This is a genomic window from Hafnia alvei (assembly GCF_034424155.1).
In the GTDB taxonomy this organism is placed as follows: Bacteria; Pseudomonadota; Gammaproteobacteria; order Enterobacterales; family Enterobacteriaceae; genus Hafnia; species Hafnia alvei.
In genome coordinates, this window is the sequence record NZ_CP139992.1 from 1 (window position 1) to 57,112 (window position 57,112).

The window sequence follows — 57,112 nt, forward strand, 5'->3', positions numbered from 1 at the left end:
GTGTCACTTTCGCTTTGGCAGCAGTGTCTTGCCCGATTGCAGGATGAGTTACCTGCCACAGAATTTAGTATGTGGATCCGTCCTTTACAGGCGGAACTGAGTGACAACACCCTGGCGCTGTATGCTCCTAACCGTTTTGTATTGGATTGGGTTCGTGACAAATATCTCAACAACATCAACGGATTGTTGAATGATTTTTGTGGCAGCGATGCGCCGGTTTTACGTTTTGAAGTTGGCACCAAACCTGCGATGGCCATTCCGGCACAAAGCCCGGTTACGGCCAGCGTTTCTGCGCCTGTCATCCAGACCGCGGCTCGCAGTATTGCACCTATGCGTCCGAGCTGGGATAACTCACCGGCGCAGCCTGAACTGTCTTATCGCTCGAATGTAAATCCTAAGCATACGTTCGATAACTTTGTTGAGGGTAAGTCTAACCAACTGGCCCGCGCGGCGGCGCGTCAGGTGGCTGATAACCCTGGCGGCGCTTATAACCCGCTGTTTTTATATGGCGGCACCGGTTTAGGTAAAACTCACCTTTTGCACGCGGTGGGAAATGGCATTATGGCGCGCAAAGCCAATGCCAAAGTGGTGTATATGCACTCTGAGCGTTTCGTTCAGGATATGGTTAAGGCCCTGCAAAATAACGCGATCGAAGAGTTTAAACGCTACTATCGTTCTGTTGATGCTCTGCTTATTGATGATATTCAATTTTTTGCGAATAAAGAGCGCTCGCAGGAAGAGTTCTTCCATACCTTTAACGCACTGCTTGAAGGCAATCAGCAAATCATTCTGACGTCAGACCGCTATCCAAAAGAGATCAATGGCGTGGAAGATCGCCTGAAATCGCGCTTTGGTTGGGGATTGACCGTCGCTATCGAGCCGCCTGAATTAGAAACGCGTGTCGCTATTCTGATGAAAAAAGCCGATGAAAATGATATTCGCCTGCCGGGTGAAGTCGCCTTTTTCATCGCCAAGCGCCTACGCTCTAATGTGCGTGAACTTGAAGGCGCACTGAATCGCGTCATTGCGAATGCCAACTTTACCGGTCGCGCAATTACCATCGATTTCGTGCGTGAAGCATTGCGCGATCTGCTCGCTTTGCAGGAAAAATTAGTCACTATCGATAATATTCAGAAGACAGTCGCTGAGTATTATAAAATTAAGGTGGCCGATTTACTGTCTAAACGCCGTTCCCGCTCGGTTGCTCGCCCACGCCAAATGGCGATGGCGCTGGCAAAAGAGTTGACCAACCATAGCTTGCCGGAAATCGGTGATGCATTTGGTGGTCGTGACCATACTACGGTCTTGCATGCCTGTCGTAAGATTGAACAGCTGCGTGAAGAAAGCCACGACATCAAAGAAGATTTTTCTAATTTAATCAGAACGTTGTCATCCTAATCAAATAACAGTCATCGTAGCGATATGAAATTTATTGTTGAACGTGAACATCTGCTAAAGCCGTTGCAACAGGTAAGCAGCCCGCTGGGTGGCCGACCAACGTTGCCTATTCTTGGTAATCTGCTGCTGCAGGTTGAAGACGGCCATCTATTGCTGACAGGCACCGACCTTGAAATGGAAATGATCGCCCGTGTTCCTCTTGCTCAAGAGCATGAGACGGGTGCGACAACGGTTCCTGCGCGTAAGTTTTTTGATATTTGCCGTGGCCTACCAGACGGTGCGGAAATCACCGTGATATTGGATGGCGACCGCATGTTGGTTCGCTCTGGACGTAGCCGCTTCTCGCTGTCTACGCTGCCTGCCGCTGACTTCCCTAATCTGGATGATTGGCAGAGCGAGGTGGAATTTACTCTGCCTCAGGCAACGCTGAAAAAGCTGATTGAAGCCACGCAGTTCTCAATGGCTCATCAGGACGTGCGTTATTACCTGAACGGCATGTTGTTTGAGACCGAAGGCGAAGAGCTGCGTACCGTTGCGACCGATGGACATCGACTTGCCGTTTGCTCCATGCCTATTGGCCAGAGTTTGCCAAGTCATTCGGTGATCGTGCCGCGTAAAGGCGTGATGGAACTGTCTCGTTTGTTAGACGGTGGTGAAACACCGCTGCGCCTGCAAATTGGCAGCAATAACATTCGTGCTCACGTGGGTGACTTCATCTTTACCTCCAAGCTGGTTGATGGCCGTTTCCCTGACTATCGCCGCGTATTGCCGAAGAATCCGGACAAAACGCTAAAAGCTGGCTGTGACGAACTCAAGCAAGCATTTGCGCGTGCGGCGATTTTATCGAATGAAAAATTCCGCGGTGTTCGCCTCTATGTCAGCCATAACCAGCTGAAAATTACTGCGAATAACCCAGAGCAGGAAGAAGCGGAAGAAATTCTGGATGTGAATTACGAAGGCACCGATTTAGAAATTGGTTTCAACGTTAGTTACGTTCTGGATGTCCTCAACGCACTCAAGTGTGAAGACGTGCATATGTTACTGACTGACTCCGTATCTAGCGTTCAGATTGAAGACGCGGCGAGCCAGTCAGCAGCCTACGTAGTCATGCCAATGCGCTTATAACCATACCCGTCATACTTCGCGCTGCACGTGCGTTGGCTGCCTTCGCTCACCCCAGTCACTTACTTGTGTAAGCTCCTGGGGATTTGCTCAGTTGCCGCCTTCGTGCAACTCGAATTATTTAGGGTATACGAATGCTGGCTTTGCACGGAATAGCTTTTGATGGCTTTAACGCGTCTAACGATCCGCGATTTTCGCAATATTGAATCGGCGGATCTCTCTCCTGCTGAGGGATTCAACTTTCTGGTCGGTGCCAACGGTAGCGGAAAAACCAGCGTGCTCGAGGCTATTTATACGCTTGGGCACGGGCGGGCTTTTCGTAGTTTGCAGGCGGGAAGAGTGATCCGCCACGACCAGAATGAGTTTGTTCTACATGGTCGCATTGATACTGGTGCAGAACGCGAGCTGTCTGTCGGGCTGAGTAAAAGCCGTGCCGGTGATAGCAAAGTGCGTATTGATGGCAGCGATGGTCATAAAGTGGCGGAGCTGGCGCAGATGTTGCCGATGCAGCTTATTACGCCAGAAGGTTTTACCTTATTGAATGGCGGGCCAAAATTTCGGCGCGCTTTTCTCGACTGGGGCTGCTTTCATAGCGACCCCGGTTTCTTTGTTGCCTGGAGCAACCTTAAGCGGCTGCTAAAGCAGCGCAATGCGGCGTTAAGACAGGTAACCCGCTATGGACAACTACGTCCATGGGATCAGGAACTGATCCCGCTGGCAGAACGTATCAGCCAATTGCGAGCGCAATACAGCGCGGCGATTGCTGAAGATATCAGCGCAACATGCGCGCAGTTCTTGCCTGAATTTGCACTAACGTTTTCTTTCCAGCGTGGCTGGGATAAAGAGAGCGATTACGGAGAGTTGCTAGAGCGTCAATTCGAACGCGATAGAGCTCTGACCTATACCGCGGTTGGTCCACACAAGGCAGATTTCCGCATCCGGGCAGAAGGTACACCGGTTGAGGATTTGCTGTCGCGTGGGCAACTGAAGTTACTGATGTGCGCGCTGCGTTTGGCACAGGGTGAATATCTTACCCGCCACAGCGGTCGCCGTTGCCTTTACCTTATCGATGATTTTGCTTCTGAGCTGGATACGGGGCGCAGACGTTTATTAGCCGACCGATTGAAAGCCACTGGCGCACAGGTTTTTGTGAGTGCGGTGAGTGCAGAACAGGTCTCCGATATGGTTGATGAAAAGGGCAAGATGTTCCGCGTGGAACAGGGTAAAATAGCGGTTTAATCACAGTTTTTTAATGAGCGAGAAAGGCTGATGTCAAATACTTATGACTCCTCAAGTATCAAGGTATTAAAAGGGCTGGACGCCGTGCGTAAACGCCCGGGCATGTACATCGGTGATACCGATGACGGCACCGGTCTGCACCATATGGTATTCGAGGTGGTGGACAACGCGATTGACGAGGCGCTCGCTGGCTACTGTAAAGACATTATCGTTACCATTCATAGCGACAACTCAGTGTCGGTTCAGGATGATGGCCGTGGTATTCCTACTGGCCTACACGAAGAAGAAGGTGTGTCTGCTGCCGAAGTTATCATGACCGTGCTGCACGCCGGTGGTAAGTTCGATGATAACTCTTATAAAGTTTCCGGTGGTTTGCACGGCGTTGGTGTTTCCGTAGTTAACGCCCTGTCTGAAAAATTGGAATTGGTTATTCGCCGTGAAGGTAAAGTTCACGAGCAGACCTACGCGCACGGTGTTCCCCAGTTCCCGCTGAAAGTGGTTGGTGATACTGAAATTACCGGTACCACCGTACGTTTCTGGCCAAGCCTGCAGACGTTCTCTAACCATACCGAATTCCAGTACGATATTCTGGCTAAGCGCCTGCGTGAGCTCTCCTTCTTGAACTCCGGCGTGTCTATTCGTCTGCGCGACAAACGTGACAACCGTGAAGATCATTTCCACTATGAAGGCGGTATCAAAGCGTTCGTAGAGTATCTGAATAAAAATAAAACCCCGATCCATCCAAACGTGTTCTATTTCTCAACCGTGAAGGATGATATCGGCGTTGAAGTTGCGCTTCAGTGGAACGATGGTTTCCAGGAAAACATCTACTGCTTTACCAACAACATTCCACAGCGTGATGGGGGTACTCATCTGGCCGGTTTCCGTGCTGCGATGACGCGTACCCTGAACAGCTATATGGAAAAAGAAGGCTACAGCAAGAAAGCCAAAGTTAGCGCCACCGGTGACGATGCGCGTGAAGGTTTGATTGCGGTGGTTTCTGTTAAGGTTCCAGATCCTAAGTTCTCATCTCAGACCAAAGATAAACTGGTTTCTTCTGAGGTTAAAACTGCCGTTGAAACGCAGATGAATGAACTGCTGGCTGAGTACCTGCAAGAAAACCCAGGCGATGCCAAAATCGTTGTGGGCAAAATTATTGATGCTGCGCGCGCGCGTGAAGCGGCTCGTAAAGCACGTGAAATGACGCGTCGTAAAGGTGCGTTGGATTTAGCCGGTCTGCCGGGCAAACTGGCCGACTGTCAGGAACGCGATCCTGCCCACTCTGAACTGTACTTAGTGGAAGGGGACTCTGCGGGCGGCTCTGCAAAACAGGGGCGTAACCGTAAGAATCAGGCGATTCTGCCGCTGAAAGGTAAAATCCTGAACGTCGAGAAAGCGCGTTTCGACAAAATGCTTTCTTCTCAGGAAGTTGCCACGCTGATTACCGCACTGGGGTGTGGTATCGGTCGCGACGAATATAACCCTGACAAGCTGCGTTATCACAGCATCATCATCATGACCGATGCCGACGTCGATGGCTCGCACATTCGTACGCTGCTATTGACCTTCTTCTATCGTCAGATGCCAGAAATTATCGAACGTGGTCATGTATTTATTGCTCAGCCTCCGCTGTATAAAGTGAAAAAAGGCAAGCAAGAACAGTATATTAAAGATGATGACGCGATGGATCAGTATCAGCTTTCTATCGCTTTAGATGGCGCTGAATTGCACATCAATGCCGATGCACCAGCGATGTCTAACGAGCATTTAGAGAAGTTGGTGACCGAGCACTATCAGGTTCAAAAACTGATTGGTCGTATGGAGCGCCGTTATCCTAAGGCGTTGCTGAACCAGCTGATTTATCATCCAACGCTGGTAGAAGCCGATCTTGGCGATCAGGCTAAAGTGCAGCAGTGGATTGAATCACTGGTAAATACGCTGAACGAAAAAGAAGTTCACGGCAGCACCTACTCTGCGATTGTGACTGAAAACCGTGAGCGCCAGATGTTTGAGCCGTCGCTGCGTATTCGTACTCACGGGGTTGATACCGATTATCCTCTGGACTTCGAATTCATTCACGGTGCGGAATATCGCCGCATTTGCAACTTGGGTGGTACGTTGCGTGGTCTGATCGAAGAAGATGCGTTTGTTATGCGTGGCGAACGTCGCCAGCCAATTACCAGCTTCGAACAGGCGTTGGAATGGTTGGTGAAAGAGTCCCGCCGTGGCCTCGCTATCCAGCGTTACAAAGGTTTGGGTGAAATGAACCCTGAACAGCTGTGGGAAACCACCATGGATCCGCAGAGCCGTCGTATGCTGCGTGTTACCGTGAAAGATGCTGTGGCTGCTGACCAGTTATTCACTACGTTGATGGGCGATGCGGTTGAACCTCGCCGTGCATTTATCGAAGAGAATGCGCTGCGCGCTGCAAACCTCGACTTCTAATTTCAGAAGAACGACAAAAGGGACGATTTATCGTCCCTTTTTTTATGCTTTTGTTCCTCGTTTTTGCCTCGCATAAGCAATGACAACCTGACCTAGATTGATTACCGTTACACTATTATTCTGACCCGAAGGGAAAATGTGATGTCGATTAAATTGATTGCCATAGATTTGGATGGAACCCTGCTTAATAACGATCGGATGGTGGCTCCTGCGGTGAAACAGGCTATTTTAGCGGCCAAAGCGCAAGGCGTGCATGTGGTGTTAGCGACCGGACGTCCATTTATCGGCGCACAGCAATATCTACATGAATTGGAGTTGGATACCGCCGGATGCTACTGCCTCTGCAACAATGGTGGTCTGATTGTTCATGCCGAAAACGGGGAACCTTTATTTGAAACCCTGCTTGATAATGCCGACTATTTATACCTCGAATCGCTATCGCGTCAGGTCGGTTCACATTTCCACGCGCTCGATCACCACAAGCTGTATACCGCCAACCGTGACGTCAGTAAATATACCGTTCATGAATCGTTTATTACCGGCATTCCTCTGCATTTCTGCCCAGCGGATGAAATGGATAAAAGCATTCACTTCCCAAAAGTGATGATGATCGACCATCCTGAAGTGCTTGATGCTGCGATTGCCCGCATTCCACCGGAAGCGTATGAACGCTATACCATGATGAAAAGCAGTCCGTATTTCCTCGAAGTATTGAACAAAGATGCAGACAAAGGGAAAGGCATTGCTCGTTTGGCGCAGTATCTGAATATTCCACGCGAAAACGTGATGTGCATTGGCGATCACGGCAATGACCTAGCCATGGTGGAATACGCCGGCGTGGGTGTTGCCATGGGTAACGCCGAGCCAGCAATTAAAGACGCCGCCCAATTTGTTACCACAACGAATCAGGAAGATGGCGTTGCTGTAGCGATCAATAAGTTTGTATTGGGGAAATAAAATACTTATTTAGCCTTCAATGACAATTAAGCCGCAGAATGTTGGTTTTGAGCTTCTCGGCACGTTACCTGACAGCCGAATGAATCATGAAGGTTAGGATTCGCCGACAGGGATGTCGGCGAAAGAACGGAGGAGCCAGGATGGCGATTGCCGTTCGTTCCGTTAAACCGTAATGATGAAATGAGGGAACCCGCGGAGCGGGCTGGAAGGTGGTGCCAAGCCGAGGTGTTGGAGGGCGGCGATTGGCCCTCCAACTCGGACGCCTGCACGGAGGTGATGTAATACTTGGTGCTATAGGCGTTCGAAACCTTTCACGGAAGCTTTATGCTACGGCCTTCAAATAATTATCCAACACGATGTTTTTACCGCGCATAACAACCGCAATTTTTTTGCCCTGATATTCAGCTGCTCATTTCATCAACACCTGTGCCCCCTTCAATCATCCAGCGATCGGTAACGGCAATAAGCTTCATGGCCCGTTTAATCTCTTCTTCACTGATCAACACCCGATTATTTCCGTTTGTGGTGAGGGGGTTTTAGCCACGGCGTAAAACGAAATTGTATTGTCTATTTTGTGATCCAAATTGTAGTACTAAATTATAATTTAACACTACAATCTTGAGGTGGTTATGAGTTAGCGTTTTGGTTTTGTACTGCATTAGTGCAGTTATTTTGCTCACTTAACGGTAAAGTAGGGGGAATGTTACGAGCCTCTAAGTGGAAAATCATGAACAAAACTGAATTGAGTAAAACCGATCGCATTATTGCTGAGATTGGTCAGCAGATTATCAGTGGGAAGTATGTACCTGGCTCATCTCTGCCGTCAGAGGCTGAGATGTGTGAGGAGTTCCAAACCTCGCGCAACATTATTCGCGAAGTGCTGCGAGCGCTTACGGCGAAACGGTTGGTTGAGGTGAAGCGCTATCGCGGTGCTTTTGTGGCTGCGCGTAATCAATGGAACTACCTGGATACTGACGTGCTGCAGTGGGTACTTGCCAATGATTATGACCCTCGTCTGATTAGTGCATTGAGTGAGGTGCGTAATTTGGTTGAACCTGCTATTGCCCGCTGGGCTGCTGAAAGGGCGACCTCCAGCGAACTGGCGACAATAGAGGCCGCGCTGAATGATATGAACCAGCATCATCAAGATTTTAATGCATTTAACGAGGCTGATATTCGCTTCCACGAAGCCGTATTGTCCTCAGTACATAACCCTGTTTTACAGCAGTTAAATGTAGCAATTAGCTCACTACAACGGGCGGTTTTTGAGCGTACGTATATGCCTGATGAGGGCAATATGCCAATAACGCTGCGCGAGCATCAGGCTCTTTACGATGCAATTCGTCATCAGAATGCGGATGCAGCAGAACAGGCAGCGCTTGCAATGATTGCGAGTTCGACGAGGAGATTAAAGGATGAGACATGAATGAAAGTTTTATAGCGATTGATTGGGGATCAACCAATCTCCGTGCATGGCTTTATAAGCAAGGGTTATGCATGGATTCTCTTAATTCAGAATCTGGCGTAACCCGTTTGCAAGGGCAAACTCCGCAGCAGGTTTTTTCTCGCCTTATGCAGCCTTGGTTTCAGGAATATGGCGAGCTACCCACGCTAATGGCTGGAATGGTGGGGAGCAATGCAGGATGGCAAGCGGTCCCTTATCTACCTTGCCCTGTTTCACTGGGTGAAATAGCGCATCATCTTACCCCTGTCCACTCACCGAATATGCCCAGCATCCACATTATTCCGGGGCTATGCATCGATCGCTCTGACAATGCCAACGTGATGCGGGGAGAGGAAACACAGCTTATCGGCGCGCACCAAATGCACGCATCCTCTCGCTATGTTATGCCTGGCACCCACAGTAAATGGGTACATCTATCGGGTGACTGCGTTGATGACTTCCGCACAGTGATTACCGGCGAGCTGCATTATTTGCTGCTACAGCACGGCCTCATCGGCGTGGGTATTGGTGAACAATTGGCTTCTCCAAAGGCGTTCCGTGAGGGAATGGAGACAGGATTCAATGATGCCAATATTTTGCGCTGTTTATTTGAAACACGCGCTGCGCATCTGCTGGGAAGAAGAGACAAAAACACGGTAAGCGATTGGCTATCTGGCGTATTAATTGGCAACGAAGTTGCCCAGATGCAGCAGGATTATGCATTGTGCTCCCACGATGATATTACGCTGATCGGTAGCCAAAAATTGACCGAGCGCTATGCACAGGCGCTGGCGTTCGCCGGTATTAATTACCAAACGCTCGAAGGGGATGTGGCGTTTCAGGCTGGGATAAGGAGTGTTGCAAATGTCTTGGGTTACTAATCTGCCGTTGATTGCCATCTTGCGCGGAATTAAGCCGCAAGAGGTTGAAGCCCATATCACCGCGTTATTAGACGCTGGATTTGATGCCATAGAGATCCCGCTAAATTCACCGGAGTGGGAAAAAAGTATCGCACTGGCGGTGACGCTGTTTGGACACCAAGCGCTAATTGGCGCTGGCACCGTATTAAAACCAGAACACGTTGAGCGGTTACATACGTTGAACAGCAAGTTGGTTGTAACGCCAAACACAGAGCCTGACGTTATTCGCCGTGCGGTTGAGTGCCAGATGTTGGTCTGTTGCGGATGCGCCACGGCGACAGAGGCGTTTCATGCGATCGATGCAGGCGCTCAGGCGTTGAAGATTTTTCCTTCGGCGGCATTTGGGCCTGATTATGTGAAAGCGCTTAAGGCGGTTCTTCCTGCCGAAATCCCTGTATTTGCCGTTGGTGGCGTGACGCCGGAAAACCTCCATGAATATCTTAACGCAGGCTGCATTGGTGCGGGTTTAGGCAGTGATTTGTACCGTGCAGGGCAGAGCGTAGAGCGAACCCATCAGCAAGCGAAGGCTTTCGTGAAAGCATATAAGGATGCAGCGCAATGAAAATTACCAAATTAACTACCTACCGTTTACCGCCAAGATGGATGTTTTTAAAAATAGAAACCGATGAAGGCATCGTTGGTTGGGGTGAGCCCGTTATTGAGGGCAAAGCGAAAAGCGTTGAAGCCGCAGTACACGAGCTAGGTGAATTTATCATTGGGCAAGATCCCGCGCGCATTAATGATATTTGGCAAATGCTTTACCGTGGCAGCTTTTATCGCGGCGGCCCTATTTTAATGAGCGCTATTTCAGGTATTGATCAGGCGCTATGGGACATTAAAGGCAAAGCATTGGGCGCACCGGTTTACCAACTGCTTGGCGGATTAGTTCGTGACAAAATTAAAGCCTATAGCTGGGTTGGTGGCGATCGGCCATCTGATGTCATTGATGGTATTAAAAAACTCACGGCGGCTGGATTTGATACCTTTAAGCTCAACGGCTGTGAAGAAATGGGCATTATTGATAACGCCCGCAAAGTGGATGCCGCGGTTGAAGTTGTGGCAGAAATCCGAGCAGAATTTGGCAATCGCATTGAGTTTGGTTTGGATTTTCATGGCCGCGTTGATGCGCCGATGGCAAAAATCCTTATTAAAGAGTTAGAGCCTTATCGCCCTCTGTTTATCGAAGAGCCCGTATTAGCTGAGCAAGCTGAATATTACTCTCGTCTTGCGGCTCAAACACATATCCCTATTGCCGCGGGTGAGCGCATGTATTCACGCTTTGATTTTAAACGTGTATTGGCTGACGGCGGTTTGGCAATTGTACAGCCCGATCTTTCTCATGCAGGTGGTATTACCGAGTGCTTCAAAATTGCCGCTATGGCTGAATCCTATGATGTTGCGCTTGCGCCACATTGTCCTTTAGGCCCGATTGCGCTGGCTTCCTGCTTACATTTGGATTTTGTGGCTCGTAATGCCGTACTACAAGAACAAAGCATGGGAATTCACTATAACCAAGGTGCTGAACTGCTTGATTACGTGGTGAATAAAGAAGATTTCAATATGGTTGATGGCCATTTTTATCCATTAAATAAGCCCGGTCTTGGCGTTGAAATTAATGAAGAAATGGTGAGAGAACTCAGTAAAAATGCACCTGACTGGCATAATCCGGTTTGGCGGTATCCCGATGGCGCCATCGCCGAATGGTGATCCCCGTCATACTTCGAGCTGCATATGCGTTAGCTGCCTTCGCTCACCCTAGTCACTTACTTATGTAAGCTCCTAGGGATTCGCTCAGTTGCCGCCTTTATGCAACTCGAATTATTTAGGGGATGCTTTATTAAAGAATAATAAATATTAAATGGCGTATCTTTCTCGCTGGGGATCGTGACGCCTAAAGTCGGCGTTAAATAATTACGCCATTCAAATATATATACTCCGATATTATAAGTGAGAAGAATATGAGTGATATAACACTGTCTTCTGTCCCTACAAAAATGCGTTATTTAACGCTATTAATGATTTTTATTACCGTCGTAATTTGTTATGTCGATCGTGCTAATTTGGCCGTTGCCTCTGCGCATATTCAAGCGGAGTTTGGCATTAGTAAATCAGAGATGGGATATATTTTCTCGGCGTTTGCATGGACATACACATTATGCCAAATACCGGGCGGGTGTATTCTCGATCACTTGGGGGCCAAAACAACCTTTTTTATCGCGATTATGGGATGGTCTATTGGAACCTTATTCCAAGGTTTTGCCAACGGGCTGGTATCGCTGTTCACTCTACGTGCGGTAACCGGTATGTTTGAAGCTCCGGCTTTTCCAACCAATAACCGTATTGTTACGAGCTGGTTCCCTGAGCAAGAACGTGCGTCTGCGGTAGGGTTTTATACGTCTGGGCAATTTGTGGGTTTAGCGTTTTTAACTCCTTTGCTGATTTGGTTACAAGAGAAAACCAGCTGGCACTGGGTGTTCATCGTGACGGGTGCAATTGGTATTCTGTGGGCTCTGATATGGCACTTTGCCTATCAGGCTCCACGCAAAAGCAAGTTCGCCAATCAGGCCGAGATTGACCATATTGCTAACGGTGGTGGTATGGTTGATGGCGACGTTGCGACAGGAAAAAAAGAGACTGCGCCTTCAACGACGGCAGACTGGAAGCTGGTGTTTCATCGCAAGTTAGTGGGGGTTTATATTGGCCAGTTCGCCATTGCCTCAACGCTATGGTTTTTCCTAACCTGGTTCCCGAATTACCTCACTCAAGAAAAGCATATTACCGCGCTGACCGCTGGTTTTATGACAACGGTGCCGTTTATGGCTGCATTTTTTGGGGTGATCCTTTCAGGTATTGTGGCGGATAAATTACTGAAAAGCGGTAAGTCGATTGGTTTTGCGCGCAAAACTCCTATTATCTGTGGCCTGTTGTTATCCACCTGCATTATTGGTGCGAATTATACCAATGACCCTATGTGGATTATGATCCTGATGGCAGTGGCATTCTTCGGCAACGGATTTGCGTCTATTACGTGGTCGCTGATTTCATCTTTGGCACCGATGCGGTTAATTGGGCTTACCGGAGGTGTGTTTAATTTCATTGGCGGTTTAGGCGGCATTACCGTTCCATTGGTGGTGGGATATTTGGCTCAATATTATGGTTTTGCACCTTCGTTAACCTACATTGCCTCTGTGGCATTGATTGGTGCTCTCTCATACATATTCTTAGTCGGGGATGTGAAACGTATCGACTGATATTCAAATCACATCATTAATAAGACTTTTCTAAAGAGCGCTATTTCATTAAGTTTTCCAGCCGACGTGTCGCCTCTAACCTAGATTGGACACTCGGCTGGAACCCGCAATGGAAAAAAGTGCAAATTTTGTTATAAAAAAAGTGATGGAAAATAGCCTTAACCTAACGGTAGATATTTTCTTACAGCCAGTTTTCGATCTCTCTAGCTTTAAATGTGTAGGGGCAGAGGTTTTAGTTCGAGGTTTTTATCGTCGCAATATTGTTGCGCCAAATTTATTTATTCATCAGCTAGAAGAGAATGGCGGCATAATTTGTTTAGGTAGTTATGTTATTGATCAGACGTTTAAATATATGTCTGAAGTTTTGATCCCCAATAATTTCCTCTATATCCTGAGCGTCAATATTTCGCTTGTGCAACTTAATGAGCAAGGATTTGCACAAACCGTTATCCAATTGGCTGAAAAATATAAAATTCCTGCTGATAGAGTGATGCTTGAACTGACTGAAACTCAAGGGCATCCCGATATCAATGGTCAACATAATGCCGCTCAGCTACAAGAATATGGTTTTCTGCTGGCTTGGGATGACGTGACCAGCGCTGACGAAGCTGAGCAAAAAATGAAGCTGGTAAAAACAGACTTCATAAAGCTCGATCGATCTTGTTTCAAGAAAGGCGCGATGGATGAAACGCTTAAATTGATTGATAAGGCACAGTCGCTTGATACTGACGTGGTTGCTGAAGGTATTGAAACTTTTGCACAAACATCACTGATGTTAAAACATGGCGTTAGGCTGGCTCAGGGCTTTTTGTTCTCACGTCCGTTGAACAAAGATGATTTCAACGAGGAATACATCCGTAGGCTTCAGTGATCGAAAACTCCGCTTAGTTTATGCTAATGAGATATGCGTTACCTTGCTAAAGGAATCTATCATGTCTCGCTATGCTGAAAAGCAACTCACATTTGATCCGCGTGGGCACCAGCTCACCAACATTAATATTTGGACACCAGACAGTGAGTGGCTGGCATACGATGTACGGCCTAGCGGTGCCTCTTTTACCGGGCTGTGCATTGAGCGTGTGAATGTTCATGATGGACGTGTGGAAGTCGTTTACCGCGCACAGCATGGCGCACATGTTGGCGTGGTGACGATAAGCCCTCAACAACCCACACGCTACGTTTTTATTCATGGTCCAGAGCATCCAGATGCCCACTGGCATTATGATTTCCATCATCGGCGCGGCGTGATTGTCAGTGAGCCAGACAGAGAATTGGCCGAAACGCTTGATGCGATGGATATTACCGAGCCTTATACCGCAGGCGCCCTACGCGGTGGAACGCATGTCCATGTGTTTAGCCCAGATGCCACTCGTCTGAGTTTTACCTATAACGATCACGTTATGCATGAAAAAGATGTGGCGCTCGATCAGCGTAATGTGGGCATCGCCGTACCTCTGCATGCGGTTAATGTGCCGAAACAACATCCACGCGAATATGACGGCAGCCACTTTTGTGTTCTGGTGAGCCAAACTACGCTTAACCCTGAGGTAGGAAGCGATCAGATTTCTCGTGCCTATGAAGAGGGATGGATTGGTAATGAGGGCTATCTAAAGCCGGATGGAACTCGCCAGCGCTGGGCTTTGGCTTTTATCGGCGATACCGTTGGTGATAAAGGCGCTAAAGTTCCTGAGATCTTTATCGTTGATCTGCCAGAGCAAAACGCAGCCTATTCGCAGGCGGGAAAATACCCATTGCAAGGCACCGTAGATAGGTTGCCGGCGCCGCCTGCAAACGTACATCAGCGTCGAATTACCTTCACTCATCAGCGCATTTTCCCTGGAATTGCAACGACACCACGCCATTGGCTGCGTTCTTCACCAAACGGTGCCGAAATTGCTTTCCTGATGCAAGATGATGCGGGTGTGGTTCAGCTTTGGACTATTTCGCCTAATGGTGGAGAGCCACGGCAGATAACGCACGGGAAGCATTCCGTGCAGTCGGCATTGAGTTGGCATCCTGATGGGGAGTCGCTGTTTTTCGTGATGGATAATAGCGTTGTGCGATGCAAAGTACATTCAGGCGAAATCACTCGTCTAACAATACGTTCAGAGCAACCACCGTGCGCGGAGGCCGTGGTGGTTTCCCCCGATGGAAACCACGTTGCATTCATGCGTGAGATTGCAGGCTGGCCACAAATTTTTATGGTGAACTTAAACGGATAATGACGCCCAAGCTTTCTGTTTGGGGATGATTTCAGTTCTATTCATAATGCGGAGCGGCATTGTCCTGAACGGTATAGTTCGGGGCAACATTGTTTACTCCGCTGGTTTGCTCGTCGCGCAAAACGCGCGCACGCGGAGAATCATCTTCTGGATTTGAGCCTGAACGATAGTAGTCGTAAGGCAATAGCAGCGTATCCACTACGGCAGAAAACGGTAGATCCAGAGCAAGAAGCGGTGTCATCGCCCAACCAGTATCATCATCTTTGATCATTTTGATGTCATTTTTGGCACCAGAATAATAACCCTGACTCGGTCCAACACGGGTCATGACGCTGGAACAGCCTCCCGCAAGCAGCGTGGTGCCAGCAAGCAGAGTTATCGTCAAGCATCTAATCCGTTGTCTCATAAATCCATCCCAATAATGGCTGCACTGTGCTTAAGCCAGAGTTGTTGAGTTATAGCATCTGTGCCGAGAAACTGGCAAAACCATCCGTTGGCTCTGTGGCAGCTATCTCACTTCACAAAAATAGTGTACCTGATTGTATCTTGCCTGTTTATGACAGTGATTTGAACAATTCGTGCGCTCTCATAAAAATTAAATTTTTACGCTTGAAAAATTTCGCACCGACTCCATCTTATTAGCAGGCCGATGAGAAATATGCCGTAAGGGTGTTTCTGGCTTAATGATTATATAGTCTGTCCATGATGGAAGATTATTTTTTCCTCGCTGATTTTATTAGGAGGCATATTTTTATGCGCAACTACGATTTATCTCCACTTTATCGCTCTGCTATTGGCTTCGACCGTTTATTTAACCTGATTGAGTCAGGTCAAAATCAGTCTAACGGGGGATATCCTCCTTACAACGTTGAGCTGGTAGATGACAATCACTATCGCATTTCTATTGCGGTTGCTGGTTTTGCTGAGCATGAGTTGGATATCACTGCGCAAGCTAATACGCTGATTGTTAAAGGTTCTCATGAACAGTCAGATAAAGAACGCACCTATTTATATCAAGGTATCGCCGAGCGTAACTTTGAACGTAAATTCCAACTGGCTGAACATATTCAAATTAAAGGTGCCAACTTGGAAAACGGACTTTTATATATCGATTTAGAGCGCATTGTTCCTGAAACATTGCAGCCACGTAAGATTGAAATTAAGTAATTAACTGTAGCTAATAGCTGTTAAAGATCAAATTAAATAGCCTGCCTACGGGGGGCTAATGGTCGGCTGTGATACATTGATAAAGCAGCCGTAAATAATATCTCGCTTCTTAGAAGGAGTTTATATATGCGTAATCACGATCTTTCTCCGTTACTTCGTCAGTGGATTGGCTTCGATAAATTGGCCAATGCGATGCAAAGTGGCTTAGAGCCTCAAGGGTTCCCGCCATACAACATCGAGAAAAGTGACGATAACCACTATCGCATCTCTCTGGCATTGGCCGGATTTAAGCAGAGCGAACTGGATATTGAAGTTGAAGGCCCGCGCTTAACCGTGCGTGGTAATCCAACCCAGCCGGAAAAACCGGTAGAGTATTTACATCAGGGTCTGGTTTATAAGGCGTTCGACTTAACCTTTACCTTGGCTGAACATCTCACCGTAGATGGCGCTAAGTTTGAAAATGGGCTGTTGAATATCGATCTGGTGCGTAATGTACCGGAAGCGCTGCAGCCTCAGCGTATTGCTATCGGTGGGCAAACAACGACTCCAGCACTGGAGCAGGCCCAGACCCCAGCAAGTGACGCTGAAACCAGTAACTAATAAGCATCTCTGATCTACCCCTCTCTAATCATTCTTTGGCGCAGGCAACTGCGCCCTTTTTTTATTCTGTATCTTACGTTTTATGTAGAATTATATAAAAAACCGATGATTTTATGCGGGTTGTTCGTACAGGGTGTAGCAGGTATGGTGTCGGTTGTCTTTTCCTAATAATTACCTGTGATTGCTATCATGACTTTTTCTGTATTTGGCGACAAATTTACCCGCTACGCGGGGATCACCCGTTTGATGGACGATCTGAATGATGGCCTGCGTACGCCGGGCGCCATAATGCTTGGCGGCGGTAATCCGGCTAAAATCCCTCAGATGACGGATTATTTCACTCAACTTTGTGCGGATATGTTGAATGAAGGCAAACTCACCGATGCGTTGTGCAACTATGATGGCCCACAAGGTAAAGATGCGCTGTTGCAGGCGTTGGCCAAAATGCTGCGCGATGAGTTTGGATGGCAAATAGAAGCACAAAATATTGCACTAACAAACGGCAGCCAAAGCGCGTTTTTCTACTTATTCAATTTGTATGCCGGGCGTCTTTCTGACGGTTCTCGTCGTCGGGTTTTGTTCCCATTGGCACCCGAATATATTGGTTATGCCGATGCTGGGTTAGACGAAGATTTGTTTGTTTCAGCGAAACCTACTATCGAGCTATTGCCTGAAGGCCAGTTTAAATATCACGTTGATTTTGACCATCTCAATATTGGCGATGACGTCGGGCTGATTTGCGTTTCTCGTCCGACTAACCCAACGGGGAATGTTTTAACCGACGAAGAGCTTATTCGCCTTGATGCTTTAGCTCAGCAGCGCAACATTCCGCTGTTGATCGATAACGCCTACGGTTTACCGTTCCCAGGAATTATCTTTTCTGATGTGAATCCGTTGTGGAACCCTAATATTATTCTGTGCATGAGCCTGTCGAAGTTGGGGCTACCGGGTTCTCGCTGCGGCATCGTGATTGCTGATGAAAAAGTGATCAGCGCAATCAGTAACATGAACGGGATTATCAGCCTTTCCCCGGGCAGTCTTGGTCCCGCTATTGCGCTTGAGATGATTGAGCGTGGTGATTTGCTGCGTCTATCCAACGAGGTGATTAAACCGTTTTATCGCCAGCGTGTAGAGCAGACGATCGAAGTGATTCGTCGCTACTTACCGGAAGAGCGCTGTTTGATTCATAAACCAGAGGGCGCGATTTTCCTGTGGCTATGGTTTATCGATCTGCCGATCAGCACGGAGATTTTATACCAGCGGCTGAAACAGCGCGGCGTATTGATGGTGCCAGGGCACTATTTCTTCCCTGGGTTGGAGCACGAGTGGCCGCATACGCATCAGTGCATGCGCATGAACTATGTTCCTGAACCGGATCAAATCGAGAAGGGGGTGCAGATTCTTGCGGAAGAGGTTGAACGCGCACATCAAGAAGATGCGGGTAAGAAGAAACGCTACGTCGGTAAACGGTAGTTAACCGCGTGATAAAACAAACCCCGCAATAGCGGGGTTTGTTTTAGCTAAGAGTAAAAGATTAGAACTCTTTTTTCGCGTAGCCAGTAACCACTTTCAAGCCCATTTCACGGCCTAGCGCCGTCATTGGATGAACCACCTCGATACCACGTACGGCCTTTTTCAACGATCCCATATCAGCCTGTTCTTTTTTGGTGATTTCACGGCTGAATGGCATCTTTAAAAGCTGCTGTGCTTTGGTGCTGAAATGGCTTGCTTGAACGGCACGCAGGCGCTCAATCTCTGCGCTCAATTTTTCTTGCTCGGTGCGGTTCTCATCTAGCGCGTGGGTCGTTACAGAATCAATCTCTTGTAACAGCAGGCCAGCTTCTTTACGACGCAGTGCGTCCAGCTTGTCGCTCAGGCGTTTAATTTCTGCTTTTTCTTTCATGACATATCTTCCGGTCATCAATACTTTTAGGGATTAGGAGATAGTTTAACAGCTGTCGGCGTTAATGTGGCGATTGGCTGAAAAGAAGACGCCCCAGTCTTGAAAACTGGGGAGATTAGAAGGCTTTCTTATGGCACAAACGAGTGACTAAATCGGTGATGCTGAGCACCAGCGTTGAACGAACCATTTGTTGATAACGTTGCTCCTGCATATTCACTAGCAGATCATCAACAACGTCTTCGGGCAGATGAAGCGTGGGCTGCGGAGGAAGTGCGGTCATGCTATGTAGCATGTTGATTGGCCCGAGTATTTCATCATCGGTGAAGCTATAGATTTTGTTCTCATGTTTTAATTCGTTGTTGAGGGCGAGTAGAAGCTCTACGTCTTCATATTCATCACGGCTAATCACGCCTAGCGCGTAGATAAGCTTTAGCCGCACGGGCAAATCAGCAAGTGGACCGCTTCCTTCCAGTAGGGGCTCCACCGCATATTTCACCGCATAGTCATCTTTACGAAAGGCTTGAAGAACCAAAAGATCTACCGCTTCGGCGAGCAGCCCTACGGTGGCCTGAATAAAACCCGCCACCGTTTGTCGAGCGTTTAGGCGCTCAAGAATGCGGTTTTCAAAAGCCTGGCTTTTATAAAGGTCAGATTCTTCCATGGTTGCCATAGTCGTTGCTTCACTTGCCGAATATCGTTGCTTTTCTGGGGCGGCGACACTCGGAAGTTCCCTTTCTCTTTCAGGTTGTGCACTGTTACGCACGCGATTTAATTTCATTTTACCCTTCTCATTTGGAGTTGCCGCTTCGCCGCAACTCCAACCATATGGGTTACATCATGCTTTGCGCTGCATGGCGTTATACACATTAGCGATCTGTGCGACAAGTTCTGGCTGATCTTCCAGCTCACAAACTTGCGCCACGGTGTTGCTCACGCCTATTTCGTCAAGGAGCGTTGTCATTTCTAACGCCTGAGGATCTTGATGACTGCGGTAGCTCAGGGCGGCGGCAATACCGATGATTAAATTGTGGTTGGTAAGACCGTATTCAAGCGTTCCTCGTAACGGCTTGATCAGGCGATCGCCGGCGCTAAGTTTACGCAGTGGTTGGCGCCCAACACGTTCGACATCATCATGCAGGTAAGGGTTTTCAAAACGGCCAAGAATTTTTTCGATATAGGCCGCATGTTGCTGGGGATCAAAACTGTAGCGCTTGATGAGTACCGCTCCGCTTTCTTCCATCGCGCCTTTTACCACGGTACGAATGGCGGGATCGAGAATAGCCTCGCGAATGGTTTGATAGCCTGCGAGCTGACCCAGATAAGCAGTGATTGCATGCCCGGTGTTAAGAGTGAAGAGTTTACGCTCAACGTAGGCCATTAAGTTAGCGGTAGACTCCATTCCTGAAATTTGCGGTAACTGGCCTTTGAACTGTGTGCTATCAACGATCCACTCGCTGAAGGTTTCAACCGTGACCTCTAACGGGTCGTCGTTCGCTGCGGCGCTCGGTGGCACGATGCGGTCTACCGCAGAATCGACAAAGCCGATGTGCTCTTCTACCCAAGCATGAAGCTCGACGGGCATTGCCTCAAGGACATGCTGCTTGAGCTGGCTAGTGCCACGCACCATGTTTTCGCACGCAATGATATTCATGGGCTGTTGGTTACCATTGCTGTGACGAGCCATTAATCCCTGCGCCAGCGTATGGGCAATTTTACTAAGAACCTGCGGGCCAACGGCGGTGGTGATGATATCTGCTTGTGCAATTTGTTGAATGGCATCAGCGCTGTTGCTATGAATGGCGCTTACGCGGTTAACCTGTTCGACGCGCGCATTTTCACCCACGACGTTGACCTGATAGCTTTGCTGGTGAGCAAGCTGATCGACCAACGGCTGGTTTACGTCTGCAAAAGTGAGTTCCGCCTGTGCATCTGCCAATAATTTACCAATAAAGCCACGACCGATATTACCTGCACCAAAATGAATCGCTTTCATGTTTTTGACCTCAAACCTATTCGTAAAAAGGGGGGCGGGGGAGCCCCCAAGAACGGCGTCGACAGCAACGGCACTTTTATAGAGCCGACTGGCTGCGGTGAACGACGCCGTGTAATTGCCTTATGCCGCTTGTTCGCCAGACAGAAGATCTAAGATCTCCTGAACACTGGTGGTTTGCGCCAGACGTTCGATTACGCCTTCGTCATCCAGTGCGTTGGTTAAGCGGGCAATGACCTGAATGTGCTCGTTATTACGCGCAGCGATGCCGATAACCAGTCGAGCGACATCGTCTGGTTCATCACCGAATCGAACGCCGTGAGGGTATTGGCAAATGACGATCCCGGTGCGTAATACGCGGTCTTTGGCTTCTACGGTGCCGTGCGGAACGGCGATAGATTCTCCTAAATAAGTTGAGGTAAGTGCTTCGCGGGCGAGCATGGCGTCGATGTAATCCGGTTCGACATAGCCGCCAGATACCAGCATTTCACCGGCAAAGCGAATGGCTTGCTCTTTGGTGTCGGCGGTTAAGTTCAGGAAGATGTTGGCTGCGCTGAGCTTAAATAGGTTCTCTTCGCGATCGGTTGATTCAAATGAGTCATCGTTAGCGGCGATGATAGTTTGGTTGATCAAGCGGTTGTCGTTTGCCGCCTGCGGCAGTTTGGCCGCTAGTAAACGGGTTGTAAGATCGGTATACAGCCCGCTATCAAGGAAATTGCTTAATGAAATATGCATCGCCTGTGGTGCGTGGCGCATCGCGCGTTCGGTTAAATCCTGATGAGTGATCACCAGATCAACGTCTTCAGGCAGGCTGTTAATCGCGCAGTTCACTACGGAAATATGGCTCAGCCCTGCGTCTTTTACCTTTTTACGTAGAACTCCCGCGCCCATCGCGCTTGAGCCCATTCCTGCGTCGCAGGCCACGATAATTTTGCGCACGTGATGTAAATCTTTAGACAAATCAAGCGTGGCACGCATGGCTGGCTGAGGTTCGACTCCAGTCACTTTTCCACCGGATTTAGACTGTTGTTTCATGCCTTGCATGCGACGAGTGGCTTCCGCTAAGCCGTTACTTTCTTCATCACCGACGCGAGCGCGTTTAAGTAGCATGGCAGAGGTTAAGAACGAAACCAGCGTTGAAGCCATAATCGACAGCACGACGCCGATAAGAGATGCTTTTGGTGTCATTAGCAACACTGCAAAAATAGAACCCGGAGACGCAGGGGAAACTAAGCCCGCGTTAAAGAGGGTCAGCGTGAATACGCCGGTCATGCCACCCAGAATCACGGCCAGAATCAGACGTGGATTCATTAACACATATGGGAAATAGATTTCGTGGATACCACCGAAGAAATGGATGATTGCGGCACCGCCAGCGGACTGTTTTGCACTGCCTTTGCCGAAGAACATGTAAGCCAGCAGAACACCTAGTCCTGGACCTGGGTTTGCTTCAATCAGGAAGAAAATGGATTTGCCGGTTTCTGTTGCCTGCTGAATACCTAACGGTGAGAAGATCCCGTGGTTGATGGCGTTATTCAGGAACAAAATCTTGGCGGGTTCGACGAAGATAGACGTTAATGGCAGCAGGTTGTTCTGCACCATAATATTCACGCCAGCCGCTAATATTTTTGAAAGCGACTCTACCAACGGCCCAATCGCCATGAATGCCAGCATCGCCAGCAGCATACCGATAATGCCCGCGGAGAAGTTGTTCACCAACATTTCAAAGCCGCTTTTGATTTTGCCGTCAACCCAGCGATCAAAGTGTTTGATTGCCCAGCCGCCTAATGGGCCTGCAATCATTGCGCCCATGAACATGGGCATATCTGCGCCAACAATCACGCCCATGGTGGTAATTGCACCCACCACGCCACCGCGCTCACCGCCGATTAAACGGCCACCGGTATAACCAATCAATAATGGCAGCAGATAGCTGATCATTGGGCCAACCAGCTTGGCTAATGTTTCATTTGGCAGCCAGCCGGTAGGAATAAATAAAGCGGTAATCAAACCCCATGCGATGAATGCGCCGATATTGGGCATCACCATATTGCTGAGGAAGCGGCCAAAATTCTGTACCTTGACCTTGATATCTGGTGATAACATAAAACACCCCTCGTGGTGCGCTAAGATGTTGCGCGTCGTAATAGTTGTGGTGGTTTCGCCAAAAACCGTCCTGTCGTTCTGTATGCAAAATCGACTCTATCACGCCGTTTTCATCTCGCGTACCCCGTGGGGGATTTGTGATCTTGATCTCGTAACTCCCCCCTCTATTGGGGTGTTTATGGTGATATTGATCACATAAGTAGGCTGAAAGTCTGCTACAAAGTTAAAATATCGCCCGTTCTGGGTGGTTTTGTGTGACGTAAATCACTTAAGTTGTTAGTGGTTTTGTTTTTAAATTGTGATTCTTTTCACAAGTTATTTTGCATCCCATCAGCACGACATCGACACACCTCAGGTTTTCACCCAACGCGTTATAAAATTACATGTAGTGTTTTTTGGGTATAAAAAAACCACACAATCTGGTTAAGTAGCCAGCATTACGCAATCTAGTGGCTTACGAAGCTAGGTGCATGCAAGTTTGCAGCGCTAGCTTTGCTAAGCTATTTTTTACTCAGTTTTTTAGTGGTGGATTCTATGTGCTGGATGCTGTGCTTAGGAACAGGAAGGTTTTCTGGCATGGTGCCGCCTAGCTCTTCAATGGTTTTCCGAACCTTTTGGCCCACATTAAAATGTGTCTGATTGGCTTGTTGCCTTGATTTTATCTGGTCACGACGTAGCTTTTCTTCTGTTTGTGTTGCTCTAAACAGGTTGGCTGCTAATTCAGTAGAACCCATGAAATCGAGAATTTTTTGACTCTTTTTGAGCTCTTTACGCTGGTGAATGGCATTTTGGTCTAGCCCGCCGTAGAGGCCTTTATATCCATGGTTCTGGAAAATGGCAAAATCCATCGTGGTTGCAACACCGGCTTGTTGAGCGGCTTCAACGAGTTGTTTGTTATGTTCTTTTAATTCATTACGCAGAAACAAACGTTTTTCATCTTCTCGTAAACGCTTAAAAGTTTCGTCATCAGCTAATTCTTGGCGTCGAGTTTGAAGTGCGAAGTATGTTTGACCTGCCGCTATGACGGGTTTGTTAGGATCGCCGTTTTGAACCACGAGGTAGCAGGCATAACGGGAGAGGGCGATATCTTTTAACTTTCGTTGAGCTCCAGAGCCAATTTTGACCATATCGAGGACATCCTCGAAATGGTCACCAGCGTTGTGCCCACTGTTTAAACATGCATCTTTTGCCCGCTCTAATACAGGAATAAAATGCCGGTATTCTGAGTAATCCAGCAGCTTTGCCAGTGCTCTTGCAGACCAATATTCAGACCCAGATTCATCTACCTGTTTAATTTCTTCGAAGGGCTGGTGGTGCTTATTCATGGTTCACTCCATGTTATTGCATGATGTTTGGAGATGATATCGATTGGTGGTGATGTTGCTGGAAGCAATATCTCATATCCAGATTTTTACTGGATGGGCAACGAAGGAGTAGCGTTGCCTCCGTAAAAGAAAAACACCCTGTGAGCACTAAGGCTGACAGGGTGTTTCGGCTATTTAATCAGGCTACGAGATGTAAATGTGTTGCCTAAATATTAATTCTGGAAAATAGCCGCGCTGCGGTTTTTCGCATTTAATAATTCTTGATGCTTGGCAGCAATTGAGGTCATTAACTGATTGTATTGATCGACCTGCTGCTGGGTTTGTAGCTGGATGCTTTGGTTATCAAAGCGCGCCTGAGTCCCAATGCTTTGCAGGAAATCACCGACCTGAATCAAATCCTGTGACAGGCTAGCCGCCATAGGAATGATTGGCATCACGGCATTCGCCGGATCGGTGACGACTTTCGCAAAGGCCTGGTCATAAACTGCTTTCACATCATCAGGCTGTTTAAGTGCGGCACGCGCAGTGTCTGCGGTCGATTTGGCACTTTGAATCTGTTGGCCGAGCAGGTTCAGTGCACCAGCTTCCTGACGTAGATCGTCGCGTTTGAGCAGATAGTCCTGAGGAACACGGATCTGATCGATAGTGGTAAACAGCGGATTTAAGCTGCTATCCATAGAACGACTGAAATTCTGTGAAAACGTCACTAAAATCGCGTAATCGCTCACATAGTTGCCGAGTTTCTGCTTTTGGTCTTCGCTCAGGGTTGGTACGGTGATGCTGCCACGCATGACGGTATTTTGCAGATAGTCGATGAAAGCTTTACGTTGTTCTTTATCGTTGTCGCCACAGCCAGCTAGTTGAAACGCCATAATGACGGCGAAAATTGGCATCAACCAACGCTGTGCCTGTTTAGTTACTGCAAATGACATGTAATTACTCCTGTAACCACGCGAAAAAAATCGGTCGATATCATTCTGTTGAAATTCTACTCATCAAGTTAGTTTAACCTGATAATTTGGGGATAACAGCCAGAAAGTAAAAAACCCGCCGTAAGGCGGGCTTTATTTTACTCTCGGGGTTACTGCAGAACAGAAATATCCGCAACCTGTAGGAACAAATCGCGTAGCTTGCTCAGCAGAGTCAGGCGGTTGATGCGCACTTGCTCATCGTCAGCCATAACCATCACTTGTTCGAAGAAGTTATCTACCGGTTCACGCAGTGCAGCCAGTTCTGATAAAGCTTCTTGGTAGCGACCTTCAGCAAACAGCGGTTCCAACTTATCGCGCAGAACAACCAGATGGGTTGCCAGTTTGATTTCTGCTGCTTCTTTCAATACAGAAGCATGAACGTGATCGCCCAGTACTTCGGTTGATTTAGCCAGAATATTGGAAACACGCTTGTTGGCAGCAGCCAGCGCAGCGGCTTCAGGCAGCGTACGGAAGTGTGAAACTGCCTTCACGCGTGCATCAAAGTCTGCTGGTTTGGTTGGACGACGAGCCAGTACAGCCTGAATAGTGTCAACGCTGTGGCCTTCTTCCTGATACCAAGCGCGGAAACGGCCCAGCATGAATTCCACCACGTCATCAACGACGTTCGCGTTAGTCAGCTTCTGTCCGTATAAGCGCGCAGCTTCTTCAGTTAGCGTGACCAAATCCAGCGGCAGCTTTTTCTCAACGATAATACGCAATACACCCAACGCAGCACGGCGCAGAGCAAATGGGTCTTTATCGCCTTTAGGATGCTGACCGATGCCGAAGATACCGGCGAGGGTATCCATTTTATCGGCAATCGCGACAGAACATGCCACCAGAGAATCTGGCAGTGCGTCACCGGCGAAGCGTGGTTGGTACTGTTCGTTCAGGGCAACGGCAACTTCTTCGTTTTCGCCGTCGTGACGTGCGTAATGCATGCCCATAACGCCCTGTGTATCGGTGAATTCGAAGACCATATTGGTCATCAAGTCGCACTTGGACAGCAGGCCTGCGCGGGTCGCCAGATTGACGTCAGCGCCGATTTGTTCTGCAACCCAGCCGGACAAGGCTTCAATACGGTTGGTTTTGTCACGAAGCGTTCCCAACTGTTGCTGGAACAGAACGGTTTCTAGACGAGGCAGGTTATCTTCCAGACGCTGTTTGCGGTCGGTCTTGAAGAAGAATTCCGCATCGGCTAAGCGTGGACGAACCACTTTCTCGTTACCCGAGATAATCTGCTGTGGGTCTTTAGATTCGATGTTGGTGACGAAAATAAAGTTTGGCAGCAGTTTGCCGGCAGCGTCATACACAGGGAAGTATTTCTGGTCACCTTTCATGGTGTAAACCAGCGCTTCAGCAGGTACGGCGAGGAATTTTTCTTCAAACTTGGCGGTCAACACCACTGGCCATTCAACCAGAGAAGTCACTTCTTCCAACAGGCTTTCGCTCATATCAGCGATGCCGCCGATTTTCTGCGCAGCCAGCTCGGCGTCACGTTTGATGATGGCTTTACGGGTGGCGTAATCAGCGATGACTTTGCCACGTTCCATCAAGATCTGCGGATATTGCTCGGCGTTATCGATGGTGAACTGCTGTTCGCCCATGAAACGATGGCCGCGGATCACGCGATCGGACTGCACGCCAAGAATGGTAGCAGGGATCACTTCGCTACCCAGCAGCAGCGTGACGGTATGAACCGGACGCACGAACTGAGTATCGTTGTCGCCCCAGCGCATCAGTTTTGGAATTGGCAGCTTGCCGAGTGCATTGGTCACCAGCGTTGGCAGCAGTTGCTGTGCGCTCTGACCTTTTTGGTGCGCGCGGAACAACAGCCATTCACCTTTGTCGGAAGTCAGACGTTCAGCCTGATCGACGGTGATGCCACAACCACGAGCCCAGCCTTCGGCAGCCTTGGTTGGTTTGCCTTCAGCATCGAATGCCTGAGCAATAGCTGGACCACGTTTTTCAATTTCGCGATCGGGCTGAGATTCATGCAACGCTGCGACTTTCAATGCTAAGCGGCGCGGTGCGGCGAACCAAGTCACTTCGCCATGGGCGAGGTCTGCGTTATCTAGTTCAGCGGTAAAATTAGCTGCAAAAGATTCTGCCAGAGAGCGTAGCGCTTTCGGTGGCAGCTCTTCGGTGCCGATTTCCACCAGAAAAGTTTGTTGGGTCATGGCTGCCTCAAATATTCTCTAATTTAGAATCGTCGCTTTTTTTACACATTGGGAAGCCCAGCGCCTCACGGGAGGCATAGTAGGCTTCAGCGACCGCTTTGGTCAGGGTACGAATACGCAGAATGTAGCGTTGGCGTTCGGTGACCGAGATCGCCTTGCGCGCGTCCAGCAAGTTAAAGCTGTGCGCGGCTTTCAGAATGCGTTCATACGCTGGCAGAGGCAGAGGTTTTTCCAACTCCAACAATATTTTGGCTTCTTTCTCATACTGCTCGAAGCAGGAGAACAGGAAATCGACGTCTGCGTATTCAAAGTTATACGTGGACTGTTCCACTTCGTTTTGATGGAACACGTCGCCGTAGGTTGTTTTACCCAGCGGGCCGTCGCTCCAGACCAGATCGTAAACGCTGTCTACGCCCTGAATATACATCGCCAAACGTTCCAGACCGTAGGTGATCTCACCGGTTACCGGCTTACATTCCAAGCCGCCAACCTGCTGGAAGTAAGTGAACTGAGTCACTTCCATGCCGTTAAGCCACACTTCCCAGCCTAAGCCCCATGCGCCCAGCGTTGGGTTTTCCCAGTTATCTTCGACGAAGCGAATGTCGTTCACCAGCGGATCTAAACCGAGCTCTTTCAATGAGCCCAGATACAGTTCCTGAATATTTTCTGGTGATGGCTTGATGACTACCTGAAACTGGTAGTAGTGCTGCAAGCGGTTAGGGTTTTCGCCATAGCGGCCATCGGTTGGACGGCGGGATGGTTGCACGTAGGCCGTTGCCATCGGCTCTGGGCCGAGTGCACGCAGGCAGGTCATTGGGTGTGAGGTGCCAGCGCCAACTTCCATGTCCAGTGGTTGAACAATGGTGCAGCCTTGGCGCGCCCAATAGTCCTGCAGAGTCAGGATCAGCCCCTGAAAGGTCTTGGTATCAAACTTTTGCATATTGGATGAGTTCGCGCGATACAAGTGGATTTATATAGAATGTTGCAGTATACCGCCTGAACGTAAGATATACAGCCCGAATCCCGACTCAATGGGGGGGATTTTGCGTGTATTTTGCCATAAAACATGGCAAAGGCTGGGAACATTCTCCGTGAAGGTCGAGTTAAAAGTTGGCGCTCACGCCAATATTGTACATAAATTGCTCGCTGTTGTTGAGGCGATTGGTCTGCGATAGCTCGGCAAATGCGGCTATATAATCGGTTAGCGGGATATTGGCACCCACGGTGACATCAACCCAGTGCGCTTCTTGATTGGGGATCTCACGGCTAAATAAGTTTTGCGGCGCGCTAAATTCTCCCACCTGTTTATAAGACTCGTTGCTTGATAAACGCTGATAGCTGATTTCAGCATAGGGCGTGAACAATTCTAGATTTGAATCTAACCGCCAGCCCAAAGAGCCCACTTGCTGTTGGGTGGTTGGGTTTAACGCCGCAGAGGCCAATGAGTTGCTGCCCACCCAATGCGTTGAAAACCCCGGTTCTATGGACGTTGAAGCGCGATCGAGCGGAACGATATCGCTTGAGCTATTGTTATTCACAAAAACATCTTTTAAATCATACGACAAAGCAGGTAGTGAGAGCAGGGTGCAGCTCACTAAAAAAACCGATGCCAGAGGTCTAATCATTGATGCCACTCCATTAAAAGGGAGGCGTTATTCGTTATTATTTTGTGATGCTGCACTCTTAACTATTTGACGAGGTTGCGACTGCGTCAAGGTGGGTTGAAATAAATAGTCAACGCTTCGCGAAACGTTATAGTTGTCTCTCACGTTGTTGGCATTGTTGCTCGGTAAACAGCACAAAAAACCCGATGATTCACAAAGGGTTTCTCACAAGGAATAGGATTATGAGCCAGACATTTGAAGATAAAAAAATTCGCTGTGGTTGGGTCTCATCCGATCCCCTGTATATCAGCTATCACGATAATGAATGGGGTCAGCCCGTCTACGACGATGCTCATCTATTCGAACTGTTGTGTCTTGAGGGGCAACAGGCGGGACTTTCGTGGATAACCGTGCTGAAGAAGCGTGAAAACTATCGTAATGCTTTCCATCACTTCGATCCGCGCAAGGTGGCGGCGATGACGGATGAGGATATTGATGCACTGATGCAGGACGCTGGCCTTATCCGTCATCGCTTGAAATTAGACGCCATCGTAGTTAACGCCCGTGCCTATATGAAAATGCAGCAGGAGGGTGAGGATTTTTCTCAGTTTTTATGGTCGTTTACCGAAGGCAAGCCACAGCTAAACCGTCCTGAAACCCTCGCCAACGTGCCTGCAAAAACCGAGATTTCTGATGTGATGTCCAAGGCGCTGAAGAAGAAAGGCTTTAAGTTTATTGGCTCAACGATCTGTTATGCCTTTATGCAAGCCAGCGGCATGGTGAACGATCATGTCAAAACCTGCTTTTGTGGGAAGCACTAAGCCATGATCCGCCCTGCTGTGAAACAAGATATGCCGGCTATTATGGCGTTGTGGCTGGTTAGCACTACCGAGGCGCACCCGTTTATTTCTGCGCAGTATTGGCGTGAAAGCGAAGTCGTGGTGCGTGATACCTATTTACCGAATGCGCTGACGTGGGTGGCAGAAGATAAGGGTGAAATCATAGGGTTTATCAGCGTGCTTGAGCAGCAGTTTATTGGCGCTTTATTCGTGGATAAACGCTATCACGGCAAAGGTGTTGGGCAGTTGCTGATGATGCATGTGAAGATGATTTTTCCACAGCTGATGCTCGAGGTGTATCTGGAGAATCACCGCGCACTACGTTTTTATCAGCATGAGGGGTTTCAGACTCAAGATACCCAGTTCAATGAGGACACCCAGCACCAAACGGCCATTATGTTATGGGAGAAAACCCCAGGCGCTTGGCTTGAAGATTAAACAAATCCTGCTATTTGGCGCGTATTTGTCTAATTTATTGGAATTTTAGGAATTGTGACCATTATTTTTTAATGGGAATTTGCTGAAATGCCACCGCCGTAGATCCCGATTCACGGTTTTGGGCACGATTTTTTTTGGGTCAGTGGATTACTGGCCTGTTACAGCAAATATCTTGAGCGATTACGCTCTGTGCAAGATGAGGTTCCGTAATGAGTAAAAGCCGTTTCTGTATTGCTGGCGCTGTATGCGCTGCGCTGCTGCTGTCTGGTTGTACAACTAACCCGTATACCGGTGAATCCGAAGCGGGGAAATCGGGTGTGGGCGCAGGTTTAGGTGCGCTGGTTGGTGCTGGCGTGGGGGTTCTGTCCTCTTCTAAGCACGATCGCGGCAAAGGCGCTCTAATTGGTGCGGCAGCTGGCGCGGCGTTAGGCGGTGGTGCCGGTTATTATATGGACGTTCAAGAGTCAAAACTGCGTGACAAAATGCGTGGTACCGGCGTGAGCGTAACGCGTCAAGGCGACAACATTGTGCTGAATATGCCAAATAATGTCACCTTCGACTCTAGCAGCAGCACCTTGAAACCGGCTGGTGCTAATACCCTGACCGGCGTGGCGATGGTTTTAAAAGAGTATCCTAAGACCGCAGTTAACGTGGTGGGTTACACCGATAGTACCGGTAGCCAAGATCTGAATATGCGCCTTTCTCAGCAGCGTGCCGACAGCGTCGCAAGTTCTCTGATTGTTCAGGGCGTTGAAGCCAGCCGCGTTCGTACTCAGGGCATGGGCCCTGCGAACCCAATCGCGTCAAATAGCACGACAGAAGGCAAAGCTCAGAACCGTCGTGTTGAAATTACACTAAGCCCGATGTAATTCATCTCTTCTTTTAGCCTCCTGCTTTGCCTGAGGAGGCTATTTCCTCAACCTTATCTCATCAGTTCCCCTGTGGTTATGCTAAATTTGCCTATCCGTTGAATTTCAGAGGAACACGTCGTGAGCAGTCAGGGAATCCGCGCCACCATCAGTGATGTCGCTAAGGCCGCTAAAACCGGTAAAACGAGCGTTTCGCGCTATTTAAATGGCGAACAACACCTGCTGTCCGACGATCTCAAACAGCGCATCGAACAAGCCATACAACGCCTTAATTACCGCCCAAGTCAGATGGCTCGCAGCTTAAAAGGCGGGCAAACTCGCCTTATCGGCATGATTATCGCTGATATCACCAATCCCTATTCTGTAGATGTTTTGCGCGGCGTAGAAGAAGCCTGCCGTGTGCAAGGTTTTACGTTGCTGGTGTGTAACACCAACAACGAAATCAATCAGGAGCAGCACTACCTTGAGCTGCTAAGCAGCTATCGCGTTGAGGGATTAGTGGTTAATGCCGTGGGGATGCGTGAAGAGGCGTTATCCAAGCTACAACAGTCTTTGCTGCCAATGGTGCTGATTGATCGAAAAATACCCGACTTCTCCTGCGATATGGTGGGATTAGACAATCATCGCGCTGCCACAGAAGCGACTCGGCATTTAATTGAGCAGGGCTTTGAAGCGGTGATGTTTTTAAGTGAGCCGCTGGGGTTGGTCAATACTCGGCTTGAGCGTTTGCATGCTTTTCAAAGCACGATGGCGGAATGCCCAGAGCTGATCGCCTGCCATGCCGAAGTTGTGCTTAACAAAGGTGAACTTCTGGATCAGGCATTGAGCCAGTTTTGTCATCAGCATCGTGGTATGCGTAAAGCCGTAATGTCTGCCAACGGTGCACTAACCCTTCAGGTGGCTCGCTCCCTGCGTCGTTTAGGCCTTAATTGGGGCAGCGATATTGGTTTGCTTGGCTTTGATGAACTGGAGTGGGCGGAGCTGGCAGGGGCGGGGATTACCACGCTTAAGCAGCCGACCTATCAGATCGGCTACGCTGCGCTTGAGCTATTAGTGAACCGCATTCAAGGCGACGAACAGCCTACCGTTGAGCAAAAATATCCGGGCGAGCTTATCGTGCGGGGCTCCACGTTGCGTTAATTAGGCGGGAGTCCCTTTGCGTAACAAATAGCGATAGGGTGCTTGCTCGGTTTCTTGCGCGATCAGTTGATGATCCATAAAACGACAGAAACCCGGAATATCACGGGTGGTTGCTGGATCATCCGCGATAATCAGCAGTGTTTGTCCATCATCCATATGGCGCACGGTTTTACGCACCATCATCACAGGCTCAGGGCAGCGAAGTCCAAGTGCATCCAGCGTTTTATCGGGATTAGCGAATAGATCGGTCATGGTTTTTCTCTGAAGGCCGATTTGCGCAATCGTACTGGCGAAGGGCTACGGCTGAGTGAAGTTTAAAACGCCCCTAGTTTACCTGCTGGAAAATAGTCTGCAAGGGACGTGAACGTTTGCGTTAAAATTAACCATTGCATGTGGAAATTATCGCGGTATCATCCGTGCCGCATCTCAGATACACACATTTTTTATTGGGTTCCCTCACCCCAATCTCCAAAAAGGCCAAAATATGTTTGATTTTACTCCGCAACAGCGGATGAAAGCCCTTTGCTGGCTTTCTGTTTTTCACGTTCTGATTATTACGTCCAGTAACTACTTGGTGCAGTTACCGATCTCGATTTTCGGTTTTCACACCACGTGGGGCGCATTTACTTTCCCGTTTATTTTCTTGGCAACAGACCTCACCGTCCGTGTGTTTGGCGCGCCTTTGGCTCGTCGAATTATTCTGGCAGTTATGGCGCCTGCGCTGCTGATTTCATATTGTATTTCAGCGCTGTTCTTTCAGGGCGAGTGGCAGGGTTTTGCCGCGTTGGGCGAGTTTAATGTGATGGTGGCGCGTATCGCGACCGCAAGTTTCATGGCCTATGTTCTTGGGCAGATCCTTGACGTGCATGTCTTTAACCGCCTGCGTCAGCGTAGCGCGTGGTGGGTAGCTCCGACGGCTTCAACGCTGTTTGGTAATATCAGCGATACCTTGGCATTCTTCTTTATCGCGTTTTACCACAGCACAGACCCCTTCATGGCGGCTAACTGGGTTGAGATCGCGCTGGTGGACTACACGTTTAAACTGCTGATTAGCCTGATTTTCTTTCTGCCAATGTACGGCGTTATGCTTAACGTGGTTCTGAAGTATCTCTCAGCTAACCGCCAAGATCCGCATCCGCAGCTGAATTAAAAAACGTATCGCGATGCCGAGAAGCGCTTTTTCTCGGTATCGTATATTCTGATGTCCCTAAGCCTCGGAGGATGTCATGCCCGCGATTAACGTCAAACACGCCACCGTTGAAGATGTTCACCATCTTTATAACTTACTGCCCGAATTCTCCGCGTTACATAGCCTGCAAGATTTAATTAACAGACTGAATAATAAAGAAAATTGTATATTGGTCGCCTATAAAAATGAAAAACCTGTTGGTTTTAAGTTGGGTTATGCGCTTAGCGACACCACTTTCTATAGTTGGTTAGGTGGTGTACTTCCTCAATCTCGCCGCGACGGAATAGCCCAAGTCCTATTGCATACACAGGAAGATTGGGCTTTAAATCATGGGTATCAGCGTATTGAAGTGAAAACCAGAAACTGTTTTCCAGCTATGCTGATAATGCTCATAAAAAATGGCTACCAGTTATCTGAGCTAGAAGTAGCTGACAACATAGCCGATAACCGAGTCCGACTGGTGAAGTGTCTGACGCACGGAACCAATGATAAGTAGCGAAGCTACAATATGTTACTTGCATTTAGTGCACCGATAAGGTGCGATACGTTTATTGGTCAATCGAGACGTTAGGACAATAGAAGGAATTACCATGCGTAATTTAGTGAAGTTTATGGGAGTGGGGTTGCTCGTGGCAGGACTTGCCGCGTGTGATGGCCAGTCGACTGATAACACCACCTCTGCGGCCAAAGGATCTACGTCGGTAGAAGCTAGCGTACCTGCCGGAGAGAACATTAGCCTGCTCAATGGAAAAGTGACCTTTACGCTGCCGGCTGGCTTAACTGACCAAAGCGGTAAGCTAGGCTCTCAATCAAACAGCATGCATGTTTACGCGAATAAGAGCGGTCAGCAGGCGATCATTGTGATTATGGCTCCGTTACCGGCAGACAGCCTGAGCACATTGAGTGGTCGTTTGGTTGAACAACAGAAATCTCGTGATCCAAGCCTGAACGTGCTTTCCGATAAGAGCATTGAAGTGAGCGGGCAGCAAGCTCAGGAAGTGAATAGTCTGCAAACGGCCAAAGGCCAAGTTTCCTATTCCAGCATCGTACTGGCTAAAGCCGGCGATCAGTTGATGACCATGCAGGTATCTCTGCCGGGTGAAAATCAGCAGGAAGCGGCTAATATTGCCAACGGTGTGATTAACACTCTGAAGATTGCCGAGTAATTTTTTGCAAAAGCCCTCCCTGTGCAGGGAGGGCTAGAATGTTAGTTTACTACGCCGTTAACCATCTTCTGCGTAACCTGTTGCCCACTCGCATTCTGCGCGCTTAACGTGGCATTTACGCTAGGCTTAAGCGGTGCATCACCGGTCAGCACGCCTTGTAATCCTAGCTGCATATTGACGTCTCCTTTAATCGGCAACGCTGGCCATCCCCATTCAACTAGTTGATCGGCAGGGACTGCTTTCCCCTTAAGATCCAAGCTGAGCTGGCGTCCAGACTGCGTGAGCGACGCGGTGGCTTCCAAAATTCCCTTTTGTGATAACGCGCTGAGTTCAGTGACGCTAATTTGCTGGTCGTTTGCGTTCAGACTAATAGAAAGCCGTTGCAGATCGACCTTATTAAACGTTGCGCCGCTAGCGTTGAAGGTTGCTTGACCGTCCCATAGCCCAAATAGGCGGTTATGGACTAAGCGAATGTTGCTGCCAAAGCCATCCAGAGCGGTGATTTGGAAAGGAAACTCAGGGTTGATATCGACTATCAGATTTCGGCTGCTGGAGAACTTGGTGACGATCACATCGTTTAGCCAAGTCGGCAGCGGTGCTTGCCAGATATCACGCCAGTTTTGCGGTAGCGTATATTCCAAGCCAACGAGCGTAATTTCATCGAGGGTAAGTTGTTGGTTACTGCGCAACCAGCTGCCGCTTGCTCTAAGCAAACCGCCTTCCCAGCGAGTGCTTAACTGTTTTATCGCCACTCCCGCATTCGAAAGATCGGCGCTAAAGATAGGCTCAACAAAGTGCACATTGCCCACGATGATATCGTTAGCATTAAAGGCGATAGTCCCTTTATCACTTTGCCAATTGCCGTTGTTCCACGTTACACCGTTCAATTCTGCGTCTAAATCACTGAGTGCCCAGCCAGCCCCTTCCAGCTTGGCGTCGGTAATACTCATTTTTCCCAGCGTGATTGCCGGAAGTTGCTTCAGCGGCGCAAAGAAAGCGTCTAGAGATTGGCTCGTCTGCCAGTGGAGATTACTTAGGCGTAAGTTATTGATGACCCAGGTTCCATCGGCTTTGCGTATGCCGTCACCGGTGGCTTGGCCTTGGGCAAATTCAGCGCCAGCGTTGATTATTGTGAGTTGACCCTGTTTATCACTACCTTGGATCAACACGTTCTGTGCAGGAATATCATTTAGCGTTAGTTTGCCTGCGCTGAACTGAAACTGGTTGTTCTTGCCAAAGATTTGCCCTGAGACGGGCTGCCACGGTGAAACATAGCCGTTGACCTGAGACGCGTTAAGTTTTTGTTGGGGCTCATTTTGTTGCACCTGCATATTGAGCATGCGCAGGCTCTGGGCCTGAATTGGCAGTGCAGTTTGAGCCGTGGCTGAAAGTGTTAGCGATCCATTTTCGAGCGTGACGCTATCGAAATCTTTCGGTTCGGTTAGCTGGCGTACGCTGAGCGATAAACTGATTTTTTCAGCGCGTAGAAAAGGAGGCTGACCAACGTTAGCGAGCGTGACATCGTGTAATGTCATTTCAGCAGGGTCGCGAATGTCGTGGTGTATTTTTCCAAGCGACAATCGATATTGGGTATTTTCATTCACCCAAGTGCTGATGTGGCGGGCGCCCCATGTGGTTTGTGCAATCACATAAGCCACAATACTCAGCGCGATGATAATCGCGAGCAGGATTAAAAGTAGTTTTCCAATAAATTTCACGGCATTAGTCCTTCAGGCCAAAGGTACTTTAGTTTATGCCGTATTAAGTAGGATGGCTCAAGGGATGAAATGTAAACACCAATAAAAAAGCCGAATGCAGAAACATCCGACCTTTTTCAGCCATTTATGCGGTGTTAATCTTCGTGTGGGAAAACCAGATTTAAGACAATGGCAGTAATACCGCCAGCCGCAATGCCTGAAGACAGCAGAGTTTTCATCCAATCCGGCGCGAATTGTAAAATCAACGGCTGCTGAGAAACCCCTAAACCAACGGCTAAAGAGAGCGCCATAATCATAATGGCGCGGCGGTTTAATGGTTCACGCGAGACAATACGCACGCCCGATGCTGCGATAGTGCCGAACATGACGATGGTAGCGCCTCCCAGAACGGGTTCAGGGATGTGCTGTACAAAACCCGCCACCGCAGGGAACAGACCTAAAACAATCAGCATGAGGGCGACCACAAAGCCCACATAGCGGCTTGCGACACCGGTTAGCTGGATAACGCCGTTATTCTGCCCAAAGCAGGAGTTAGGGAAGGTATTAAATACCGCCGACAGCATCGAATTCAGCCCGTTGGCGAGAACGCCCCCCTTCAGTCGCTTCATGTAGAGCGGGCCAGAAACGGGCTGCTCGGATACGTCAGAGGTCGCCGTAATATCGCCGATGGTCTCTAAGGACGTCACCATAAAGACCAGCATCAGCGGGATCAGCAGATTCCAGTCAATGCCCAAGCCATAATAGAGCGGCGTTGGCACCATCAGCAGCGAGGTGGTTTTTTCCATATTGCTGGTGTCTGGCAGCATCCCCATCGCCCACGCCAACGCGTAGCCAACGGCCATGGCGATCACCAGTGAAGAGACACGCAGATAAGGGTTGCGCTGGCGGTTAAGCAAAATAATGACCACCAGAACTGAACCGGCTAGCATCAAATTACCCGGCGCACCAAAGGTGTGATCGTTCATGGCGCTGTAGCCACCGCCAATAGAAACCAAGCCGACCTGAATCAGCGATAAACCGATGATCATGACCACCACACCAGAGACTAATGGCGTAATAATTCGGCGTGCTAGGTGCAAGAAACGCGACAGGATAATCTCGGTGCAGGAAGCCAGCATTAGCGTTCCAAACAGCGTTGCCATCATCGTTGGGATATCAGCGCCGCCGTTTTTCAACGCCATTCCGCCCATAATCAGAGGGCTAACAAAGTTAAAGCTCGTTCCCTGAATAGACAACAAACCCGAACCCACAGGGCCCCAGGTTTTAATTTGCAAGATAGACGCCAGCCCTGAGGCAAATAGCGACATGCTGATAATGTGTTGCGTGTCCTGTGCTGGAAGACCTAATGCCTGACAAATCAGTAGTGCGGGCGTAATAACCGCCACAAACATGGCGAGTAAATGTTGGCAGGCAGCGAAAAGGGTTTGCGGGAGAGGTGGACGGTCTTCGAGACGATATATCAGCTCACTTTTGGTTGGCGCGGTAGCGCTAGGCTTCGCGATTGAAGAGTGAACTTGGTCGAACTCAGTGGATGGCGTGGTCATAATCCATATTCCAGAAGCAACAATGCACGCATTTTAATGATAGTCGTCACAAAAGCAATCGGTTGCGCATAAATTTACCTAAAAAGGATGAGACTTTTGGATCGCATTTTTTGCTAAAGAAACTTGCCCAAGAGTTACGTTTTGCTTTCTAATTAAGCGTTTATCATTTTTAGATAACAGAGAGAAAATTATAATTATTTGAAATAAATACAATTATTACATGGAGTAATAAAATGATTCATCTGGACGTATACGGTACGCTAGTCGCGGCGACCTTGGTGCTTCTGCTCGGGCGCCAAATGGTACAAAAAATCCCTTTCCTAACGAAATACACGATTCCTGAACCCGTTGCTGGCGGCTTGCTGGTGGCGCTCGGTTTCCTGTTGCTTAAACAAACCACGGGCTTTGAGGTCAGTTTTGACATGTCCCTCAAAGATCCGTTGATGCTCGCCTTTTTTGCCACCATCGGCCTTAACGCAAACTTAGCGAGTTTGAAAAAAGGCGGCAAAGCGTTAAGCATTTTTGTTTTTGTCGTTGTGGGGTTACTGCTGGTACAAAACGCCATTGGTATTGGCATGGCGAAAATGCTGGGGCTTGATCCTCTGATGGGATTATTGGCGGGCTCGATTACTTTGTCCGGTGGACACGGTACGGGCGCGGCATGGAGTAAAGTTTTCAGCGAACGCTACGGGTTTGAGAATGCGACTGAAGTGGCCATGGCATGTGCCACCTTTGGTTTGGTGCTTGGTGGATTGATTGGCGGGCCAGTGGCTCGTTATTTAGTGAAGCATTCGTCTACGCCCAACGGAACGCCGGACGATACAGAAGTCCCCACCGCGTTTGAGAAACCCTATAGCGGCCGTATGATCACGTCGCTGGTGTTAATTGAAACGCTGGCTTTGATTGCGATCTGTTTAACCGTAGGTCATGTCATCGCTGATTTCCTCCGCGGGACGACATTTGAGCTGCCAACGTTTGTCTGCGTATTGTTCGTTGGGGTTGTGCTGAGCAATACGATGCATGCGGTTGGTTTCTATCGCGTGTTTGAGCGTGCGGTATCGGTGCTCGGAAACGTGAGTTTGTCGCTGTTCTTGGCTATGGCGTTGATGAGCTTAAAACTGTGGGAACTTGCTTCTCTGGCGCTGCCGATGTTGGCCATTTTGCTGGTTCAAACGCTGGTGATGGCGCTGTACGCTATTTTTGTTACCTATCGAATTATGGGCAAAAACTATGATGCAGCGGTGCTAGCCGCAGGCCATTGCGGTTTTGGCTTAGGCGCAACGCCAACGGCGATTGCTAACATGCAGGCGATTACCGATCGTTTCGGCCCGTCGCATTTGGCTTTCCTGGTAGTACCTATGGTTGGTGCGTTCTTTATCGATATCGTTAATGCGATTGTGATCAAGCTGTACCTGATGCTGCCGGTATTTCCTGCGGTGATGGGGTAGTTTTCGGCTATCGCGATCTGACCCCAACCCAACCCTCCCCTTCGTAGGGTTGGGTTGGGGCTTTACACGAGACTATGCGTTGGTATATCGGCTGCGTTCAGGCAGCCAGCGCTCGATAAGTGCCTGCGCATGTTCTGGGTAGTTTTGATGAATATGGCGTGCAATGCGCTGAACTTCAGGGATAAGCGCCTGATCGCGTAACAAGTCAGCTACCTTAAACTCAGCGCTACCGGTCTGTTTGGTCCCTAATAGCTCACCGGGGCCACGAATTTCTAAGTCTCGTTGAGCAATCACGAAGCCATCATTGCTATCACGTAATACCTGTAGACGTTTTTGCGCGGTTTGGCTCAGAGGTGTTTTATAAAGCAGAACACAGTGTGATGCGACGGCACCGCGCCCGACGCGGCCACGCAGCTGATGTAACTGCGCCAAACCCAATCGCTCAGGGTTTTCAATGATCATCAGGCTGGCGTTAGGCACGTCAACGCCAACTTCGATTACAGTAGTGGCGACCAGCAACTGAGTTTCACCCGCCTTAAATGCCCGCATCACTTCCTGTTTTTCTGCCGCTTTCATACGCCCATGTACTAACGCGACCTTAATTTCAGGCAGAAGTAGCTTGAGCTCTTCTGCGGTCGCCTCTGCGGCCTGAGCTTCCAGCATCTCTGATTCTTCAATCAGCGTGCAGACCCAATAAGCCTGTCGGCCCTCTTTTATACAGGCATTTTTAACGCGTTCAATGACATCGGCGCGGCGTGAATCTGGAATAGCAACGGTGGTCACCGGCGTTCTGCCAGGCGGAAGCTCATCAATAACCGACGTATCAAGATCGGCGTAGGCAGTCATCGCCAGCGTGCGCGGTATCGGGGTTGCGGTCATGATTAGCTGATGCGGATGGAAACCTTGTTCTTCGCCTTTTTCCCACAGGGCAAGACGCTGATGTACGCCAAATCGATGTTGTTCATCAATGATAACCAGTGCCAAGCCAGAAAATTGCACCTGATCTTGGAAAATGGCGTGTGTGCCCACGATCATATCGACTTCGCCACTGGCAATAGCTTCCATCTGTGTCTGACGCGCTTTACCCTTCTGCTTGCCTGCAAGCCAGCCCACTTTCAATCCTAGCGGTTCAAACCACTGACGAAAGTTATTGGCATGCTGCTCGGCAAGCAGTTCGGTCGGTGCCATTAAAGCGACCTGTTTGCCATGGGCAATCGTTCGCAGCGCGGCAAGTGCGGCAACCAAAGTTTTACCCGATCCCACGTCGCCTTGAACCAAACGCATCATAGGGACGGGCTTCGCCATATCGGCTTCGATATCAGCCACCACGCGCTCTTGCGCACCCGTTGGTTTAAAGGGTAAAGAGGCCAGCATCTGGTTTTTGAGACGATCATCCGCAGAAAGCGGCAGCGCTTTATGGCTTTGCGCTCCGGCTCGTACCGCAAGCATGCTGAGGTTATGAGCCAGCAGTTCTTCTAAAATTAGACGACGCTGAGCAGGATGTTTTCCATGCTCCAAATCGGCAAGCTGCATATTTGGCGGTGGACGATGCAGCATGCGCAATGCATCTGGCAGGCTCATTAACCCTTGGCGCAGTTCATCGGGCAATAGTTCCGCGATGGGCACCGTATCGAGCAAGGCTAATGCTTGGTCGGTTAGCTTACGCAGCGTGGCCTGACGAATGCCTTCGGTAGTGGGATAAACCGGCGTAAGGGCTTCTTGCAGCTCAACGTTCTCGGTTTCACCCTGAATTTTATATTCAGGATGGATAATTTCTGCGCCTAGACTACCGCGTTTGATTTCACCGTAGGCTAAAACATGCTTACCGGCAGAAAGACTATTCTTCATCGCAGCGTTAAAGTTGAAGAAGCGCATCGTCAGCATACCGGTGCCGTCGCTTATCTGGCTGGTCATCATGCGGCGGCGGCCAAAGCTTATATCGGTGCGCAGCACTTCGCCTTCTACGGTTGCAAAAATGCCGGGTAGAAGATCGTTGATAGCGTACAGACGGGTGCGGTCTTCATAGCGCAAAGGCAGATGCAGCAGCAGGTCTTGGATATTCTCCAGACCAATTTTGGCGAGTTTACCTGCTTGGCTGGCGCCAACGCCGGCTAAAGAAGTTAATGCGATAGCATCCAGCAAGCGGCCTTTCATCGTTAGCCTTTAGTTGACTGCATGGCATCCCACCATGCTTGAGGGGCGTCGATTTGCCCTTCGTTATCGATACGTGGGCGCGGCAGCTTCTTGCGTTTGGCAACGTTGGCCAACACGGGATATCCACCTTCCCACAGTAAACGCTGTTGGTCTTCTTCGCTCAGCGGGCTGTGTTCGCGTTGGTACATGCCTGCGTTTTGGCGCTGGCGCTGGGCTTCATACAAAATGAGCGCCGAAGCCACTGAAACATTAAGTGACTGAACCATACCAATCATGGGAATGATAATGTCTTGATCGGCCAAGGCGAGAGCTTCGGCCGTGATCCCGTGTTTCTCTTGCCCCATCAAAATGCAGGTCGGGCGCGTGTAGTCTATTTCACGGAAATCAACGGCAGTGCTGGAGAGATTCGTTGCCAGAATTTGCATGCCTTCAGACTTTAACGTCGAAACCGCTGAAGAGATATCTGGATGTGTTTTTACGGATACCCAGCTGTTGCTGCCTGCTGCAGTAGAGACCATGGTGCGCATGCTTTTTCCGGGCCATACGGCATGAACCTGATGCACACCCACGGCGTCAGCCGTGCGGATAACGGCTGAAACGTTATGCGGTTTGTGTACTTGCTCCATGCAGACGGTAAGATCCGGCTGTCGGGTGGCAAGCATCTGACAAATCCGCGCATAGCGTTGAGGAGTCATAGAATTAGTTTCGGTTGCGGTTAACTTTAATCACATCCGGCATGATACGAATTTTACGCATGATATTCGCCAGATGGACGCGATCGCGGGTGGTCAGGCGGATGAAGGCGCTGTATACCCGGCCATCTTTCTCTTCGGTATTCATGCTTTGAATATTTGATGCGGTGGCATTGATTGCAGCCGTCAGATTCGCCAGTGCGCCCTGATGGTTAAACATATCCACTTTGATTTCAGCAATGAATTCCTGCTCGATGTCTTTATCCCATTCCACGGCCATAAACTTCTCTGGCTCTTTTTGATAGCCACGAATGTTGCGGCAAGACTCGTGATGAATGACCAGGCCTTTACCCGGGCTCACGTGCGCAATAATCGGGTCACCGGGAATTGGACGGCAACATTTGGCAAAGGTGAGCAGCACGCCGTCAGCGCCTTTGATTGGCAGTTTACGGCCAGAGCTGGAGCTGCTTTGCTGCGGATCGCCGAGCAGATTTTTCGCCACCACCACGCTCATGGCATTGCCTAGGCCGACTTCGGCCAATAGGTCATCCATCGAATGAAGTTTCATGCGATCCAATTCGCGCTGAATATTCTCTGGAGGCAGATCAGACAGCTTACGTCCGTTGCCGAGCGCGTGATTTAGCAGACGACGGCCAAGGCTTACTGAATCATCGCGCTTGAGGTTTTTCAACATCTGGCGGATTTTAGCGCGCGCTTTGGAGCTGACGACGAAATTCAGCCAAGCTGCATTTGGGCGAGCGCCCGGTGCAGTAATGATTTCAACGTTTTGCCCGCTGTGTAGCGCCTGAGACAGTGGATATGGCTGTCTATCAACGCGCGCACCTACGCAGGCATGGCCGATGTCGGTGTGTACGGCGTAAGCAAAATCGACCGGCGTTGCTCCCGCTGGCAGTTCGACAATGCGACCTTCCGGCGTGAACACATAGATTTCGTCTGGGAACAGATCGGATTTAACGCTCTCAATGAACTCGAAGGAGCTACCTGCGCTTTGTTGCAGTTCGAGCAGGCTTTGCATCCAGCGTTGTGCACGGATTTGCGCCGTGGTGCTGGATTCACCTTCTTTATAGGCCCAGTGAGCAGCAACACCCATCTCTGCCATTTGGTCCATGTCTTCGGTGCGAATTTGCACTTCGACAGGAACACCGTGCGGGCCAATTAGCGAGGTATGCAGCGATTGGTATCCGTTGGCTTTAGGAATGGCAATATAGTCTTTAACGCGGCCCGGGCGCGGCTTATATAAGCTGTGCGCCTGACCCAAAACGCGGTAGCAGGTATCCACATCCTTGACGATCACGCGGAAAGCGTAGATGTCCATAATGGAGTGAAAACGCTGCTCTTTGAGATGCATTTTGCGATAAATCGAGTACAGATGTTTTTCTCGACCGTTGACGTGACACTCAATCCCCGCCTCGGTGAGACGACCTTCAATCTCAGAAAGGATCTTCTGAATCATCTCTTTACGATTACCACGAGCGGCTTTCACCACCTCTTTGATAACGCGATAGCGGTTTGGATAGAGGGCTTCAAAACCCAGCTCTTCGAGCTCCGTTTTTAGGTGATGGATACCTAAACGATGTGCCAGAGGGCTATAGATTTCTAGCGTTTCTCGCGCAATGCGGCGACGTTTATCTGGGCGCAAAGAGCCCAGCGTGCGCATGTTGTGCGTGCGGTCGGCGAGTTTAATCAAGATCACGCGGATGTCCTGCACCATCGCCATGATCATTTTGCGGAAGTTTTCTGCCTGAGCTTCTTTCTTATCACGGAATTTCAGCTTATCCAGCTTTGACACACCCTCAACCAGTTCGGCAACGCTTTTGCCAAACAGTTGTTCCATATCTTGATAGGTAGCGGGCGTGTCCTCAATGACGTCGTGCAATAACGCCGCCATCAAGGTTTCATAGTCGAGGCGCATTTCTGCAAGGATGCAGGCTACCGCGACCGGGTGAGTTATGTAGGGCTCACCGCTGGAGCGTGTCTGTCCCTCGTGCGCATCGCGCGCGACGAGGTATGCCTGTTTAAGGCGCTTGATCTGCTCTTCTGGCAGGTATTTTTGAATCAGCAGATTCAGGCTTTCAAACAGATACAAAGGCAGCTCTTCGTGTTAATTAACGACGGCCTTCAGCAATCGCAGTCACCGCTTGAATTTCTGCGGCTTCTTGCTCTTGCTGTTCCTGGCGCTCACGTACGTCGAGGATCTGGTTGTTGATCAGACCTTCTTCGATTTCGCGCAGGGCGATAACGGTGTACTTATCGTTCTCTTCTGGTACTAACGGATCTTTGCCGCCAGATTGCATTTGGCGTGCCCGACGAGCAGCGACCAACACCAGGTCAAAACGGTTACCAATTTTCTCTACAGCGTCTTGAACAGTTACGCGTGCCATAAATGTGCTACTCCACAGGTGAAGAAATGACTGGGCATGATACTGAAAGAGTCTTCAGTCTGCCAACAATTTGGTTATTAACGCGTCATGTCGCATTTTCTGGCGACCTAAACGCAGACGTTCAGCGCGGATAATGGTTTTGAGATCGGACAGTGCCAAATCAAAATCATCATTCACGATGAGGTAATCATATTCGGCATAGTGCGTCATCTCAGCAACGGCTTGCGCCATGCGTTTGGCGATGACTTCTTCGCTATCCTGACCACGACCGCGTAAGCGGCGACCTAATTCATCTTTCGATGGTGGCAGAATAAAAATGCTGCGTGCCTGCGGCATTTTTTTACGAATTTGTTGTGCGCCCTGCCAGTCGATATCAAGGAAGACATCCACGCCGGTCGACAAAATCTGCTCAATCGCTTTACGCGATGTGCCGTAATAGTTGCCAAATACTTCCGCATGTTCAAGGAAGGCGTCTTCCCCAATCATCTGGCGGAATTCGTCATGAGAGACGAAAAAGTAATGCTCGCCGTGATTTTCGCCAGGACGTTTAGCACGAGTGGTGTGCGAAATCGAAACCTGCGTATCGTACAACGGCTGAGTTTTCAGCAATGCCTGAATCAGGCTGGATTTTCCTGCCCCGCTTGGCGCGGAAACAATATATAGCGTGCCTTGAACCATAGTGGGTCTTATTGATGTCGTTCGTGTTAAAAGAACAAAAGAAAGATACAACTCCCCGTAGTATACACGGCTACTCGCCGTGATGCAGCGCCCACTTTCAGTCTACGGCGTGAATTTATTTGTCATCTCTGCGCATTGCGAGCCTGTTTGCAAAAAAAGTGCAACCTCTTGTCGGCGATTAAATCTCTGATGAATCCGTTTCGCAAAGGCTAGCAAGACAGCTGGAATACTGCCCTGCTTGCGTTTTAATTGCCGCAAATAGGAGGTGACATATGGCATGGAAAATATGGATGGCGCTACTCGTATGGTTTGTTTCCGGTTTTAGCCGAGGCTGGGCTCAGCCTCTTTGTCCACAGTGGACTGCCGAACATGGAGCTAGTGAGATCAATGCGTTGCAAAAGCAGATCGCCAAGTGGGATGAAGACTATTTTCTACAGGGCTCATCGGCCGTACCTGATGAAATCTATGACCAAATGGCCCAGCGGTTGAAAATATGGAAGCACTGCTTTGCTCAGGTAAATCTAAACCAAGCGGCGCTTGAACCGCCTAGTTTAGGCAATACACTTCGCCATCCTGTGGCACATACGGGGCTGAATAAGCTAGAAAATGCGGCTGCGGTGCAGGCGTGGTTACAGGGTAAAAAAGGTGTTTGGGTGCAGCCCAAAATTGATGGCGTGGCAATTACGCTGCATTACCAGCGTGGGCGTTTAATCAATATGATCAGCCGTGGCGATGGTCTGAAGGGGCAAGATTGGAGCAAAGCCGCGATGGCGATTGCGGCCATCCCTAAAAAGATTACTGATGAAAGTGCCGATGTTGTGTTGCAAGGGGAGCTGCTCCTGAAGGTGACCGATCATCAACAAAAAAGAGACGGTGGGATCAATGCTCGGGCAAAAGTCGCAGGGGCGATGAGGTTAAAGGTTTTGCCTCCTGACACCGCCGCACAGCTGGATGTTTTCATCTGGGGATACCCCGACGGGGCGGATAATATGCGGCAAAGATTAAGCTCATTGACGCGGTTGGGGTTCCCGCTGGCAGGGCAATATACCCATGCGGTGGCAGATATTGGTGCCGTTGAGCATTGGCGCGACTATTGGTATCAACATGCTTTGCCTTTTGTCACCGATGGCGTGGTGTTGCATATGGATCAACAACCCGCTTCATCGTTGTGGCAGCCGTCACCACCGGGATGGGCCGTGGCTTGGAAGTATCCGCTGAAATCCCAAGTTGCTGAAGTTAAAGACGTGCAGTTTAGTATTGGGCGCAGTGGGAGAATCAATGCCATCCTGTTGATCGAACCTGTGATGGTTGATGATAAACGCGTTAGCCGTGTGAGCTTAGGTTCTGTGATGCGTTGGCGGCAGTGGGATGTTCAACCTCATGATCAAATTTCGGTGGTGTTGGCAGGGCAAGGCGTTCCCCATTTAGAAAAGGTGATTTGGCGTAGCCCTGACCGAGTCATCATCAATGCGCCGGACCAAAATAAATACCATTCCTTAAGCTGTTGGCACTACACGCCAGACTGCGAGCAGCAGTTTGTTGCACGCGTAGTGTGGATGGTTCAAACCTTGGGTGTTTCTGGTATTGGAGAGGCTTACTGGCGAGAGTTGGCGCAGCATGGATTGTTATCTGACGTGGATGCTATTTTTAGGCTGAGCGAGGCTGATTTCGGAAAGGTGGGCGTTGGCGTAAATCGAGCTCGTACGTTTAGCAGCGAGCTTGAAAAAGTGAAAGCAGCGCCAACAATAACGTGGCTGAAAGCGTTGGGGATGCCAAATACGTTGGCCAGCTGTGGCTTAGAAAGCATCGATTGCCACTTTTCATCGGCTCAAGAAAAGCAATATCAGCGGATCTGGCATAACACAGAGTGGCATGAGGTTGTTGCGCGATTAAGGCAGCAGGGCGTTGCTGCCTTTAATCAATTTTCTATTAGTGATCGGGCTGCTGATAGTCAAAAACCGGCAACCCTAAGCGGAAGCGTAGCGCCAGTAAACGCGCAGTGAAGCCGGCAAATAGCGTAATCATCACGGTGAGATCTTGCGGGATAGAGAAATAAAGTAATCCCATATAGAGCCACGCGGCGGCAAAAGAGATCCCTGCATACAGCTCTTTTTGGAACACCAACGGGATGCGATTACAGAAGAGATCGCGTAGGACGCCACCAAAGACGCCGGTGACAACGGCAGCGATAGACGCGATGATCGGTCCATGTCCCATCTCTAACGCGACCTGAGCACCGATAATCGAAAACACGACGAGCCCAACGGCATCTAAAACTAAAAAGAGTTTACGTAGATGCGTCATTAACGGTGCAGCCCACGTTGTAACAATGGCGGCAACGGCAACAATAACGATATTTTCAGGGTGTTTGACCCAGCTCAAAGGATAGTGGCCTAACAGCATGTCACGTACAGAGCCGCCGCCAATGGCTGTGGCAGAAGCAATGATAATAACGCCAAACATATCCATTTGACGGCGGCCAGCGGCAAGTGCGCCGGTCATGGCTTCAGCAGTGATCCCAACAATATAAAGAATACTCAGTAACATGACCCAACAACCTTTTAGAGCTGAAATGAGATAATAGAGCATGCAGAGTAGTGACTTGCGGTGACTATCTCGACTGAGTTTTTCTAAAGGATAAGGTTTCGAATTAATATATCTATGCTAAAAAGTTATCTTAATACTGAATATATAGGCTTTATTTTATTTTAAACATTAATAATAGATAAGAATTTATAATTCGAAAATCAAACATTATCCCAATAAGCTGGGGTTCCAAATTTCTGGACAAAGAAATCAATGACAACACGTACTTTAAGCGGAAGCCGTCGGCTTTGCGGATAGAGAGCCGCTAGCTGCTGGGGCTCTAGCCTCGTGGATACAGGGTATTTCTCCATCAAACTCACCAGACGCCCGTCTTGTAATGCATCCCCTAATAGCCATGTTGGGAATACTACGATCCCTAAACCTTGGATCGCTGCATCTAGCAGTGAATCGGCATTATTTCCGGTCAGAGAACCATGCAGACTGTAAGGAACCCATTGATTATTCATGTGGAAAAACCATCTCTGCGCGCCAGCAAAACCCTTAAATACAATGCAGTTATGATGTTCTAATTCTTCAGGCGTGGTTGGGATCCCAAAGCGATGTAAGTATTCCGGACTCGCGGCAATGCGATAGTTTTGCTGGGCTAGCACTCTACCTTGCAGATTGGAGTCTGACAAAATACCGATACGAAACAGAAGGTCAGATGCATCTTGCATCGGATCGACAAAATTATCTGTTTGCACCAGTTCAACGCAAAGCTTGGGGTATTTTTGGCAGAGCTCAGGAATATAGGGCGCAATATGCAGCCGACCAAACACCACCGGAGCATTGATGCGCACAAGCCCCGCAGGTTCGAGCTTCTTTTCCTGCAACGCTTGCTCAGCTTCCTCGAGTTGCTCAAGGACTCGCCGAGCGTATGTTGCCAATAATCGACCGCTTTCCGTTGCGGTCACCGCGCGGGTGTGGCGGTACAACAATTGTTGATTAAGCGCTTGTTCTATTAGCTGCATTTGGCGTGAAATTGATGATGGTGCAACGCCTTCTTTGCGGGCAACCTCCGAAAAACTGCCGTAATCGAGGACGGCAACAAACAATCGTAGTGCTTTTATGTTGAGTTCATTGAACGCTTGCATGCTGTGCATATTCCGCAAAGATATTTTATCTATGGTGCGTTTTTGTGAAAGGTTTTGCTAGTGGGCTACCACGAGAATTCCCTCTCCACGGCGGAGAGGGGGGGCACAATGACGATATCAAGGTTTTACGTTGAACTACTTTAAACCACTGCGACGGGCGGAGACATTGGCCAGAGCTGACCAATCAAGATTACCGTCGCCTTGAGCGATGGCGTCAATGAAGTTATCTCTTAACACGCTAGCGAATGGCATGGGTACGTTTTTCTCTTCGGCTGCCTGTTGTGCCAAGCGAACGTCTTTCAAACCAAGCGTTAGCTTGAAGCCTGCGGGGGTATAGCGCTCTTCAGCGATCATGCCGCCATAGTTTTTGTATACGGGAGCTGAAAACAGCGTACTGGTCAGCATATTGATAAAGTCTTTAGGCTCAATGCCGTGCGCTTTAACCAACGCTGCGGATTCCCCAACAGATTCAATGACGGTAGCCAGCATGAAGTTTGCCGCGAGTTTAACCGTGCTGGCCTGTTCTGGATTATCGCCGAAGTGCCAGGTTTTTTGTCCTAATACATCGAATATAGGCTGTACGCGGCGGAGCTGCTCGGGTTCTCCGGCTGCCAGAATATTTAAATTTCCTGCGGCCGCAACGTCGACTCGCCCTAATACCGGCGCTGCAATGTAATGAATACCTTTCTCTGTGCAGTAGCTTGCCATCTTACGCGTAAGGTCATTAGAAACCGTAGCCATATTGATATAGACCGCCCCTGCTGTTAATGAATCTAACGCGCCCTGAGCGATCATTACATCATGGGTAATCGCATCGTCGGCTAGCATCGAAATAACAACTTCGCTTCCTTTGATATCCGCAGGGCGTTGGCAAAGCCTTGCGCCATCGTCAACGAGAGTGCTTGCTGCCGCTGGGCTACGGTTCCATACCGCGATTTCATATCCTGCTTTTAGCAGGTTATACGCCATAGGCTGGCCCATAGAGCCCAATCCAAGAAAAGCGATCTTCATGCGTTACTCCTCGTTATTGTCTTCCGGTTGAGTGCAGGTTCCGGTTATCTGTGTATCTCCACCGTAGAGTTTCAGGAAAGACGAGTCAAATCTCTCCATGCTGTGCGTAATTCGCAAAACTGTTTAGCGACTCATGCTGTTTTTCGAAAGATAAAGGTGGTTGATAATGCCAGTCATCGGATTTAGCGGCTTTCGCGAATCGTTTGAATGATGCGGAGTGAGTAATAGATGACACAGCCAGAGCGATGTAAAACAGCGCATTCAGGCTCAATGAACGGTGGCTACATTCCATTGGTCATTATGGCGGGTATGGGGCTTTCGGTTGAAGCCGGATTGCTTGGGCCACTTGGTGAGGAGGTGGGGCATTTATGGGCGACGTTGAGCATATTTGGCGTAGGCGCAGCTCTATTGTTCCTTATCTCGTTATTAACCGGGAAGCCGACAGAGCAGCGCTCTTTTAGCTCACTTCCCCGTTGGCAACTGACGGGCGGTTTGCTAGGGCCTCTCTACGTCATTATGTTGACGCTGGCGACGCCGGTGATTGGTGTTGCCATGACGATGATTGCCATTCTGTCGGGTCAGGTCGCGAAAAGCTTGTTAATTGACCATTTTGGCTGGTTTGGGATCGCACGTAAACGCGTGGGGGCGCAGCGCCTACTCGCATTAGCGCTCATTGTCGCGGCTTTGATTCTGATTGCTGAGGGGGCGTAACGATGATGGGACATATCATCATGTTGGCGTTGGTGGTTTTGGCTGGCGCAGTTCTGAGCATGCAGGCCGCGATCAATGGCCGCCTCGGTGAAAGCGTGGGTGTGATACGCAGCAGCCAACTGACGTTTGTCGTCGGTGCAGTGTTTAGTGGATTGCTGATTTTCTTCTTTGAGCCCACACATTCGCAGACTTTGCTTACCGTTCCTAAATGGCAACTGGCCGGAGCATTGTTTGGCATGTTTTATATGTTAGTGATGGTGGCATCGGTACCGAAAATTGGCGTTGCGACGGCAACGGTGGCGGTGATTTGCGGGCAACTATCGATGGGGATGATGATTGATACGTTTGGATGGTTTGGCAATCAGGCAATCGGCTTTTCCAGCAGCCGTATGGCCGCTTTAGTTTGCTTAGCCTTAGCGCTGGTATTGATTTATCGCAGTAACCAAGCAGAAGAACAATCCACAGAGTGATTGTTTATGAGAAATGAAAAAGCCCGGCTCTACGATGGTAGAACCGGGCTTTTGTTTGTAGAGGCTGAGCAGGAAATTACTCGATGTTTTGAATCTGCTCGCGCATCTGTTCGATCAATACTTTCAGTTCGATAGCGGATGCGGTGACGTCTGCATTGATAGACTTGGAAGCCAAAGTATTCGATTCACGATTGAATTCTTGCATCATAAAGTCGAGACGACGGCCTACGGCTTCTTTCTTCTTCAGAATGACATAGGTTTCTTTGACGTGCGCTTCGAGGCGATCCAGCTCTTCTGCAACGTCAACACGCTGTGCCATCAGAACCAGCTCTTGTTCTAGGCGGTTATTTTCCAACTGAACCTGAGCATCTTCTAGCTTGCTCACCAAACGTTCACGCTGCCACTGTAGGATTTCAGGCATCTGCTGGCGAACTTTAGCCACTTCAGCAGATACACCTTCCAAACGCTGCTCGATCATCGCTTTTAGGGCATTACCTTCACGTTCGCGGGCATCGATAAAGTCATCAATTGCAGATTCCAGTGCGGCCATCAGTTCGGTGCTGATAACGTCCAGATCTTGTTCGGCGGCAGACATCACGCCCGGCCAGCGCAGAACTTCCAGTGGATTAATTTCGCCCTCATCGCTTTGCATTTTGACCCAGTTCGCGGCTTCAACCAGCTGCTTTGCCAGTTTTTCGTTCAGGATCATGGAGCTTTGTGCGCTTGGGTCGAGCTCAAAACGCAGGTTACATTCGATTTTCCCGCGAGTTAAACGCGTACGCAGTCTTTCACGCACCACAGGCTCTAGGCTGCGGAACTGTTCCGGCAGGCGAATATAGGTCTCAAGATAGCGCTGGTTAACGGAGCGTAGCTCCCAAGCTGCGCTGCCCCAGTTGCCTTTAATTTCACGGCGGGCGTAGGCTGTCATGCTGCGGATCATTTTGCGTACCTGTAAAAATGAATGATGTCAGGATTATAGCCCCGCACCGCCTGCCATGATAGGCATAAGCTCACGAACATGGCATATCGCTTTTGGTTGATGAGAAGAGGTGGCTGATGTCTTTATCAATAGCCTTTCGTTGGCGGGCTTGCTGCAACTCAAATTAATTTGGGTATAATGCGCAGCCACATTGAAATAAATATGAATGCTAGCCGGAGACAAGCTTATGCGTCCAGAAGGCCGAACTGCCGAACAAATCCGCCCGTTAAAACTGACCCGTAATTACACTAAACACGCTGAAGGGTCTGTGCTGGTGGAGTTTGGTGAAACTAAAGTGTTGTGCAACGCCACCGTTGAGGAAGGAGTTCCGCGCTTTCTAAAAGGTCAGGGACAGGGCTGGGTCACGGCGGAGTATGGCATGTTGCCACGATCCACCCATAGCCGTATGGCGCGCGAAGCGGCCAAAGGTAAGCAGGGCGGTCGTACCATGGAAATTCAGCGTCTGATTGCGCGCTCTCTTCGTGCTGCGGTTGACCTGAAAAAACTGGGTGAGTTTACCATTACGCTGGACTGCGACGTCATTCAAGCCGATGGTGGTACCCGTACTGCATCGATTACCGGTGCTTGCGTGGCATTAGCTGATGCGCTGAACGCATTAGTCGCTGCCGGTAAACTGAAAGCCAACCCGATGAAGGGTATGGTTGCCGCGGTATCTGTGGGTATCGTCGATGGTCAGGCAGTATGCGATCTGGAATATGTTGAAGATTCTGCTGCAGAAACGGACATGAACGTTGTGATGTTGGAAGATGGCCGCATGATTGAGGTGCAGGGCACCGCAGAAGGCGAACCTTTCAGCCATGAAGAACTTCTCCAGCTACTGGCACTCGCCAGAGGCGGGATAGAGGAAATTATCCAAGCGCAGAAAGCGGCGTTGGAAAATTAATTGTTTTAGGCGACTTGTTAGTCGCCTTTTTTATGCCTGCAATTTGGCATGAGAAAAACGGTTGTACCCACGAGTGAATTATTTAATTACCGACAATGAAGGAGATGCACGCATGAAAGCCTATCAGCGCCAGTTTATTGAGTTCGCGCTAAGCAAGCAGGTATTGAAGTTTGGCGAATTTACGCTGAAATCAGGCCGTACCAGCCCATATTTCTTTAACGCTGGCCTGTTTAATACTGGACGCGATCTGGCATTGTTGGGGCGTTTCTATGCCGAGGCTTTGGTTGATAGCGGCATTGATTTTGATTTGCTGTTTGGCCCAGCCTATAAAGGCATCCCTATTGCAACCACCACGGCGGTGGCGCTGGCAGAGCATCATGACCGCGATTTACCGTATTGCTTTAATCGCAAAGAAGCTAAGTCTCACGGTGAAGGCGGGACATTGGTAGGTAGCCCACTACAGGGCAAAGTCATGCTGGTGGATGATGTGATTACTGCGGGCACCGCAATTCGGGAATCAATGGAAATTATTCAGGCCCACAATGCTAAGTTAGCCGGAGTGCTGATTTCGCTCGATCGCCAAGAGCGCGGTCGTGCCGATATTTCTGCGATTCAAGAAGTTGAGCGTGATTATGGCTGTAAGGTGATTTCAATTATTACGCTGAAAGATTTGATCAGCTATTTGGAAGAGAAGCCGGAGATGGCTGAATCCTTGGCGTCAGTAAAAGCGTATCGTGAGCAGTACGGCGTTTAAGTGATAATGACCAAGAAAAACGGCCACTGATGAGTGGCCGTTTGTGTTTATGCTTTTAAGCTATTGAAGTTGGCTTGCTAACAACGGCCAGCGCAAATCGAATTCCTGCGTTGGGCGGTAGCGGAACTCTGAACGCACAAAGCGCGACAGCATGCCTTCACAGAAGGCTAAAAGCTGCCCTGCAAGCAGCGTTTCATCGTGAACAAACCCTTGCCCCTCACGGATCTTTCTCTCTTTGAGCACCTGTCGGATTTGGGCTTCAATACGCTCAAATAGCTGATTGATGCGCCCTTGAAGGCGATCTTGTTCAAACATCAAGGCATGACCGGTCATAATACGAGTCAGCCCCGGGTTGCGTTCTGCAAATCCCAGAATCAACAGCAGAATAAGACGAAGCCTATTAAAGGTTTCTTTTTCATCCTGCAAGATGAGGTTAATGCGGGTGATCAGACTGTCTTCGATAAACTCGATAAGACTATCAAACATCCGCGTTTTACTAGGAAAATGGCGATAAAGTGCAGCTTCTGAAACACCCACGTTCGCAGCAAGTTTTGCAGTAGTAATGCGTTGGCTACCGTCACTGGATTCCAGCATTTGCGCCAGCGCCTGCAAGATTTCCTCGCGACGGTTCCTTTTCGTATTTTCTTTTTCTGCCATGCCAGACAAGATCCTTGCTAAGCGGTGATAACGGGCACACCAAACAGTTAGCCACCTCAGGGTGGCTTATTGGTTTTTTGTAGCGTGGTAAAACGGCTTATTGGCGACCTGAGTGACCAAAGCCACCTGCACCACGTTCGCTCGCGTCGAAAGATTCGACGAGATTGAAGTCTGCCTGTACCACAGGAACTAGCACCATCTGAGCAATTCGTTCACCCGGCTCGATGGTAAAGGTCGTTTGACCGCGGTTCCATACGGAAACCATCAACTGACCTTGGTAGTCAGAATCGATCAAACCGACCAAATTCCCCAGTACGATCCCGTGCTTGTGGCCCAAACCAGAGCGAGGCAGGATGATTGCCGCAAGACTAGGATCTTCAATATGAATTGCCAGACCGGTTGGTAACAGAGTGGTTTCACCCGGTGCCAAAATGACGGCTTCATCTAAACAAGCGCGTAGGTCTAGACCCGCAGAACCTGGAGTTGCATAGGTTGGCAATGGGAATTGTTCACCGATGCGGGGATCTAAAATTTTAACGTCTATTTTTTTCTTCATAATGGCTGACAATCTCGTCAATTAAATAGTGGCCCAACAAGGACTTATTGCTGAGTGGCAGCTGCTTATCGCCCTGCGGCCAAAAAAGGTGTAAGGCATTGGTATCGGTGTTAAACCCTTGCCCTTCTTGGGAAACATCGTTCGCACAAATCATATCCAGATTTTTACGTGCAAGTTTTTGCTTGGCGTATTCTTCCACATTCTGGGTTTCGGCGGCAAATCCTACGACATAGGGGCGATGCTCAGTCAGGGCTGCAACACCGGCCACAATATCAGGGTTTTTCACCAGCTTAAGCGTGATTTCATCACCCTGTTTTTTTATTTTTTCGTCGCAAATTTGCTCGGCGCGATAGTCTGCCACTGCAGCGCAAGAAATGAAAATTTGATGTGATGGAACATGAGCAAGCACCTCTGTTTGCATCTCTAATGCGCTTTCTACGTCGATACGCACTACACCTTCAGGTGTTTTTTGATTCACGGGCCCGCTCACCAGTGTGACTTTAGCGCCACGTTTTGCGGCAGCCGCTGCGATAGAAAAGCCCATTTTTCCTGAACTATGGTTAGTGATGAAACGTACAGGATCTAGGGCTTCACGGGTTGGCCCCGCAGTGATAAGAATGCTGTATTGTGCGAGATCCTGCTGCTGAGCAAAATGCGCCTGAATCATAGTGACTAACACCATTGGGTCGAGCATGCGGCCAGGACCTACATCGCCACAGGCTTGGCTACCGCTGTCTGGCCCCCAGAGTTGTAAGCCTCGGTGCTCTAGCGTTTTCAGATTCTCTTGCGTGGCCGCAGCGCGATACATCTGCTGGTTCATCGCTGGGGCAATTGCAATAGGTGCAGCGGTTGCTAAACATACGGTGCTGAGAAGGTCATTCGCCATTCCGGCGGCAATGCGCGCAATTAAATCAGCGGTTGCCGGTGCAATAACGACCAAATCAGCCCATTTGCCGAGCTCGATATGCCCCATCGACGCCTCTGCTGCCGGATCAAGCAGGTCATCCGATACTGGGTAGCCTGAAACAGCTTGTAAGGTTAGCGGGGTGATAAAGGCTTCAGCGCCTTTTGTCATTACCACGCGAACCTCTGCGCCACGTTCTCGCAGTCGACGTACTATTTCTGGGCATTTATATGCAGCGATGCCCCCGCTGATGCCTAATACAATGCGTTTGCCTGTCAGTGCAGTCATGGTGTTGTTCCATTCGAGGCAGAAATTAGCGTGATTTTACCATAAGCGGAGAAGATGACATGTGTTGCAGTCGTTGCGATCGTTTTTTGCGCACTTCTTCGCATTGATGGCGTTTGGTACTCGACGCCATTTTTGAACTTGAGATGATGGCTGAAAACCATCTTGTGAGTTTTATTTCATGGAAGAGAGCGTAGCGGTAGCGTACTGGCCTTCAATGCTGGCCCCAAGAGAAAAATTATTATCCCTAGGTCGTGAATCGTTATCCGATCAGGAACTGCTGGCGATATTTTTACGAACAGGGACGAAAGGGATTAATGTGATGGCGCTGTCATCACATTTGATTCGTGAGTTTGGCTCAATTTACAGTCTGATGCAGGCCGATTACGATAGTTTTTGCTCGAAACCGGGCCTTGGTATCTCTCGATATGCACAGTTGCAGGCCGTGATGGAACTGTCAAAACGATTTTTGCATCGGCAGCTTACTGAACAAAGTGTCATCAATCGACCCGAGTTAACGGCGCTATATTTGCAAAATGTGTTCTCTGGATATGAGCGAGAAGCCTTTTTTGTTTTATTTTTAGACAACCAGCATCGCGTAATTCGCTCTGAGGAGATGTTTTCGGGTACTATAAACTGTGTGGATGTATATCCACGCGAAATTGTGCGTGGTGCGCTTAAGGTAAACGCCGTTGCGTTAATCCTCGCACATAATCATCCGTCCGGAATAGCAGAGCCCAGTGCAGCAGATCGTGTGCTCACAGAAAGAGTGGTGAAAGCTTGCGCATTATTGGATATCCGCGTGCTAGATCATATGGTGATCGGTCACGGCCAGAGTGTGTCTTTTGCTGAAAGAGGGTGGCTTTAAGCTTTTTTTTCGCGATCCTTTGGGATCTTTGCTGTTCGGGTCTTGAGCACTTACGCTTCAGAGCGTATACTACGCCACCTTTGAGAATCTTGGTTGTAGCGTTAAGAGCCTATCTCAGCAGGTTTCGACCTGACTCAGAGTCTCCTCGGTGAAGTTTGCTGAGATGGGCTCTAAAGCCTGACGAGGCGGCTACTTCCTATACGAAGCTCGAG

54 protein-coding genes and 1 pseudogene are annotated in these 57,112 nt (G+C 49.2%); 29 read left to right on the top strand and 26 right to left on the bottom strand.

The genetic code is table 11. From position 1 onward, the window contains the following. The 5 genes from dnaA to yidA all read left to right on the top strand — a co-directional run bounded on the left by dnaA (window position 1) and on the right by yidA (window position 7,161). Window positions 1-1,398, top strand: coding sequence for a chromosomal replication initiator protein DnaA (gene dnaA / locus U0008_RS00005; RefSeq protein WP_071842595.1), 1,398 nt, complete (start codon window positions 1-3; stop codon window positions 1,396-1,398). A gap of 24 nt (window positions 1,399-1,422) precedes the next feature. Further along, complete coding sequence (gene dnaN, locus U0008_RS00010; RefSeq protein WP_025797343.1) at window positions 1,423-2,523, top strand: DNA polymerase III subunit beta; 1,101 nt, start codon at window positions 1,423-1,425, stop codon at window positions 2,521-2,523. A gap of 159 nt (window positions 2,524-2,682) precedes the next feature. Next, on the top strand, window positions 2,683-3,759 hold the full coding sequence (gene recF / locus U0008_RS00015; protein WP_025797341.1) for a DNA replication/repair protein RecF: 1,077 nt from the start codon (window positions 2,683-2,685) through the stop codon (window positions 3,757-3,759). A gap of 30 nt (window positions 3,760-3,789) precedes the next feature. Beyond that, complete coding sequence (gene gyrB / locus U0008_RS00020) at window positions 3,790-6,204, top strand: DNA topoisomerase (ATP-hydrolyzing) subunit B (protein ID WP_025797338.1); 2,415 nt, start codon at window positions 3,790-3,792, stop codon at window positions 6,202-6,204. A gap of 141 nt (window positions 6,205-6,345) precedes the next feature. Next, window positions 6,346-7,161 (top strand): sugar-phosphatase, encoded by an 816-nt coding sequence (gene yidA / locus U0008_RS00025; RefSeq protein ID WP_043489977.1) that lies wholly within the window; start codon window positions 6,346-6,348, stop codon window positions 7,159-7,161. Between the two features lie 322 nt (window positions 7,162-7,483). Here yidA and U0008_RS00030 read toward each other — a convergent pair. Continuing rightward, window positions 7,484-7,676: pseudogene (locus U0008_RS00030) on the bottom strand (threonine/serine dehydratase); the annotation flags it as partial. A 212-nt stretch (window positions 7,677-7,888) separates the two neighbouring features. Here U0008_RS00030 and U0008_RS00035 point away from each other — a divergent pair. From U0008_RS00035 to U0008_RS00065, 7 genes are all read left to right on the top strand, one after another. Beyond that, window positions 7,889-8,587, top strand: a complete 699-nt coding sequence (locus U0008_RS00035; RefSeq protein WP_043489979.1) for a FadR/GntR family transcriptional regulator — start codon at window positions 7,889-7,891, stop codon at window positions 8,585-8,587. Then, a complete protein-coding gene (locus U0008_RS00040; protein ID WP_043489981.1) occupies window positions 8,584-9,486 on the top strand; it encodes a 2-dehydro-3-deoxygalactonokinase in 903 nt (300 codons plus the stop codon). The genes U0008_RS00035 and U0008_RS00040 overlap by 4 nt, the downstream gene beginning before the upstream one ends. Then, window positions 9,470-10,087: a 2-dehydro-3-deoxy-6-phosphogalactonate aldolase gene (locus tag U0008_RS00045; RefSeq protein ID WP_043489983.1), complete on the top strand. Its 618-nt coding sequence runs from the start codon at window positions 9,470-9,472 to the stop codon at window positions 10,085-10,087. Before U0008_RS00040 ends, U0008_RS00045 begins: the two co-directional genes overlap by 17 nt. Continuing rightward, complete coding sequence (gene dgoD, locus U0008_RS00050; protein ID WP_043489985.1) at window positions 10,084-11,232, top strand: galactonate dehydratase; 1,149 nt, start codon at window positions 10,084-10,086, stop codon at window positions 11,230-11,232. The genes U0008_RS00045 and dgoD overlap by 4 nt, the downstream gene beginning before the upstream one ends. 251 nt (window positions 11,233-11,483) lie before the next feature. Beyond that, window positions 11,484-12,776, top strand: coding sequence for an MFS transporter (locus U0008_RS00055; RefSeq protein ID WP_043489987.1), 1,293 nt, complete (start codon window positions 11,484-11,486; stop codon window positions 12,774-12,776). 109 nt (window positions 12,777-12,885) lie between these two features. After that, complete coding sequence (locus U0008_RS00060) at window positions 12,886-13,647, top strand: EAL domain-containing protein (RefSeq protein ID WP_043489990.1); 762 nt, start codon at window positions 12,886-12,888, stop codon at window positions 13,645-13,647. A 61-nt stretch (window positions 13,648-13,708) separates the two neighbouring features. After that, on the top strand, window positions 13,709-14,998 hold the full coding sequence (locus tag U0008_RS00065) for a YidR family protein (protein ID WP_043489993.1): 1,290 nt from the start codon (window positions 13,709-13,711) through the stop codon (window positions 14,996-14,998). A gap of 37 nt (window positions 14,999-15,035) precedes the next feature. Here the strand turns inward: U0008_RS00065 and U0008_RS00070 are convergent, their stop codons facing one another. Next, entirely contained in the window at window positions 15,036-15,404 is a 369-nt protein-coding gene (locus U0008_RS00070; RefSeq protein WP_072008136.1) for a YceK/YidQ family lipoprotein, read from the bottom strand. A gap of 347 nt (window positions 15,405-15,751) precedes the next feature. On the opposite strand from U0008_RS00070, the gene ibpA reads away from it, so the two are divergent. From ibpA to U0008_RS00085, 3 genes are all read left to right on the top strand, one after another. Beyond that, window positions 15,752-16,165, top strand: a complete 414-nt coding sequence (gene ibpA, locus U0008_RS00075) for a small heat shock chaperone IbpA (protein ID WP_025797316.1) — start codon at window positions 15,752-15,754, stop codon at window positions 16,163-16,165. 126 nt (window positions 16,166-16,291) lie between these two features. Next, on the top strand, window positions 16,292-16,765 hold the full coding sequence (ibpB, locus tag U0008_RS00080; RefSeq protein ID WP_025797314.1) for a small heat shock chaperone IbpB: 474 nt from the start codon (window positions 16,292-16,294) through the stop codon (window positions 16,763-16,765). 189 nt (window positions 16,766-16,954) lie between these two features. Next, entirely contained in the window at window positions 16,955-18,238 is a 1,284-nt protein-coding gene (locus U0008_RS00085; protein ID WP_043489995.1) for a valine--pyruvate transaminase, read from the top strand. A gap of 61 nt (window positions 18,239-18,299) precedes the next feature. Here the strand turns inward: U0008_RS00085 and U0008_RS00090 are convergent, their stop codons facing one another. The 9 genes from U0008_RS00090 to U0008_RS00130 all read right to left on the bottom strand — a co-directional run bounded on the left by U0008_RS00090 (window position 18,300) and on the right by U0008_RS00130 (window position 28,865). Continuing rightward, window positions 18,300-18,668, bottom strand: a complete 369-nt coding sequence (locus tag U0008_RS00090; RefSeq protein ID WP_043489998.1) for a YibL family ribosome-associated protein — start codon at window positions 18,666-18,668, stop codon at window positions 18,300-18,302. Between the two features lie 115 nt (window positions 18,669-18,783). Next, window positions 18,784-19,338, bottom strand: a complete 555-nt coding sequence (locus tag U0008_RS00095) for an MltR family transcriptional regulator (protein ID WP_227658341.1) — start codon at window positions 19,336-19,338, stop codon at window positions 18,784-18,786. Between the two features lie 165 nt (window positions 19,339-19,503). Then, a complete protein-coding gene (locus U0008_RS00100; protein WP_043490003.1) occupies window positions 19,504-20,661 on the bottom strand; it encodes a mannitol-1-phosphate 5-dehydrogenase in 1,158 nt (385 codons plus the stop codon). 120 nt (window positions 20,662-20,781) lie between these two features. After that, a complete protein-coding gene (locus U0008_RS00105) occupies window positions 20,782-22,764 on the bottom strand; it encodes a PTS mannitol transporter subunit IICBA (protein ID WP_025797304.1) in 1,983 nt (660 codons plus the stop codon). A 500-nt stretch (window positions 22,765-23,264) separates the two neighbouring features. After that, entirely contained in the window at window positions 23,265-24,089 is an 825-nt protein-coding gene (gene dinD, locus U0008_RS00110; RefSeq protein WP_043490006.1) for a DNA damage-inducible protein D, read from the bottom strand. A 212-nt stretch (window positions 24,090-24,301) separates the two neighbouring features. Next, the gene (locus U0008_RS00115) at window positions 24,302-25,021 is read right to left on the bottom strand and encodes a DUF3053 domain-containing protein (RefSeq protein WP_043490008.1); all 720 of its coding nucleotides are present in this window, start codon (window positions 25,019-25,021) and stop codon (window positions 24,302-24,304) included. A gap of 149 nt (window positions 25,022-25,170) precedes the next feature. Then, window positions 25,171-27,240 (bottom strand): glycine--tRNA ligase subunit beta, encoded by a 2,070-nt coding sequence (gene glyS, locus U0008_RS00120; protein WP_025797298.1) that lies wholly within the window; start codon window positions 27,238-27,240, stop codon window positions 25,171-25,173. Between the two features lie 7 nt (window positions 27,241-27,247). Beyond that, window positions 27,248-28,180, bottom strand: a complete 933-nt coding sequence (gene glyQ, locus U0008_RS00125) for a glycine--tRNA ligase subunit alpha (protein WP_043490012.1) — start codon at window positions 28,178-28,180, stop codon at window positions 27,248-27,250. A 163-nt stretch (window positions 28,181-28,343) separates the two neighbouring features. Next, window positions 28,344-28,865 carry an autotransporter domain-containing protein gene (locus tag U0008_RS00130; RefSeq protein ID WP_043490015.1) on the bottom strand — a complete coding sequence of 174 codons (522 nt, stop codon included), beginning with the start codon at window positions 28,863-28,865 and terminating at the stop codon, window positions 28,344-28,346. Window positions 28,866-29,086: 221 nt separating this feature from the next. Between U0008_RS00130 and U0008_RS00135 the strand changes: the two genes are divergently transcribed. The 4 genes from U0008_RS00135 (at window position 29,087) to U0008_RS00150 (ending at window position 32,130) form a co-directional block, all read left to right on the top strand. Next, window positions 29,087-29,665: a DNA-3-methyladenine glycosylase I gene (locus tag U0008_RS00135; protein ID WP_043490017.1), complete on the top strand. Its 579-nt coding sequence runs from the start codon at window positions 29,087-29,089 to the stop codon at window positions 29,663-29,665. A gap of 3 nt (window positions 29,666-29,668) precedes the next feature. Further along, window positions 29,669-30,121 (top strand): N-acetyltransferase, encoded by a 453-nt coding sequence (locus U0008_RS00140; RefSeq protein ID WP_043490020.1) that lies wholly within the window; start codon window positions 29,669-29,671, stop codon window positions 30,119-30,121. A gap of 209 nt (window positions 30,122-30,330) precedes the next feature. Continuing rightward, entirely contained in the window at window positions 30,331-30,990 is a 660-nt protein-coding gene (locus U0008_RS00145) for an OmpA family lipoprotein (RefSeq protein WP_025797291.1), read from the top strand. A 120-nt stretch (window positions 30,991-31,110) separates the two neighbouring features. Further along, complete coding sequence (locus U0008_RS00150; RefSeq protein WP_043490022.1) at window positions 31,111-32,130, top strand: LacI family DNA-binding transcriptional regulator; 1,020 nt, start codon at window positions 31,111-31,113, stop codon at window positions 32,128-32,130. On the opposite strand, the gene tusA is transcribed toward U0008_RS00150, so the two are convergent. After that, window positions 32,131-32,382: a sulfurtransferase TusA gene (gene tusA, locus U0008_RS00155; RefSeq protein ID WP_040045256.1), complete on the bottom strand. Its 252-nt coding sequence runs from the start codon at window positions 32,380-32,382 to the stop codon at window positions 32,131-32,133. Between the two features lie 232 nt (window positions 32,383-32,614). On the opposite strand from tusA, the gene U0008_RS00160 reads away from it, so the two are divergent. The 3 genes from U0008_RS00160 (at window position 32,615) to U0008_RS00170 (ending at window position 34,485) form a co-directional block, all read left to right on the top strand. Then, window positions 32,615-33,280 carry a 7-cyano-7-deazaguanine/7-aminomethyl-7-deazaguanine transporter gene (locus U0008_RS00160; protein ID WP_025797284.1) on the top strand — a complete coding sequence of 222 codons (666 nt, stop codon included), beginning with the start codon at window positions 32,615-32,617 and terminating at the stop codon, window positions 33,278-33,280. 76 nt (window positions 33,281-33,356) lie between these two features. Further along, window positions 33,357-33,815: a GNAT family N-acetyltransferase gene (locus U0008_RS00165; RefSeq protein ID WP_043490025.1), complete on the top strand. Its 459-nt coding sequence runs from the start codon at window positions 33,357-33,359 to the stop codon at window positions 33,813-33,815. Window positions 33,816-33,909: 94 nt separating this feature from the next. Then, on the top strand, window positions 33,910-34,485 hold the full coding sequence (locus U0008_RS00170) for a DcrB family lipoprotein (protein WP_043490026.1): 576 nt from the start codon (window positions 33,910-33,912) through the stop codon (window positions 34,483-34,485). A gap of 41 nt (window positions 34,486-34,526) precedes the next feature. Here the strand turns inward: U0008_RS00170 and U0008_RS00175 are convergent, their stop codons facing one another. Next, window positions 34,527-36,203, bottom strand: a complete 1,677-nt coding sequence (locus U0008_RS00175; protein WP_043490028.1) for an AsmA family protein — start codon at window positions 36,201-36,203, stop codon at window positions 34,527-34,529. A gap of 134 nt (window positions 36,204-36,337) precedes the next feature. Then, the gene (locus U0008_RS00180; RefSeq protein WP_043490030.1) at window positions 36,338-37,747 is read right to left on the bottom strand and encodes a nucleobase:cation symporter-2 family protein; all 1,410 of its coding nucleotides are present in this window, start codon (window positions 37,745-37,747) and stop codon (window positions 36,338-36,340) included. Between the two features lie 233 nt (window positions 37,748-37,980). Here U0008_RS00180 and gltS point away from each other — a divergent pair, with 233 nt between their 5' ends. After that, the gene (gltS, locus tag U0008_RS00185; RefSeq protein ID WP_040045251.1) at window positions 37,981-39,195 is read left to right on the top strand and encodes a sodium/glutamate symporter; all 1,215 of its coding nucleotides are present in this window, start codon (window positions 37,981-37,983) and stop codon (window positions 39,193-39,195) included. A gap of 72 nt (window positions 39,196-39,267) precedes the next feature. On the opposite strand, the gene recG is transcribed toward gltS, so the two are convergent. From recG to gmk, 5 genes are read right to left on the bottom strand one after another with little or no spacing between them, the layout of a single operon-like run. Further along, on the bottom strand, window positions 39,268-41,349 hold the full coding sequence (recG, locus tag U0008_RS00190) for an ATP-dependent DNA helicase RecG (RefSeq protein WP_043490033.1): 2,082 nt from the start codon (window positions 41,347-41,349) through the stop codon (window positions 39,268-39,270). Window positions 41,350-41,351: 2 nt separating this feature from the next. Further along, the gene (trmH, locus tag U0008_RS00195; RefSeq protein WP_025797270.1) at window positions 41,352-42,044 is read right to left on the bottom strand and encodes a tRNA (guanosine(18)-2'-O)-methyltransferase TrmH; all 693 of its coding nucleotides are present in this window, start codon (window positions 42,042-42,044) and stop codon (window positions 41,352-41,354) included. A gap of 4 nt (window positions 42,045-42,048) precedes the next feature. Continuing rightward, a complete protein-coding gene (gene spoT, locus U0008_RS00200) occupies window positions 42,049-44,148 on the bottom strand; it encodes a bifunctional GTP diphosphokinase/guanosine-3',5'-bis pyrophosphate 3'-pyrophosphohydrolase (protein WP_025797268.1) in 2,100 nt (699 codons plus the stop codon). A 19-nt stretch (window positions 44,149-44,167) separates the two neighbouring features. Continuing rightward, window positions 44,168-44,443 carry a DNA-directed RNA polymerase subunit omega gene (rpoZ, locus tag U0008_RS00205; RefSeq protein ID WP_004094076.1) on the bottom strand — a complete coding sequence of 92 codons (276 nt, stop codon included), beginning with the start codon at window positions 44,441-44,443 and terminating at the stop codon, window positions 44,168-44,170. Window positions 44,444-44,497: 54 nt separating this feature from the next. Continuing rightward, window positions 44,498-45,121: a guanylate kinase gene (gene gmk / locus U0008_RS00210; RefSeq protein WP_025797264.1), complete on the bottom strand. Its 624-nt coding sequence runs from the start codon at window positions 45,119-45,121 to the stop codon at window positions 44,498-44,500. Window positions 45,122-45,393: 272 nt separating this feature from the next. On the opposite strand from gmk, the gene ligB reads away from it, so the two are divergent. Next, window positions 45,394-47,124, top strand: a complete 1,731-nt coding sequence (gene ligB, locus U0008_RS00215; RefSeq protein ID WP_043490037.1) for an NAD-dependent DNA ligase LigB — start codon at window positions 45,394-45,396, stop codon at window positions 47,122-47,124. On the opposite strand, the gene U0008_RS00220 is transcribed toward ligB, so the two are convergent. The 3 genes from U0008_RS00220 to U0008_RS00230 all read right to left on the bottom strand — a co-directional run bounded on the left by U0008_RS00220 (window position 47,051) and on the right by U0008_RS00230 (window position 49,812). After that, window positions 47,051-47,668: a trimeric intracellular cation channel family protein gene (locus tag U0008_RS00220; protein WP_025797260.1), complete on the bottom strand. Its 618-nt coding sequence runs from the start codon at window positions 47,666-47,668 to the stop codon at window positions 47,051-47,053. The genes ligB and U0008_RS00220 overlap by 74 nt on opposite strands. Window positions 47,669-47,868: 200 nt before the next feature. Continuing rightward, on the bottom strand, window positions 47,869-48,801 hold the full coding sequence (locus tag U0008_RS00225; RefSeq protein WP_043490039.1) for a LysR family transcriptional regulator: 933 nt from the start codon (window positions 48,799-48,801) through the stop codon (window positions 47,869-47,871). A 135-nt stretch (window positions 48,802-48,936) separates the two neighbouring features. Further along, a complete protein-coding gene (locus tag U0008_RS00230) occupies window positions 48,937-49,812 on the bottom strand; it encodes an NAD(P)-dependent oxidoreductase (protein WP_043490041.1) in 876 nt (291 codons plus the stop codon). A gap of 270 nt (window positions 49,813-50,082) precedes the next feature. On the opposite strand from U0008_RS00230, the gene U0008_RS00235 reads away from it, so the two are divergent. Together U0008_RS00235 and U0008_RS00240 are read left to right on the top strand one after the other, a co-directional pair. Then, window positions 50,083-50,523 carry a DMT family transporter gene (locus U0008_RS00235; RefSeq protein WP_121626096.1) on the top strand — a complete coding sequence of 147 codons (441 nt, stop codon included), beginning with the start codon at window positions 50,083-50,085 and terminating at the stop codon, window positions 50,521-50,523. A gap of 2 nt (window positions 50,524-50,525) precedes the next feature. Next, window positions 50,526-50,993: a DMT family transporter gene (locus U0008_RS00240; RefSeq protein WP_038501822.1), complete on the top strand. Its 468-nt coding sequence runs from the start codon at window positions 50,526-50,528 to the stop codon at window positions 50,991-50,993. A 76-nt stretch (window positions 50,994-51,069) separates the two neighbouring features. Here the strand turns inward: U0008_RS00240 and U0008_RS00245 are convergent, their stop codons facing one another. Further along, on the bottom strand, window positions 51,070-51,933 hold the full coding sequence (locus tag U0008_RS00245) for a YicC/YloC family endoribonuclease (protein ID WP_040045246.1): 864 nt from the start codon (window positions 51,931-51,933) through the stop codon (window positions 51,070-51,072). 226 nt (window positions 51,934-52,159) lie between these two features. On the opposite strand from U0008_RS00245, the gene rph reads away from it, so the two are divergent. Together rph and pyrE are read left to right on the top strand one after the other, a co-directional pair. Then, the gene (gene rph, locus U0008_RS00250) at window positions 52,160-52,876 is read left to right on the top strand and encodes a ribonuclease PH (RefSeq protein ID WP_043490059.1); all 717 of its coding nucleotides are present in this window, start codon (window positions 52,160-52,162) and stop codon (window positions 52,874-52,876) included. Between the two features lie 112 nt (window positions 52,877-52,988). Beyond that, the gene (gene pyrE, locus U0008_RS00255; protein WP_040045244.1) at window positions 52,989-53,630 is read left to right on the top strand and encodes an orotate phosphoribosyltransferase; all 642 of its coding nucleotides are present in this window, start codon (window positions 52,989-52,991) and stop codon (window positions 53,628-53,630) included. 60 nt (window positions 53,631-53,690) lie between these two features. Here pyrE and slmA read toward each other — a convergent pair whose 3' ends face one another. The 3 genes from slmA to coaBC form a co-directional block, all read right to left on the bottom strand. After that, a complete protein-coding gene (slmA, locus tag U0008_RS00260; RefSeq protein WP_043490061.1) occupies window positions 53,691-54,287 on the bottom strand; it encodes a nucleoid occlusion factor SlmA in 597 nt (198 codons plus the stop codon). Between the two features lie 97 nt (window positions 54,288-54,384). Then, the gene (gene dut, locus U0008_RS00265) at window positions 54,385-54,843 is read right to left on the bottom strand and encodes a dUTP diphosphatase (protein ID WP_043490063.1); all 459 of its coding nucleotides are present in this window, start codon (window positions 54,841-54,843) and stop codon (window positions 54,385-54,387) included. Beyond that, window positions 54,821-56,035 (bottom strand): bifunctional phosphopantothenoylcysteine decarboxylase/phosphopantothenate--cysteine ligase CoaBC, encoded by a 1,215-nt coding sequence (gene coaBC, locus U0008_RS00270; RefSeq protein ID WP_043490064.1) that lies wholly within the window; start codon window positions 56,033-56,035, stop codon window positions 54,821-54,823. The genes dut and coaBC overlap by 23 nt, the downstream gene beginning before the upstream one ends. Window positions 56,036-56,213: 178 nt before the next feature. Between coaBC and radC the strand changes: the two genes are divergently transcribed. Then, window positions 56,214-56,900 (top strand): RadC family protein, encoded by a 687-nt coding sequence (gene radC / locus U0008_RS00275; protein ID WP_025801515.1) that lies wholly within the window; start codon window positions 56,214-56,216, stop codon window positions 56,898-56,900. The last annotated feature ends 212 nt before the right edge of the window (window positions 56,901-57,112 follow it).

What these genes read in the sequence shown, in the direction of transcription:
- dgoD (WP_043489985.1), top strand. Translation starts at nt 10,084, where the DNA reads ATGAAAATTACCAAATTAACTACCTACCGTTTACCGCCAAGATGGATG.
- ligB (WP_043490037.1), top strand. Translation starts at nt 45,394, where the DNA reads ATGGCATGGAAAATATGGATGGCGCTACTCGTATGGTTTGTTTCCGGT.
- U0008_RS00065 (WP_043489993.1), top strand. Translation starts at nt 13,709, where the DNA reads ATGTCTCGCTATGCTGAAAAGCAACTCACATTTGATCCGCGTGGGCAC.
- U0008_RS00035 (WP_043489979.1), top strand. Translation starts at nt 7,889, where the DNA reads ATGAACAAAACTGAATTGAGTAAAACCGATCGCATTATTGCTGAGATT.
- U0008_RS00135 (WP_043490017.1), top strand. Translation starts at nt 29,087, where the DNA reads ATGAGCCAGACATTTGAAGATAAAAAAATTCGCTGTGGTTGGGTCTCA.
- ibpA (WP_025797316.1), top strand. Translation starts at nt 15,752, where the DNA reads ATGCGCAACTACGATTTATCTCCACTTTATCGCTCTGCTATTGGCTTC.
- slmA (WP_043490061.1), bottom strand. Translation starts at nt 54,287, where the DNA reads ATGGCAGAAAAAGAAAATACGAAAAGGAACCGTCGCGAGGAAATCTTG.
- U0008_RS00145 (WP_025797291.1), top strand. Translation starts at nt 30,331, where the DNA reads ATGAGTAAAAGCCGTTTCTGTATTGCTGGCGCTGTATGCGCTGCGCTG.
- yidA (WP_043489977.1), top strand. Translation starts at nt 6,346, where the DNA reads ATGTCGATTAAATTGATTGCCATAGATTTGGATGGAACCCTGCTTAAT.
- rph (WP_043490059.1), top strand. Translation starts at nt 52,160, where the DNA reads ATGCGTCCAGAAGGCCGAACTGCCGAACAAATCCGCCCGTTAAAACTG.
- U0008_RS00055 (WP_043489987.1), top strand. Translation starts at nt 11,484, where the DNA reads ATGAGTGATATAACACTGTCTTCTGTCCCTACAAAAATGCGTTATTTA.
- pyrE (WP_040045244.1), top strand. Translation starts at nt 52,989, where the DNA reads ATGAAAGCCTATCAGCGCCAGTTTATTGAGTTCGCGCTAAGCAAGCAG.
- dnaN (WP_025797343.1), top strand. Translation starts at nt 1,423, where the DNA reads ATGAAATTTATTGTTGAACGTGAACATCTGCTAAAGCCGTTGCAACAG.
- U0008_RS00235 (WP_121626096.1), top strand. Translation starts at nt 50,083, where the DNA reads ATGAACGGTGGCTACATTCCATTGGTCATTATGGCGGGTATGGGGCTT.
- glyQ (WP_043490012.1), bottom strand. Translation starts at nt 28,180, where the DNA reads ATGCAAAAGTTTGATACCAAGACCTTTCAGGGGCTGATCCTGACTCTG.
- U0008_RS00040 (WP_043489981.1), top strand. Translation starts at nt 8,584, where the DNA reads ATGAATGAAAGTTTTATAGCGATTGATTGGGGATCAACCAATCTCCGT.
- dut (WP_043490063.1), bottom strand. Translation starts at nt 54,843, where the DNA reads ATGAAGAAAAAAATAGACGTTAAAATTTTAGATCCCCGCATCGGTGAA.
- U0008_RS00060 (WP_043489990.1), top strand. Translation starts at nt 12,886, where the DNA reads ATGGAAAAAAGTGCAAATTTTGTTATAAAAAAAGTGATGGAAAATAGC.
- coaBC (WP_043490064.1), bottom strand. Translation starts at nt 56,035, where the DNA reads ATGACTGCACTGACAGGCAAACGCATTGTATTAGGCATCAGCGGGGGC.
- U0008_RS00100 (WP_043490003.1), bottom strand. Translation starts at nt 20,661, where the DNA reads ATGAAAGCGATTCATTTTGGTGCAGGTAATATCGGTCGTGGCTTTATT.
- rpoZ (WP_004094076.1), bottom strand. Translation starts at nt 44,443, where the DNA reads ATGGCACGCGTAACTGTTCAAGACGCTGTAGAGAAAATTGGTAACCGT.
- U0008_RS00240 (WP_038501822.1), top strand. Translation starts at nt 50,526, where the DNA reads ATGATGGGACATATCATCATGTTGGCGTTGGTGGTTTTGGCTGGCGCA.
- tusA (WP_040045256.1), bottom strand. Translation starts at nt 32,382, where the DNA reads ATGACCGATCTATTCGCTAATCCCGATAAAACGCTGGATGCACTTGGA.
- gyrB (WP_025797338.1), top strand. Translation starts at nt 3,790, where the DNA reads ATGTCAAATACTTATGACTCCTCAAGTATCAAGGTATTAAAAGGGCTG.
- U0008_RS00115 (WP_043490008.1), bottom strand. Translation starts at nt 25,021, where the DNA reads ATGTCATTTGCAGTAACTAAACAGGCACAGCGTTGGTTGATGCCAATT.
- gltS (WP_040045251.1), top strand. Translation starts at nt 37,981, where the DNA reads ATGATTCATCTGGACGTATACGGTACGCTAGTCGCGGCGACCTTGGTG.
- gmk (WP_025797264.1), bottom strand. Translation starts at nt 45,121, where the DNA reads ATGGTTCAAGGCACGCTATATATTGTTTCCGCGCCAAGCGGGGCAGGA.
- radC (WP_025801515.1), top strand. Translation starts at nt 56,214, where the DNA reads ATGGAAGAGAGCGTAGCGGTAGCGTACTGGCCTTCAATGCTGGCCCCA.
- recG (WP_043490033.1), bottom strand. Translation starts at nt 41,349, where the DNA reads ATGAAAGGCCGCTTGCTGGATGCTATCGCATTAACTTCTTTAGCCGGC.
- U0008_RS00170 (WP_043490026.1), top strand. Translation starts at nt 33,910, where the DNA reads ATGCGTAATTTAGTGAAGTTTATGGGAGTGGGGTTGCTCGTGGCAGGA.
- U0008_RS00230 (WP_043490041.1), bottom strand. Translation starts at nt 49,812, where the DNA reads ATGAAGATCGCTTTTCTTGGATTGGGCTCTATGGGCCAGCCTATGGCG.
- recF (WP_025797341.1), top strand. Translation starts at nt 2,683, where the DNA reads ATGGCTTTAACGCGTCTAACGATCCGCGATTTTCGCAATATTGAATCG.
- ibpB (WP_025797314.1), top strand. Translation starts at nt 16,292, where the DNA reads ATGCGTAATCACGATCTTTCTCCGTTACTTCGTCAGTGGATTGGCTTC.
- U0008_RS00140 (WP_043490020.1), top strand. Translation starts at nt 29,669, where the DNA reads ATGATCCGCCCTGCTGTGAAACAAGATATGCCGGCTATTATGGCGTTG.
- U0008_RS00105 (WP_025797304.1), bottom strand. Translation starts at nt 22,764, where the DNA reads ATGTTATCACCAGATATCAAGGTCAAGGTACAGAATTTTGGCCGCTTC.
- U0008_RS00085 (WP_043489995.1), top strand. Translation starts at nt 16,955, where the DNA reads ATGACTTTTTCTGTATTTGGCGACAAATTTACCCGCTACGCGGGGATC.
- U0008_RS00165 (WP_043490025.1), top strand. Translation starts at nt 33,357, where the DNA reads ATGCCCGCGATTAACGTCAAACACGCCACCGTTGAAGATGTTCACCAT.
- glyS (WP_025797298.1), bottom strand. Translation starts at nt 27,240, where the DNA reads ATGACCCAACAAACTTTTCTGGTGGAAATCGGCACCGAAGAGCTGCCA.
- U0008_RS00245 (WP_040045246.1), bottom strand. Translation starts at nt 51,933, where the DNA reads ATGATCCGCAGCATGACAGCCTACGCCCGCCGTGAAATTAAAGGCAAC.
- U0008_RS00180 (WP_043490030.1), bottom strand. Translation starts at nt 37,747, where the DNA reads ATGACCACGCCATCCACTGAGTTCGACCAAGTTCACTCTTCAATCGCG.
- U0008_RS00070 (WP_072008136.1), bottom strand. Translation starts at nt 15,404, where the DNA reads ATGAGACAACGGATTAGATGCTTGACGATAACTCTGCTTGCTGGCACC.
- U0008_RS00160 (WP_025797284.1), top strand. Translation starts at nt 32,615, where the DNA reads ATGTTTGATTTTACTCCGCAACAGCGGATGAAAGCCCTTTGCTGGCTT.
- U0008_RS00045 (WP_043489983.1), top strand. Translation starts at nt 9,470, where the DNA reads ATGTCTTGGGTTACTAATCTGCCGTTGATTGCCATCTTGCGCGGAATT.
- U0008_RS00095 (WP_227658341.1), bottom strand. Translation starts at nt 19,338, where the DNA reads ATGGCAACCATGGAAGAATCTGACCTTTATAAAAGCCAGGCTTTTGAA.
- U0008_RS00090 (WP_043489998.1), bottom strand. Translation starts at nt 18,668, where the DNA reads ATGAAAGAAAAAGCAGAAATTAAACGCCTGAGCGACAAGCTGGACGCA.
- U0008_RS00130 (WP_043490015.1), bottom strand. Translation starts at nt 28,865, where the DNA reads ATGATTAGACCTCTGGCATCGGTTTTTTTAGTGAGCTGCACCCTGCTC.
- trmH (WP_025797270.1), bottom strand. Translation starts at nt 42,044, where the DNA reads ATGACTCCTCAACGCTATGCGCGGATTTGTCAGATGCTTGCCACCCGA.
- U0008_RS00225 (WP_043490039.1), bottom strand. Translation starts at nt 48,801, where the DNA reads ATGCAAGCGTTCAATGAACTCAACATAAAAGCACTACGATTGTTTGTT.
- dinD (WP_043490006.1), bottom strand. Translation starts at nt 24,089, where the DNA reads ATGAATAAGCACCACCAGCCCTTCGAAGAAATTAAACAGGTAGATGAA.
- U0008_RS00220 (WP_025797260.1), bottom strand. Translation starts at nt 47,668, where the DNA reads ATGTTACTGAGTATTCTTTATATTGTTGGGATCACTGCTGAAGCCATG.